The organism is Planosporangium thailandense, from assembly GCF_011947195.1.
GTDB lineage: Bacteria > Actinomycetota > Actinomycetes > Mycobacteriales > Micromonosporaceae > Planosporangium > Planosporangium thailandense.
Map to the genome: position 1 here is coordinate 1 of NZ_JAATVY010000028.1, position 56979 is coordinate 56979.

Consider the following 56979-nt stretch of genomic DNA (forward strand, 5'->3'; position numbering starts at 1 on the left):
CACCCCGACCGGGCCGGCCACCCCGACCCCGACCCCGACCCCGACCCCGAGCCCATCGCCGCCGCCCGGCAACGGCCCGTTCACCGCGCCGATCTACTTCATGCCGCTGGACAACCAGCCACAGAACATCACGGACGCGATGGCCGCCTCCGGCGCCCGGTACTTCAACCTCGCGTTCGTCCTCGACTCGGGCGGCTGCACGCCGGCGTGGAACGGCGACCCGGCGCACAAGGTCTCCTCGGACACCACCGTCGCCGCGGTGGTGAACGCGGTACGGGCAGCCGGCGGTGACGTGGCCGTCTCCTTCGGCGGCTACAACGGCGTCGAACTCGGCGCCACCTGCGGTGGTGCGAGCGGTCTGGCCAATGCGTACCAACAGGTCATCAACGCCTACCGGCTGACCCGCATCGATCTCGACTACGAAGGTGACGATCTCGACACCAACATGGGGACCCGGTTCGCGGCGATCAGGATCCTCCAGCAGCACAACCCGAACCTGAAGGTGTCGCTGACGGTACCGGCGACGACGGTCGGCTTCCCGGACACCGGAAAGGACGAGATCCGGCAGGCGGTCGCGGCCGGCGCCCGGCTGGACCTCGTCAACCTGATGGCGTTCGACTACGGCGGACCGGCGGCGTCCATGGCCAGCAGCGTCGAGAGCGTCACCGACCAGGCGGCGGCCCAGCTCGCGTCACTGTACGGGTGGACCGACGCGACCGCGTACGCGCACCTGGGGCTGCAGCTCATGAACGGCCACACCGACCAACCGAGCGAACTGTTCACCCAGGACACATTCCGGACGTTGCTCGCGTACGCGCGTGACAGGCACGTCGGCTGGCTGTCGTTCTGGTCGCTCAACCGGGACCGGGCCTGCGATCCGAGCGTGCCCCACAACTGGGCCGAAGGGTACTGCAGCAGCGTCGACCAGCAGCCGTACGAGTTCTCGAAGATCGTGGCCGCGTACGCCGGCTGACGTCACGTGCGGTCGGGCCGCCCCGGGGCGGCCCGACCCGCCACGTCCAGGGTCGTCAGCGCGATCCGCACACCGCGTACGGGAACGAGGGACGAACGGTATCGCGTGTTGCCAACCTTCGATACGTTCCCCTACCGTCTGGACGTCGATTCGAACGGGGGTTGGAGCGACATGGCGACAGGCGCCGACGGTGGAGCGGTCCAGTTCCCGCTCGCGCTGGTGCGGCAGCACGCGAGCACGGTCGAGCGCGTGTCCGACGAGGTACAGACGGCCCGCGCCGCGGTACGCGAGGTCACCATGGACATCGGGGCGTACGGCCAGAGGCAAGGGCGCAGGGCGGCACCGCGCGCCTAGTCCGACCGCGTCCGACATGGCCGGGTGCCGGTCGGCCGAACGAATCAGTGGCCGTGTGGATGGGCGTGGCTGTGCGGATGGGCGTGGTCGTGCGGGTGGTCGTGCGGCGTCTGCGGCGCGCCGACCCGGTGCTCGTGACCCGGCAGGGCGATCCGGTACAGGCACGCGTCGCAGTTGGCCCGGGCCTCACCGCGCAGCGCCTCCTCGTACCGCTCGACGACCAGCGACACCAGCCCGTCGCAGTCCCCGATCACCTCGGCGGTGTCGACGGGTACACCCGTTTCCGCCGACCACGCCGCCGCCTGCGCCGCCACCCGCCGCGGCAGTACCCCGGTGAACAGGAAGTACGGCAGGACCGCGATGCGCTCGGCGCCGAGCAGCCGGCACCGCTCCAGGCCGGCCGGGACCCCCGGCGCGGCGAGCGAGATGAACGCGTACTCGACCCCGGCGACCGGTGTCGTCTCGGCCAGCAGCCGAGCGGCCCGGGCCACCTCGGCGTTGGCGTCCGGGTCGGTGGAGCCCCGGCCCACGAGCAGCACCATGGTCGCCGGGGTGGGCGAAATCTCCGCCAGGCGTTCACGTAGGAGCGCGAGGATCGTCGGGTGTGGGCCGAGCGGGCGGCCGTACACAAAGGATAGTTCCTGGTGACGCTGCCGCTCGCGGGCCAGCGACGCCGGGATGTCGCCCTTGGCGTGCCCGGCCGCGACGAGCATGAGCGGCACGGCCGCGACCCGACGAGCCCCGGTCGCGAGCAGCGCATCGACCGCTGAAGCGATCGGCGGGTTGGACAGTTCGATGAAGCCGCCGGCCACCGGTACGCCGAGCGCGCCGTCGACCCGTTTGACGAACTGCCGGAACTGCTCGGCGCCCGCCTCGTCGGCGGTGCCGTGGCCGGCGATCAACAGGGGTGCGTTCATGCCAGAGGGTCTCCGTACAGCAGGGCGTTGACCGCCGCGGCGGCCACGGCAGAGCCGCCCCGCGCGCTGACGTTGGACAGTTGGGGCAGGCCGCTGTCGCGCAGCGCGGCCTTGGCGTCGGCCGCACCGACGTAGCCGACGGGAAGGCCGACGACGAGCGCGGGGCGCACCTGACCGGCCGCCGCGAGGCGGATCAGTTCGTACAGGGCCGTCGGCGCGTTGCCGACCGCCCAGACCGCGCCGTCGGGCGCCTGCTGGGCCGCGAGCCGGACGGCCGCCGCCGACCGGGTGAGACCCGCCGCAGTAGCCAGGTCGCGCGCCTGCGGGCTGCTCACCAGGCACAGCGACGGGTACCGGGTGATGCCGGCGGCCACCATCGCCACGTCGACGACGAGCGGAGCGCCGGTGTCCAACGCGGCCGCGCCCGCCTCGAGGGCCTTCTCGTCGGCGACGAGGTCATCGAGCCAGCCGGGGTCGGCGGTGGTGTGAATGATCCGTTCGGCCACGTCCCGGGTACGCGGAGGCAGGGCCGACGTGTCGACGACCGAGCGCAGGATGCGGTACGACTCGGCCTCGATCGGGTGCACGATGCGGTTCACGACCGGTATCTCTCGTCGAAGCGGCCGAGTTTCCACGCCGCGACCGCGCCGCCCCAGGCCAGCAGGAACACGCCCACGATGACGTAGCCGAGCAGTTCGAAGTGGTCCGCGATGTGCCCGTACGCCCCGATGGGGCCGCCCACACCGGTGAGATCGTCGACCAGGCTGGCGAGGTACACCGACGCCACGAACAGCGCGACGACGACCGTCATGCCGGTCGTCGCCAGGTTGTAGTAGAGCCGCCGGGCCGGGTGACGGTACGCCCACGAGTACGCCCGGGTCATCAGCAGCGAGTCGGCGGTGTCCATGGCGGACATTCCGGCCGCGAACAGCAGCGGGAGGGTGAGGACCGCCAGCGCCGGCACGGCACCCTGCGCCGCGGTGGACGCCTGCAGCGACAGCAGGGTCACCTCGCTCGCGGTCTCCAGGCCGAGACCGAACAGCAGCCCGACCGGGAACATGTGCCAGCTCGACCGGATCAGCCCGCGGACCCGACCGCCGAGCATCCGGTTCATCAGGCCCCGGTTGACCATCTCCCGGTCGATCGCGGCCTGGTCGACCGCACCGGCGCTCAAGCGCCGCCAGAGGGCGACCAGTCCATGCAGGACGGTGGCGTTGAGGACGCCCACGAGGCCCAGGAAGCCGATCGCGACGCCGGTCGCGATGAGGCCGCCGGCGTGCTTGAACTCCTCAACGTGCAGGCTGCGCGCGGCGAACGCGATGACCAGGGCCAGGACGACGACGACGGCAGAGTGTCCCATCGCGAAGAAGAACCCGACGCCGACCGGTCGCCGCCCGCGCAGCAGCATCAGCCGGGTGGTGTCGTCGATGGCGGCGATGTGGTCGGCGTCGAACGCGTGCCGGATGCCGAGCACGTACGCCAGCGTGCCGGCCCCGGCGAACGCGCCGGCCGCGGCGAGGCTGGTGCTGTAGTACAGGTACAGCGACCAGCCCGCGACGTTGAGGAGCACGACGGTCGCCACGATGCCGGACAGCCGGACCCGCTCGGCGCGGGTCCACAGCCCGGCGGGTGCGGTCACGTCCCGAACGCTCACATCTCCTCCTCGGAGTCGCTGAGGTGAACGGCATCCACCGGGCAGATCTCGACGCACTCCCCGCAGCCGGTGCACAGGTCCGCGCGGGCGTAGAGCCGGCCGCCGTCCGGCCGGATCGCGTGCGTCGGACAGGTGAGCAGACAGGCGCCACAGCCCTGGCAGCCGAGGAAGGTCACGGTAGCCATCGGTACTCCCGCGGCGTGACCATCCGCCCGGCCCGCGTCTCGGTACGGCTGGACCCGACGATGACGACGGTGAACATGTCCACGCTGGACGGATCGGCGGCGAGGTCGGCGAGCGTAGTGACGGTGACCCGCTGTTCGGGGCGGCTGGCCTGCCGGACGAGGCCGACCGGCGTGGTGTCGGGCCGGTGCTCGCGCAGGATGGCGAGCGCCTCGTCGAACTGTGCCTGGCGCTTGCGGCTGCGCGGGTTGTACAGGCAGACCACCAGGTCGGCGGCGGCGCAGGCGCGCAGCCGGCCGGCGATGACCGGCCACGGGGTGTGCAGGTCCGACAGCGACAGGTACGCGTGGTCGTGGCCCAGCGGGGCGCCGAGCAGCGCGCTGGCCGCGAGGGCCGCGGTGACGCCCGGCACCGCCTCGACGTACACGTCGTCGCCGGCCAGTTGCAGCGCCGGTGAGGCCATGGCGTACACGCCGGCGTCGCCGGAGCCGATGAGCGCGACGGCGTGCCCGGCCGTGGCGAGCTCGACGGCGGTGCGCGCCCGCTCCTCCTCCGCGCCGAGTCCGCTCGCGATGATCCGGGTCCCCGGCGTGAGCACGGGCCGGACCTGTTCGACGTACTGGTCGAGCCCGACCACGACGCCGGCCCGGCGCAGCGTCTGCGTCGCGCGGGGCGTACGGAGGTCCTCGGCGCCGGGGCCGAGGCCGACGATGCTCAACCGCCCGCGCGGGGTCAGGCGGGCGACGGCGACGGTGGCCATGGCGCTCGCGCGCTTCGGCGCGATCAGGTCAGCGTGCTTTCCCGCTTCGCGGGCCGCCATGAGCGCGGCGGCCTCGGCGACGCTGGCAGTGCCGACGGCGGCGCGTACCACCTCCGACGGGTTGGGTACGTCGACGTCTCTCAGCGTCTCCGCCGGGTAGCTGCGGATCGGCCAGCCACGCCGTCTCGCGACCTCGACGATGCCCGGCTCGTCGGCTTTGAGGTCGACGGTGGCGAGGCACCTGACCGACTCGGCGACGACCCCCGCCTCGGCGAGCGCCTTCGCGATCAGCTCGTCGATCTCGTCGGCCGGGGCGTTGCGGCTCGCGCCCACGCCGACGACGAGCGACGGCGGCCGGTAGATCAGGTCGCCGTCGGCGTCGGCCCGATCGGAGATCCTCAGCGATCTTGGACAGTCGTGCGAGCTATAGGTATCACAACTGTCCAAGATCGCTGGGAGGGGCCACACCTGGTCGGACTCCACCCGTAGCGGGGCGCCGTCGAGCAGCGCGGCCGTCACCCGCGCGACGGCCGCGGGATCGGCCAGCCGGAACCCCAGGTCCGCGCCGTACGTGTCGAGCGGCGTCACCCCGACCGCGTCGGTCGCGGTGGTGACCACCGGTTGTGCGCCGAGCACGTCCGCCACCCGCGCGGCGAGGTCGTTCGCGCCGCCGCCGTGGCCGCCCGCCAACGCGACGGCGAACCGGCCGGCCTCGTCGACGCAGACCACGCCGGGGTCGGTGTGCTTGTCGCGCAGCAGCGGCGCGATGAGCCGGATCGTGGCGCCGGTGGCGAGGAAGCAGACCAGCGCCCTCGACTCCGGCCAGGCGCCGCGGATCTGGTCGGCGACCGGGCCGTCGTACGCGAGCGTCTCGTCCGGCCACGCGGCCGCGAGGCGCTCCGCCAGGGCCCGGCCGGCCGCCGTCGCGGTCACCAGTGCGATCATGACCGCTCCCCCCACACCACGTACACCGGATTGGTCGCCTCGAGGCGATGTACACCGCCCGGCAACGGCGCGAGCCGGTTGGCCTGCAACTGCGTGCCCTCGGCGCGGTATCCGGCCACGGTCAGCACCTCCAGCACCGGCCCCACCCGCTCCACCGCCGCGTACGCCGCGACCACGCGGACGGGCCGGCGCTCCAGACAGGCGGCGAGGACGGACACCCCTCCCCCTCCGACGAAGACCGCGTCCGGGTCGGGCAGCCCCGCGAGCGCGGCCGGGGCGGCACCGTGGACCACCCCGACGTCCACGTTGAACGCGTCGGCGTTACGCCGTACCCGCTCGCAGGCGTCCGCGTCGCGCTCCACCGCGACGACGGCGGCGCCGAGCCGGGCGCACTCGACCGCCACCGAGCCGCTGCCGGCGCCGATGTCCCAGACGAGGTCACCGAGGCGCGGGCCGAGCCGGGCGAGCACCAGCGCGCGTACCTCGGCTTTGGTGATCATGGAGTCGCGGTGGGCGAACGCGTTCTCCGGCAGCGCCCAGCCGGCCGGGGTGGGCCGGGCACCGGCCAACCAGCGCGGCGACGGCTCGGGCGCGGAGCCGAGCACGAGGACGACGTTCGGGTCGGCCCAGTCGCCCTCGGGTCCAGTGATCCGCTCGTCCGGGGTGCCGAGCCGGGACGCCACCACGAGCCGGCGCGGCAGGCCGTCCAGCGCCGCCGAAAGCTCGCGCGGGCCGGCGCCGGGCGCGGTCAGGACCGCGACCTTGCGATGGGCCCGGCAGACGTTGACCGCGCGGCGCAGGTCCCGCCCGTGGGCGGATACCACGAGCGCGTCGTCCCAGGGCAGGCCGAGCCGGGCGAACGCGTGGGCCACCGACGACGGGGCGGGGATGACGGCGGGCCGCAGGCCGGCGCGGCGCAGGGTGGCGACGATCCCGAAGAAGCCGGGGTCGCCGCTCGCGAGGACGACGGCTCGACCGTCGTGGGTGGACAGTCGTGTGACCGCGTCGCGCACGGCACCCAGCACGATGCGCTCCGCGCCGGTGTCGACCTGTGAAAGGTGCCGGGCGGCGCCGACGACCAGCGTCGCCTCGGCGACCAGCGGCTCCGCGCCCGGTGGCAGCGGTCCGCCGTCGCACCCGATGACCGTGATCACGACACCCATCCCGGTTCGGTGGCGGCGACGACCGTACGGCCGGTGAAGTCGACCATCGCCACGTCGGCGGGCAGGCCGCAGAACGCGACCAGCACGTCGCGTACCCGCTGGCACAGCAGATCCCCGGCGGTACGCAGCAGGCCGGCGCGGTCCCACAGCTCGTACGCGTGCCGGGCGGTGTTGGCCGCGGCCACGTCGGCCACGAGCTCCGCCGACCCGCCGGCCGAGGCCGTCAGCCGGCCCAGCAGTCCGGTGTCGACCGCGGAACGGGTGTAGTGGGTCATCAGCACCCCGGCGGCGAGCTTGGTGAGCTTGCCGACCATGCCGATGAACACGACGCGCGTGATGCCCCGCTCGACGGCCTTGCGCAGCGCCGCTCCGGTGAAGTCGCCGACCTCGATGAAGCACACCTCGGCGAGCCGCGGCAACAGCGCCATCGCGCCCTTCTCGGTACGCCCGCCGGTGCACAGCACAATGGTGTCCTCGCCCTGCGCGGCCGCGACCTGTACCGCCTGCTCGACGCTGGCGCGCCAGGACGCCGTGGAGAACGGGCGCACGATCCCGGTCGTACCGAGGATGGAGATCCCGCCGAGCACGCCGAGCCGGCGGTTGGTCGTCTTGCGCGCCATCTTCTCCCCGCCGGGGACGCTGATGACGACCCGGACGCCGCGCTCGCCGACGACCTCCCGCACCGCCTGCGTGATCATCGCGCGGGGTACCGGGTTGATGGCCGGCCCGCCGACCGGCAACCCGAGACCGGGCTTCGTGACCACCCCGACGCCTTCGCCGCCGTCCAGGTGGACGCCGTCGCCGGCGCACCACGACACCGTCGCCGTCAGGTGCGCGCCGTGCGTCACGTCGGGATCATCGCCGGCGTCCTTGACCACGACCGCGGTGGCGGCAGCCCCGTCGAGGGCGGTCTCGGAAACCGCGAACGTCACCCGCCGCCCGCTGGGCAGCGCGACCTCGACCCACGCCGGCGGCTCGCCGGTCGTCAACAGCACGGAGGCCGCCTTCGCCGCCGCCGAGGCGCAGGTGCCGGTGGTCCAGCCGGTACGCAACGCCTTCGGGCGCACCTTCGCGGTGCGCGGCAGGTCCGGCTCGCGCAGCGAGGGAAGGTCATCCACCGTTGGCCCGCAACGCTTTCCGCGCCGAACGGTCGGCCCGACGGTGGCCGTGGAAGTGTCCCGGGTGGTACAGGTGGCTGCGGGTGCCGTGGGCGTCCAGCGCGGGGCCGACCAGGAAGAGCGTGTGCTTCCACAGCTTGTGCTCGCGTACCGTCTCGGCGAGGGTGCCGACCGTGCAGCGCAGCATCAGCTCGTCGGGCCAGGTGACCCGGTAACCCACGACCACCGGGGTCTCCGCCGGATAACCACCGGCCTGAAGCTCCTCGGCGAGCTGCTTGGCCCGCGCGGCCGACAGGAAGACCGCCATGGTCGTACCGTGCCGGGCGAACTCCGCGACGCTCTCCCCCGTCGGCATCGGCGTCTTGCCGCCTTCCAGCCGGGTCAGGATGACCGACTGCGCCACTTCGGGAACGGTCAGTTCGCGCCGCACCGCCGCCGCGGCGGCGGAGAACGACGACACTCCGGGGACGACCTCGACGGCGAGGCCGAGGGCGGCGCACCGGTCGAGCTGTTCCTGCATCGCGCCCCACAGCGCCGGGTCGCCCGAGTGCAGCCGGACGACGTGCAGACCGGAGGCGGCCGCCCGGCGGTAGATGTCCACCGTGGCCTCGAGCGTCAACTCCGCGGAATCGACGATCTCGGCTCCCTCCCGGGCGTAGCCCAGCACGTCGGGGTGGACCAGGCTCGCCGCCCACACCACGATGTCGGCGCTTTCGAGAGCCCGCACGCCGCGTACGGTGATGAGGTCGGCCGCGCCCGGCCCGGCCCCGACGAACGTCGCCCTACCTGCACTCACAGCTTGCCTCCTCGGCGCTCGCGGCGCGCCGGCAACAGCACCGTCGCCAGGTACGGTCCGCTGGCGTCCATATCAGACAACCGGCCGACCCGCTCGTCGGGCAGGCCGAGATGCTCGCCGTAGAGACCGTCCCGGCCGGCCTCCGCCGCGATCGCGCCGATCTCGGGCAGGTGCCGGCCACCCTTGTAGACGACGACGGTCCCGTCCCCGGCCACCGCTTCCCGTAACGGCGAGACGCCGCGCGCCAACGGCAACAGCATGAGCGGCTCCGTACCCTCCACCAGCGGCGTGCCCGACGCCGCCGCCATGGCCTGCATCGCGGTGATCCCGGGGACCGTCTCGACGGCGACGTGCGGCAGCAGGTCCCGCACCGTCTGCGCGAGGTAGCCGAACGTCGAGTACACGTTGGGGTCGCCGATGGTTGCGAACGCCGCGGTGCCGCCGGTCTCGCGCAGCCACTGCGCCACCCGTGAACCGGCGGCGTCCCAGTACCGCTCCCGTCGCGCGGTGTCGGAACGCTCGTTCAGCGCGAAGACGAGCCGCTCGATGCGCGCGTGCGCGGCGTGCGCCCGTACGGTGGCCTCGGCCCGGCCGACCTCGGCCGCGTCGAGTACGGGCACGAAGACGCGGCCCGCGGTGGCGAGTACCCGCACCGCCTTGAGCGTGACCAGTTCCGGGTCGCCGGGCCCCACCCCGACTCCGATCAGGCGCATGCGGCCACCAGCCGGGTCGCGAACTCCGGGTGTGCGGCCCAGTGCAGATGCAGGTAGGACGCGTGGACGTTGGCGGTGATGAAGCCGTCGGGCGGCGCGGCGCGCCACGCCCACGCCGGGGTCCGTTCGCCGGGGGTCACCGCCGTGCGGTGGAACTCGTGCCCGGTCACGCGGGTGCCCTCGGGCGCGAGCCAGCTCGGCGACACCGCCACCGCGTCGCGGTAGCCCAACGTGAGCTTCGGCGTCATGGCCGCGTCGGCGTCGAGCACGCCGCACATCGGGGCGCCGTCGAGGGTACGGCACAGCCACAGCAGCCCGGCGCACTCGGCCGCGACCGGCGCGCCCGACGCCGCCAACGAGGCCACGCACGCGCGCAGCGGCGCGTTGGCCGACAGCTCCGACGCGTACACCTCGGGGAACCCGCCGCCGACCACGAGCCCGCGGGTGCCCGCCGGCAGCGCCAGGTCGTGCAGCGGGTCGAACAGCACCACCTCGGCCCCGGCGCCGCGCAGCAGTTCGACGGTCTCGGCGTACCCGAAGCTGAAGGCCGCGCCGCCGGCGACCGCGACCACCGGCCGCCCCGCGACCGGCGCCGGCGCCTCCGGCGACCACGGCGTCGTGGACAGGGCGGGCGCCGACCGCGCCACCGCGAGCACCGCGTCGAGGTCGATCGACCCGGTGACCACGTCGGCCAGGGCCCGCACGGCGGCCAGCGCCTCCGCCCGCCGCTCCACGGCGGGGACCAGGCCCAGGTGACGCGAGGGCGCGGCGACCGCGTCGTGGCGGTGCAGCGCGCCGAGCACCGGGGCGCCGATCTCCTCGCACGCGGCGCGCAGCAGGTCCTCGTGGCGGGGCGAGCCGACCCGGTTGAGAATCACGCCCGCGATGCGGACGCCGGAGCCGAAGCTGCGGAACCCGTGCACGAGCGCGGCAACCGAGCGGCCCTGGGCGGCTGCGTCGACGACGAGGATGACCGGGGCGTCCAGCAGCCCGGCCACCTCCGCGGTCGAGCCGTGGTCACCGGCGCCGGTACGGCCGTCGTACAGGCCCATCACGCCCTCGACGATCGCCAGGTCGGCGCCGGCCGCCCCGTGCGCGAACAGCGGCCCGATCAGGTCCGCGCCGACCAGCACCGGGTCCAGGTTGCGCCCCGGCCGGCCGGCGGCGAGCGCGTGGTAGCCGGGGTCGATGTAGTCCGGGCCGACCTTGAATCCGGCGACGGTGCGGCCCCGTGCGGCGAACGCAGCCAGCAGCCCGGTGGCGACGGTCGTCTTGCCGTGCCCGGAGGCGGGCGCGGCGATGACGACCCGGGGGATGTCTACCACTCGATGCCCTGCTGGCCCTTGCGCCCGACATCCATCGGGTGCTTGACCTTGCCCATCTCGGTGACCAGGTCGGCGGCCCCCACCAGCGCCGGGTGCGCGTCCCGGCCGGTGATCACGACGTGCTGGTTTCCGGGCCGCTCCCGCAGCGTCGCCACCACGTCGTCGACGTCGACCCAGCCCCACTTCATCGGGTACGTGAACTCGTCGAGCACGTAGAAGCGGTACCGCTCGGCGGCAAGGTCGCGCCGGATCTGCGCCCAGCCCTCGGCCGCCTCGGCGGCGTGGTCGCGTTCGGTGCCGGCGCGCTGGATCCACGACCAGCCCTCGCCCATCTTGTGCCAGGTCACCGGCGCGCCGAGGCCGGTCTGCCGGTGCGCGTCGCCCAGGGCCTTGAACGCCGCCTCCTCGCCGACCCGCCACTTCTCGGACTTGACGAACTGGAAGACCGCGATCGGCCAGCCGGCGTTCCAGGCGCGCAGCGCCATGCCGAACGCCGCCGTCGACTTGCCCTTGCCGGTACCGGTGTGCACGGCGAGGACCGGTTGGCGGCGCCGCTGGCGGGTGGTGAGGCCGTCGGCCGGCACCTGCTCGGGCTTTCCCTGCGGCATCAGGCGGCCCTCCGGATCGTGGCTGCAGTGATCGTCGTGGCGTCGAGCGCGTCGAGGGGGATGTGGTCGGCGTCCAGCGCCGCTGCCAGCCGCCGGGCCAGGCCCAGCCGTACGGGGCCGGACTCGCAGTCGACCACGACGGCGGCGGTGCCGGCGAGAGCCGGCGCGACGGTCAGCGGATCGGGGCCGGCGGTGGCCCGCCCGTCGGTGACGACCACGAGCAGGGGCCGACGGTGCGGGTCGCGGCGACGCTCCGCGGCGAGGGTACGCACGGCCGCGGCCAGCCCCTCGGCGAGCGGGGTGCGCCCGCCCGTACGCAGGTCGGCCAGCCTCGCGACGCCGACGGAGTGGCTGGTGGTCGGCTCCAGCACGGCCTGCGCCCCGGCGCCCCGGAACGTGATCATGCCGATCTTGTCGCGCCGCTGGTACGCGTCACGCAGCAGCGACAGCACCGCGGTCTTGACCGTGCGCATCCGCGCTCGTGCGGCCATCGAGCCGGACGCGTCCACGACGAAGAGCACGAGGTTGGCCTCCCGGCCCACGTGCACCGCCTCGCGCAGGTCACCGGCCCGCACCCGGCGGGATCCCCGCGCGGCGGCGGCCCGCAGCGTCGCCGGCAGGTGCACGCTGGTCAGCCGGCCGGCCGGCGGGCGCGCGCCGATCACCCGGCCGGTCCGCGCGTACGCCGCCGAGCGGCGGCCGGCCGGCCCGCCCCCGCGGCCGGCGACCCGCAGCGTCTTCGGGCGGTACGCGGCCCCGACCGGGGCCGGGCGCGACCGCTGGCCGGCGGCCCCGGACCCGTCGCCGTCCTCCGGAGCGTCACCGGGCTGATCGGCGGCGCCGTCGGACGGGCCGCGGTCGTCGTCGGGACCGCCGCCCGGCCCGCCACCGCCTCCCGGCGGCGGATCGTCGTCGGGGTCCGGGCGGTTGGACTCGAGCACCTCCTCGAGGCGCTGCTCGTCGGTGCCGGGCGGGTCGAGCGGGTCGCGGCGGCGGCGGTGCGGCAGCGCCAGCCGGGCGGCGTCGGCCACGTCGTCGGCGGTCACCTCGGTGCGGCCGTGCCAGGCGGCCAGGGCGATCGCCGCCCGGGCGACCACGATGTCGGCGCGCAGCCCGTCGACGCCGTACGCCAGGCAGATCCGGGCGATGCGGTCCAGTTCGCCGTCGGGCAGCCGTACGCCCGGAAGCCGGTCGCGCGCGTCGGCGATGCGCCGGGCGATCGCGGCGTCGTCGGCCGCCCACCGCGCGGCGAAGGCGTGTGGATCCGCCTCGTACGCCAGGCGCCGGCGCACCACCTCGGCGCGCTGGGCCGGGTCGTCGGGGGCCGCGACCGAGACGACGAGGCCGAACCGGTCGACCAGCTGCGGGCGGGGCTCGCCCTCTTCGGGGTTCATGGTGCCGACCAGCAGGAAGCGGGCGGCGTGCTGCACCGACACGCCGTCGCGCTCGACGTGGGCGCGCCCCATGGCGGCGGCGTCGAGCAGCAGGTCGACCAGGTGGTCGGGCAGCAGGTTGACCTCGTCGACGTAGAGCACGCCGCGGTGGGCGGCGGCCAGCAGCCCCGGCTCGTAGGCCTTGACGCCGTCGCTGAGCGCGCGCTGCAGGTCCAGCGCTCCGATCACCCGGTCCTCGGTGGCCCCGACCGGCAGCTCGACCAGGCGCGCCCGGCGGCGCAGGACGGGGCCGACCGAGCCGTGGGGCCCCTCCGGGGCCGCGTCGTGCGGACCGTCCGGGCAGGAGGCGTCGGGCGTCGCCGGATCGCACGCGAAGCGGCAGCCGGCGACGACGTCGACCTCCGGCAGCAGCGCCGCGAGCGCCCGCACGACGGTGGACTTGGCGGTGCCCTTCTCGCCGCGGACGAGCACGCCGCCGATGGCCGGCGAGACGGCGGTGAGCAGCAGCGCCAGGCGCAGATCGGACAGGCCGACGACGGCGGCGAACGGGTACGGCGGGGTCATCCCCCACTCAGGCGCGAAGCCATGCGCGAGTCCCTTCCGCGGGTATCCACGCCCGCGTATCGGCTGATCGACGAACGGCCGGAGTTTCCTGGCTCCCGGATCGACGCGTACGACCACTCTGGCTCGGCGCGTCTATCGCCGCGCCGCGACCCAGAGCAGTCGCGACCACTCTGGCTCGGCGCGCCTACCGCCACGCCGCTACGACGGGTCCGGCTCGGCGCGTCTGACGCCGCGCCGCGACCCTGACCCGTCGCCAGAGCAGTCGCGCCCCTCCGCCTTCCCGCCGCGCGATGCGGCCGTGGCGTCGGTGAGGGGTCGCTCCCCGGTGACAGTGGCGGGACCGCCCCGGATTCACACCGGGTTCCTCCACTGCCGTTCTTGGTGGTCATGCTGTCGCATCGCACCGGCCCGCGTCAACGCGGCGCACGTCACGGCTCATGATCGTCAGTGCATGAGCGCCACGGATCGGGGAAGTCCGCAACGGTCCGAACCGGTGGCGACGTGAGGAGTCGTTTCCATGACCACCACGCGCGAGAAAGACGTGGTTGCACTTCTGATCGACCAGCATAACCAGATCAAGGCTATGTTCACCCAGCTGGAGACGGCGACCGGCGATCATAGGCGCGAGCTGTTCGAGGACCTCGTACGGCTGCTCGCGGTCCATGAGACCGCCGAGGAGGAGATCGTCCACCCGGTCGCCCGCAAGAAGATCCAGGGTGGTGACGCGATCATCGACGCGCGGCTGCGCGAGGAGGACGAGGAGAAGCGCCTGCTGTCGGAGCTGTACGACCTCGGCCCCGACAACCCCGGGTTCGGCGCCAAGTTCAGGCAGCTAAAGGAGGCGGTCCTGGAGCACGCCGGGCGGGAGGAGCGCGAGGAGTTCTCCACCCTGCGCACCGCGGTCGACCCAGAGCAGCTGCGGAAGATGGGCAACGCCGTGATGATGGCCGAGAAGACCGCACCGACCCGGCCGCACCCCGGTGCACCGGAGTCGGCGATCGGGAATCTGCTGGCCGGGCCGCCGCTGGCGGTCTTCGACCGGATCCGCGACGCGATGCGCGACGCGACCAAGTCGAAGAAGTAGCGCCGGCCACGTCACGATGAGAGCCGGCGCGGCGGGGGCGACCCGGCTCAGGCCGCCGCCTCCGCCGGGCCGGATTCGCGCCGTTCCAGCCGTTCGAGCAGTTGCTCGCGGTGCAGCGCCGCGACCGGGTCCAGCAGATCGGGGTGGCGCAGCAGGATCGCCGCGTACCGGTCCCGGTCGTCCGGGCGGGTGAGGCGGCGGAAGTCGCGGTGCAGCCCGGCCAGGTGCTCGCAGTCCGCGACGGCCGCCACCGCCGCGACCGCCAGTTCGGGGTCGGCGAGCAGGCACGCCGCCCAGCTCGCGACGACCTCGTCCACCCAGGTGCGCCACGCGTACTCCGCGCCGGAGGGCAGCGTGCCGTCCGCCCCGGCGAGCCAGTCCAGCCGGCCGGATCCGCCCGGTCCGACCATGTCGACCAACGCGGCATCCAGGGACGTCGGGTAGCGCAGCCAGGCCGCGACCGTGGCCGCCTGGCGGGCCTGCACCTCGGCGAGCGTCGCGCTCAGCGCGCCGCCGGGCGCCGGATAGGCGCGTACCAGCCATTGGGCAGTTGCCGATATGACGGAGGACAGAGGGGCCGGCACCGTGCGCTTCTCACTCTCGGTAATTACTTGACCGCAGCGCGCTACAATACCCGCTCACCGGACCCGCCGGCAAAGAGTCAGGCGCCTTCCAGGTCGCCCTCCACCGCGAGGTACGCCGCACGCAGCTCATCCAGCGTTTCCCGGCGCGGCTCGGCCCACAACCCCCGATCAGCCGCTTCCAGCAGCCGTTCGGTGATCCCGCGCAGCGCCCACGGATTGGACTTCTCCAGGAAGTCCCGCACCGCGGGATCCCCGACGTACGAGGCCGCGAGCTGCTCGTACATCCAGTCGTCGACCACGCCGGCCGTGGCGTCGTAGCCGAACAGGTAGTCGACCGTCGCCGCCAGCTCGAACGCGCCCTTGTACCCGTGCCGGCGCATCGCCTCGATCCATCGCGGGTTCACCACCCGGGCCCGGAAGACGCGCTTGGTCTCCTCGGCGAGAGTCCGGGTCTTTACCGACGACGGCACATGCGAGTCGCCGATGTACGCGGCCGGATCGCTGCCGCGCAAGGACCGCACCATCGCCACCATGCCGCCGTGGTACTGGAAGTAGTCGTCGGAGTCGGCGATGTCGTGCTCGCGGGTGTCGACGTTCTTGGCCGCCACGGCCATCCGCCGGTAGACCGTCTCGAGATCGGCCCTGGCGTCGCGGCCATCCAGATTCCGCCCGTACGCGTAGCCGCCCCACACGGCGTACACCTCGGCGAGATCGCCGGTGTCGCGCCAGTTACGGGCGTCGATCAGCGGCAGCAGGCCGGCTCCGTACGCGCCCGGCTTGGACCCGAAGATGCGGGTGGTGGCCCGCCGCCAGTCGCCGTGGCCGGCAGCGTCGGCGACCGCGTGGGCGCGCACGAAGTTCCGGTCGGCCGGCTCGTCGAGGCCGGCCACGGCCGCGACCGCGTCGTCGAGCAGCCCCAGCACGTGCGGGAACGCGTCCCGGAAGAAGCCGGAGATGCGCACGGTCACGTCGATGCGGGGCCGGCCCAGCTCCGCCAGCGGCACGATCTCGAATCCGGTGACCCGGCGGGACGCGTCGTCCCAGGTGGGCCGGCAGCCCAGCAGGGCGAGCACCTCGGCGATGTCGTCGCCCTGGGTGCGCATGGCGCTGGTGCCCCACACCGTCAGGCCGACCAGCGCCGGCCACTCTCCCGTGTCCGCCCGGTGCCGGGCCAGCAGCGAGTCCGCGAGGGCCCGGCCGACGTCCCAGGCGTTGCGCGAGGGGATGGCCTTCGGGTCGACCGAGTAGAAGTTGCGGCCGGTCGGCAGCACGTTGACCAGGCCGCGGGTCGGTGAACCGGAGGGCCCGGCGGCGATGTACCCGCCGTCGAGGGCGTGCAGCACGGCCGTCACCTCGTCGGTGGTGGCGTTCAGGCGGGGCACCACCTCGGTGGCCGCGAAGCACAGCACGCGCTCGACATCGGGTACGGCCGCGCCCAGGACCTCGGCGACCACGGCCGGTACCGCGTCCGGGTCCCAGCCGAGGGTCTCGCAGCCGAGCACCAGCTTGCGCGCGAGGGCTTCGAGCAGGTCGACCAGGTCGGCGGCGGTCGCGGCCGGCCCGTCGACGAGGGCGGTCAGCGACGCCGGGACCTCGGCGGGCGCGCTGCCTTCGAGCAGCGCGGCCTCGGACAGGCCGACGTGCGCGGCGAGGGCCGTACGCAGCCCGGGCAGCGCGCCGACCTGACCGCCCCACACCTGCTGGGCCCGCAGTACGGCGAGGACCAGGTTGACCCGGGCCTCCCCGGCCGGCGCCGCGCCCAGGACGTGCAGGCCGTCGCGGATCTGGGAGTCCTTGATCTCGCAGAGGTACCCGTCGACGTGCAGGATGAATTCATCGAACTCCGCCGAACTCGGCATCTGATCCTGATGCAGGTCGTGGTGCAGTTGCGCGGCCTGGATCAGGGTCCAGATCTGCGCGCGCACCGCCGGTAGCTTCGCCGGATCGAGCGCCTGCACGGTCGCGTACTCGTCGAGCAACTGCTCCAGCTTGGCCAGGTCGCCGTACGTGTCGGCGCGGGCCATCGGCGGCACGAGGTGGTCGACGACGCATGAGTGGGCCCGGCGCTTGGCCTGGGTGCCCTCGCCCGGGTCGTTGACGATGAACGGGTACACCAGCGGCAGGTCCCCCAGCACCGCGTCGGGGGCGCAGGCGGCCGACAGGCCCAGCCCCTTGCCGGGCAGCCATTCGAGGGTGCCGTGCTTGCCCAGGTGCACCACCGCGTCGACGTTGTCGGCGAGCCACCGGTACGCGGCCAGATAGTGGTGCGACGGGGGCAGGTCGGGGTCGTGGTAGATGGCGATCGGGTTCTCACCGAACCCGCGTGGCGGCTGGATCATCAGCGTCACATTGCCGAACCGGAGGCCGGCGAGCACGATGTCGGACCCGTCGACGTACAGCTCGCCCGGCGGCTCGCCCCACGCGTTGAGCATCGCCGACCGCAGGTCGGAGGGCAGCGCGTCGAACCACCGCCGGTAGTCCGACAGCGGTACCCGGATCGGCGCGGCCGCCAACTGCTCCTCGGTCAGCCACTCCACGTCTTGGCCGCCGGCCGCGATCAGCGAGTGGATCAGCGCGTCGCCGTCCTCCGGGAACTCTCCGGTCGCGTACCCGGCTGCGCGCAGCGCCCGCAGCAGCTCCACGGCGGACGCCGGGGTGTCCAGCCCGACCGCGTTGCCCACGCGGGAGTGCCTGGTGGGGTACGACGACAGCACGATCGCCAACCGCTTGTCGGAGTTGTCGATGTGCCGCAGCCGGGCGTAGGACAACGCGATCCCGGCCACCCGGGCCGCCCGCTCCGGGTCGGCGACGTACACCGGTATTCCATCGGGCCCGGTCTCCTTGAACGAGAACGGCACGGTGGTCAGCCGCCCGTCGAACTCCGGGATCGCCACCTGCATAGCCGCGTCCATCGGCGTCAGCGCCGCGTCGGAGGCCTCCCACTGGGCCCGCGAGGAGGTCAGGCACAGCCCCTGGAGCACCGGTACGTCCAACCCGGCGAGCGCCTCGACCGACCAGGCGTCCTCATCGCCGCCGGCGGTCACGTCGGAGGCCCGCACGCCGCCCGCCGCGAGCACCGTGACAACGAGCGCGTCGCAGCGGCCCAGTAGCGCTGCGAGCCCTTCGTCGACGACGCGTAGCGACGACACGAAGACCGGCAGCGCGTTGCCGCCCTGGTCCTCGACGGCGGCGGCGAGGGTGTCGACGAACGCGGTATTGCCGGCCAGCGCGTGGGCCCGGTAGAAGACGATCCCGACCGTCGGGCGAACCGGATCGACGGGTCGTTCACCGTAGCCGCCGAACGCCGGGGTCGCCGCCGGCGGCTCGAAGCCGTCGCCGGTGAGCAGGACCGTGTCCGACAGGAAGCGGTACAGCTCCCGCAGGTTGTCCGGGCCGCCCTCGACCAGGTAGCGCTGCGCGTCGTGCGCGACGCCGGCGGCCGGCGTGGACAGCGCGGTCAGCTCGGCGTCCGGGGTGGCCTCACCGCCCACGGCGACGACCGGCAGCCCGGCGCGCAGCACCGCGTCCAGCCCGTCCGGCCAGGTCCGCCGGCCACCCAGCAGCCGGACCACGACCAGCGCCGCGCCGTCGAGGAGGGCCGGCACGTCGCAAGCGTCCAGCCGGGTGGGGTTGGCCACGCGCCAGTCGGCGTCGCTGGCCCGGGCGGCAAGCAGGTCGGTGTCGGCTGTGGACAGCAGTACGAACGTCATGAGACGGCAACTCCCGTCGGGGTCCGCGCCCCGGTCGCAGGGTCAGTGGCGGGGACTGCTCGTCCCCCGGCGGCCGGAGTTTCCTGGCTCCCGGATCGACGCTTGCCCTACTGCCTTCCCGCCGCGCGATGCGGCCGTGGCGTCGGTGAGGGGTCGCTCCCCGGTGACAGTGGCGGGACCGCCCCGGATTCGCACCGGGTTCCTCCACTGCCGCCGTGGCGGATGCTACGGCATCCGCCGGCCGCCCGCGGCGACGATCCGGTCCAGCTGCAGCGTCCACACGTACCCGACCAGGAGGACCGCGTGTAAGACGTACAGCCACAGCGCGACCGCCACCACCGCGCCGACCACGGCGAAGCCGCCGAACGGCAGGCCCAGGTTCAGCGGCAGCGACCAGAACAGCACGAAGCCGTGCAGGAAGCCGGAGAGGTTCGCCGCCGCGAACGACCCGCCGGCGATCGCCACCGGCCAGCGCGGGCGGGCCGGTCCCACCACCCGGTACACCCAGATCACCACCGGGCTGAGCACGATCCAGACGATGAGGAACGATACGACCACGGCCCCGACGCGCGACAGTCCGCCCCGGCCGAGCAGCCCGGCCGCCCAGGGCAGTACGAGCAGCAGCGCCAGCAGCAGGCCGGGGCCGGCGGCGAGCAGCGGGAGCACCAGCAGCCGGCCGCGCCACCCGATGGCCCGCTCGCGCCCTGTCGAGCCGGTGACGAGCGACACCAGCGAGCGACGCAGCCCCTCGCCGTACAGCGTCGCGGGCAGCAGCGCCGCGACCACCTGCGCGGCGGTCAGGTGCAGCCCCGCCGCGACGAGCTTCGCCGCGGCCAGGTTCGCCCCGAGCTCGGCCGGGAACGCGGCGGCCACCCGCCCGGCCGTGCCGGCGAGCCGGTCGGCGCCCACGATCGCTGCTGTCAGGCGCAGCGTGAGCAGGCTCGCGGGTACCACGGCGATCCCGCCGTAGAACGTGGTGGCCGCGGCGTGCAGCGCGAGGTCGCGGCCGCGCAGCGCGCCGACGACGCCACGGATCAAGCGGCCCGGTACCGCGCGCAGCTGCCCCACGCGCCCTCCCCGACTAACTGGTTAGCGGCCGTTAAGGCGCGGCGTTTGGGTGATCCATGACGTGGGAAAAGCCGGTGCAACGGAGGTGCCCAATGACCAGTCCTCAACAGACAATCCGCAGTGACGTGCCGGCCAGGATCGACCGGCTGCCCTGGGCCCGGTTCCACTGGCTGGTGGTCCTGGCGCTCGGGGTGGCGTGGGTCCTCGACGGCCTCGAGATCCAGATGGCGGCGTCGATCGCGTCGGTCCTCAAGGATCAGCACACGCTCCACCTCACCTCCGGCCAGGTGGGCCTGACCGCGTCGGTCTACCTGCTCGGCGAGGTCGTCGGCGCGCTCGTGTTCGGGCGGCTGTCCGACCGGCTCGGCCGGCGTAACCTGTTCCTGGTCACGCTGGGCATCTATCTCATCTTCAACGGCCTGTCCGGGTTCGCCTTCAACCTGTGGTCGTTCCTGATCCTGCGGTTCATCGCCGGCACCGGTATCGGCGGCGAGTACACCGCCATCAACTCGGCGATCGACGAGCTGATCCCGGCCCGCTACCGCGGCCGCGTCGACATCGCGATCAACGGCACGTACTGGCTGGGCGCCATGATCGGGGCGGCGTCCCAGCTGGTGCTGCTCAACCCGAACATTCTGCCCAAGGACATCGGCTGGCGGGTCAGCCTGTTCGTCGGTCCGGTGATCGGCCTCGCGATCTGGCAGCTGCGCCGGCACGTGCCGGAGAGCCCCCGCTGGCTGCTCACCCACGGCCGCGCCGAGGAGGCTCAGCGGACCGTCGCCGAGATCGAGGACCGGGTCCGCGGCGACGGCCGCGAGCTGCCCGAGCTCGACAAGGACGCCGCGATGGAGATCCGGCCGACCGACAACGTCACGTACGGGCAGATCGCCCGGGTCATGCTGCGGGAGTACCCGAGCCGCTCGGTGCTCGGCTTCGCGATGCTGGTCACGCAGTCGTTCCTGTACAACGCGATCTTCTTCACGTACGGGCTGGTCCTGTCGGGCTTCTACCACATCCCCGACCAGAGCATCCCCTGGTACTTCTTCCCCTTCGCGCTCGGTAACCTGCTCGGCCCGCTGCTGCTGGGGCGCCTGTTCGACACCTGGGGCCGCAAGCCGATGATCGCTGGAACGTACCTGGTGTCGGCGGCGATCCTGGCCGTCAGCGGGTACCTGTTCTGGATCGGGGCGCTCAACGCGGTCACCCAGACGATCCTGTGGTGCGTGGTGTTCTTCATCGCGTCCGCCGGCGCGTCGAGCGCGTACCTGACCGTCAGCGAGATCTTCCCGATCGAGCTGCGGGCGCAGGCGATCTCGTTCTTCTTCGCGATCTCGCAGGTGGTCGGCGGGGTCGTCGCCCCGTTCGTGTTCGCCCGGCTCATCGGCGACGCCAAGGACCCGACGCCGCTGTTCATCGGCTACCTGGTGGGCGCCGGTCTGATGGCCGTCGGCGGGCTCGTCGCGCTGGCCTACGCCGTCCCCGCCCACGGTCGCTCCCTGGAAAACGTCGCCAAGCCGCTGTCGGCGGTCCGGGTGCCCGCCATGCGCCGCCCCAGCGACAGCCCGACCCACGCGGCGACGGCGTGATTGCGGATTCGAAGAAGCGGGTACATCACCGGTAGCCAGTACGGAAAAGGAGGCTTGAGATGGGTTTCGACGACAAGGTCTCTAACCAGGGCGAGAACGTCGCCGGCAAGGTCAAGGAAGGTGTCGGCAAGGCCACCGACGACGAGAGCCTCGAGGCCGAAGGCAAGGGCGACCAGATGAAGTCCGACCTCAAGCAGGCTGGCGAGAAGGTCAAGGACGTGTTCAAGCACTGACCTGTACGCCGATAGTGAGGGGCGCCCGGAACTGTCCGGGCGCCCCTCAGCGCGTCACAGGGTCGCCCACACCGTCGTGTCGGTCGGCACCCGGCCGTCCGCGTCGAGCTCCCCGCTGGCGAGCACCACCCGCGCGCCGGCCGGCAGCGTCGCCACCGTCGCCCCCAGGTTGGCGACCACGAGCAGCTCGCCGTTGCGGAATGCCACGACCTCCGGCCCGGCCTCCGGCCACCAGGCCAGGTCGCCGGCCCCGAGCCGGTACACGCGCCGCAGGCGCAGCGCCTCCCGGTACAGCTCGAAGGTCGAGGTCTTGACGCCGCGCTGGACGTCGCGCGCGTACCGCTCCCAGGACGGCGGCTGCGGCAGCCAGCTACGCTCGCCGGGACCGAAGCCGTACGACGGGCCGCCCGGCGACCAGGGGATCGGTACCCGGCAGCCGTCGCGGCCGACCGCGGTGTGCCCCGAGCGCACCCAGGTCGGGTCCTGCCGGGCCTCGTCGGGCAGGGTGCTGTGCTCCGGCAGGCCCAGCTCCTCCCCCTGGTACAGGTAGGCGGCCCCGGGCAGTCCCAGCATCAGCAGGGTGGCCGCCCGCCCCCGGCGCAGCCCCAGCTCCTCGTCCGGCTGGGGGTCGCGCGGGCCGATGCCGTTCCGCGGAATGTGGCCGTCGGCGTACCCGAAGCGGCTCGGGTGGCGTACCACGTCATGGTTGGACAGCACCCAGGTCGTCGGCGCGCCCACCACCCGGCACGCGGCCAGCGACGCGTCGACCACCTTCCGCAGCTCGGCCGCCGACCACGGCGCGAGCAGGTAGGCGAAGTTGAACGCCTGGTGCATCTCGTCGGGCCGCACGTACCGGGCCATCCGCTCGATCGGGTCGACCCACGCCTCGGCCACCAGGATCCGGTCGTCCGGGTACGCGTCGACGACCCGCCGCCAGGAGCGGTAGATCTCGTGTACGCCGTCCTGGTCCCACATCGGCTCGGGCCCGTCGGGTACCGCGGGTGGCGGCGGCGTGACGTGGTGGCTCGGCTCCCACGTCTTGATCAACCCGTGCGCGACGTCGACCCGGAAGCCGTCCACCCCGCGGTCGAGCCAGAACCGCAGCACGTCTTCGAACTCCGCGCGGACCTCCGGGTTGTTCCAGTTGAGGTCGGGCTGGCGGACGTCGAACAGGTGCAGGTACCACTGCCCATCGGGCACCTGCGTCCAGGCGGAGCCGCCGAAGATGCTCGGCCACTCGTTGGGCTCGTCGCGAAAGCAGTACCGGTCCCGCTCCGGGCTGCCCGGCCCGGCCGCGAGGGCCGCTCTGAACCAGGGGTGCTCGTCGGAGGTGTGGTTGGGCACGAGGTCGACGATGACGCGGATGCCCAGCTCATGGGCGCGGGCGACGAGCGCGTCGAAGTCGGCGAGGCGGCCGAACAACGGGTCGACGTCGCGGTAGTCGGCGACGTCGTAGCCGGCGTCCGCCTGCGGAGACGGATAGAACGGAGACAGCCAGACCGCGTCGACTCCGAGGTCGGCCAGATGGTCCAGGCGCGCGGTGATCCCCGGCAGGTCACCGATGCCGTCGCCGTCGGAGTCGGCGAAGGATCGCGGATAGATCTGGTAGATCACGGCGTCGCGCCACCAGGGCGTGCTCTGCTCGGTACTCACGGAGAGTTGACGATAGTAGACATCACCCCGATTTGCCGAGGGGTCGACGGCCGGGCCCGCATCTCGGACAGTGTGAAATCTTGCGTGATTGAATGTTTGAACCACGGGGAAACCTCCGTCGTACCGGGCTGGCGCCCGGTGACAGGAGGCATCCGTGGAAACCCTTGCGCAGAGCGGGCTGCGCCTGAATCTCAGTCCGCTCGACTACGCGCTCCTCGCGCTGTACTTCATCACCGTCCTCGGGATCGGATTCGCCGTCCGGCGCGCCATCTCGACCAGCGCGGACTTCTTCCTCTCCGGCCGGGCGTTGCCGGCGTGGGTGACGGGCCTGGCGTTCGTGTCGGCCAACCTCGGCGCGATCGAGATCCTCGGGATGGCGGCCAACGGCGCCCAGTACGGCGTGATGACCACGCACTACTACTGGATCGGCGCGGTGCCGGCCATGGTGTTCCTGGGCATCGTGATGATGCCCTTCTACTACGGCTCGAAGGTGCACAGCGTTCCCGAGTACCTGCGGCGGCGCTTCAACGCCCCGGCCCACCTGCTCAACGCGATCACGTTCGCGGTCGCGCAGGTGCTCATCGCGGGCGTCAACCTGTACGCGCTGGCGCTGGTCATGCAGGCCCTCGTCGGCTGGCCGCTGTGGCTGTCGATCATCGTCGCGGCCGCGTTCGTGCTGGTGTACATCACCCTCGGCGGTCTGTCGTCGGCGATCTACAACGAGGTGCTGCAGTTCTTCGTGATCCTCGCCGGCCTGGTGCCGATCACCGTGGTCGGGCTGGTCAAGACCGGCGGCCTGGCCGGCCTGTTCGACAAGGTGAGCCACTCCGCGCTCGGCTCGGCCGGCCTGCACACGTGGGCCGACACCGGCGGCTCGCACAACCCGCTCAGCGCCAACTGGATCGGCATCGTGTTCGGCCTGGGCTTCGTGCTGTCATTCGGGTACTGGACGACGAACTTCGCCGAGGTGCAGCGCGCCCTGTCGGCCAAGGACATGACCGCCGCCCGGCTCACCCCGATCGTCGGCGCATACCCGAAGATCATCATCCCGGCGGTGACCGTCATCCCCGGGCTCGTGGCGCTGGTCACCGTGAAAGGCCTCGGCGGCAAGGGCGACCTGCAGTACAACAACGCCATCCCGCTGCTCATGCGCGACCTGCTGCCCAACGGGGTGCTCGGCATCGCCGTCACCGGCCTGCTGGCGTCGTTCATGGCCGGCATGGCGGCCAACGTCAGCGGCTTCAACACCGTCTTCACGTACGACATCTGGCAGGCGTACCTGCGCAAGGACCGTGACGACGCGTACTACCTGCGTACCGGGCGGATCGTGACGGTCATCGGCGTGCTCATCGGCATCGGCACCGCCTTCATCGCCGCCGGCTACAGCAACATCATGAACTACATCCAGGCGCTGTTCTCGATGTTCAACGCGCCGCTGTTCGCCACGTTCATCATCGGGATGTTCTGGAAGCGGATGACCGCCTGGGCGGGCTTCCTCGGCCTGCTGATCGGCACGCTCGCCGCCATCGGCACGTACGTGCTGTACCTTGCCAAGGTCCTGCACTTCGGCTCCGACCTCGACGAGAGCTTCTGGGGCGCGGGCATCGCGTTCGTCACCGTCGCGGTCGTGGCGGCGGTCGTCACCCTCTTCACCCGGCCCAAGCCCGAGTCCGAGCTGCGTGGCCTGGTGTCCGGCGTCGGCACGGTCGACCTCGGCGACAGTGTGGCCGTCGCCGACCGCGTCTGGTACCGCAATCCGGTGCTGCTCGGCGCCGGCGCGGTGGCGCTCGCCGTCGTGTTCTACCTGCCGTTCCTGTAAGGGGCTCTAGATGGCTGACAAAGCAACCGCGACCGGTCGCGAAACCGATGAGGCGATTCCGACCAGCAAGGCCCGGCTGTTCGACGTCCGGCTGGTGATCGGCGGCCTGTTCGTCGTGTACGGGATCGTCATCACCCTGGTCGGCCTGTTCGACGGGCCGAACGAGATCCGCAAGGCGGCCGGGGTCCGCATCAATCTCTGGACCGGGCTGGCCATGCTCGTCCTCGGCGGGATCTTCCTGGTGTGGCACTGGTGGCGTCCGTTGAAGGTCAACCAGCCCTCCTCATGATCGTGAAGGATTCGTGGGGTCATAGCCCCACGAACCCTTCGGGATCATGGGTTCGAGGATGGGTTATCCACAGCCGGAAACTGGTTCTGGTGGCCGGGGCTGCCGTGGCCCCACGCTTTACCGGTGCTCGACCAACTCTGTGCCGACCAGTGCGGCTTGGTCACCCGCGCCCAGGCGCTCGCGTGCGGCATGACGGTCGAGGCGATCCGGGCGCAGGTACGGGCAGGTCGATGGCGACCGCTGCTACACGCCGTGTACGCGACCTTCACCGGCCCGGTGCCGCGCGGGTCGGCGCTGTGGGCCGCCGTCCTTCGCGCCGGACCCGGTGCCGTCCTCAGTCACGAGTCAGCGGCCGAACTCGTCGGGCTCCTGGATGAGGGAACGACGCTCATCCACGTGAGCGTGCCGTCCAGCCGGCGGATCGCCGCCATCCCCGGTACGGTCGTCCACTACTCGAGCCGCGTCGCCGAGGCGCGTCACCCGCTCCGGCTACCGCCCCAGACCAGGATCGAGGAGACCGTGGTCGACCTGACGCAGACCGCCGCGTCGGTGGAGCAGGCGCTGAGCGTCATCGCGAGAGCCTGCGGGCGTCGGCTCACCCGGCCCGATCGCGTCGCCGCGGCGCTGAGCGCCCGGAAAAGGCTGCGATGGCGCGCCGAGCTGAGCGCTGCCCTGGACGACGTGACCGTCGGCGCGCATTCCATCCTGGAGCTGCGCTACCTGCGCGACGTGGAACGGGCGCACGGACTGCCGCGCGCCAGCCGCCAACACACCGTCGTCCGCCGGGGCGGACGACGCTACGACGACGTTCGCTACGCCCAGTTCGGTGTGGTCGTCGAGCTGGACGGCCGGGCCGCCCACCCCGACGAGACCCGCTGGCGGGATATGCGCCGCGACAACGCCTCGGTCGTCGACGGCCGCCGTGTGCTGCGGTACGGCTGGGCCGATGTCGTCGGGCAACCATGTGCCGTGGCGGCACAGGTGGCGACGGTGCTCCGGGCATCCGGGTGGCGGGGAGCACCACGGCGCTGCGCGCCCGGCTGCACGGTCCTCGTCCCGTGATCGTGCAGCGTTCGCGGGGCTATCACCCCGCGAACCCTGCACGATCACGGAGAGGCCATCAGAGGCGGACCTGGAGGTTGCCGGGCTGCTCGCCCTCCTCGAAGATCTGGGATGCCCGGCCCACGATCCGGGGATCGGGCGTACCGACCACCTCAGTGTCCCTATCCGTGTACTCGAACTGGTGGAGCACGAACCGCATCGCCTCGATCCGGGCCCGCTTCTTGTCGTTGCTCTTGACTATCGTCCACGGCGCGTCGGCGGTGTCGGTGTAGAAGAGCATCGCCTCCTTGGCCTCGGTGTAGTCGCTCCACTTGTCGAGGGAGGCGAGATCCATCGGCGAGAGCTTCCACTGGCGTACCGGGTCGACCTGGCGGATCGTGAACCGGGTGCGCTGCTCGGACCGGGACACCGAGAACCAGAATTTGACCAGGTGGATGCCCGACCGCACCAGCATCCGCTCCAGCTCGGGGGCCTGGCGCATGAACTCCAGGTAGTCCGTACGGGAGGTCAGGTTCATCACGCGCTCGACGCCGGCACGGTTGTACCAGGACCGGTCGAAGAGCACGATCTCACCGGCCGCCGGCAGGTGTGCGATGTACCGCTGGAAGTACCACTCCGTCGCTTCCCGCGGGCTGGGCTTCTCGAGGGCCACGACGCGCGCGCCGCGCGGGTTGAGGTGTTCCATGAACCGCTTGATGGTGCCGCCCTTGCCCGCCGCGTCCCGCCCCTCGAACAGGATCACCAGCTTCTCCCCTGAAGCCTTGATCCACCGCTGGAGCTTGAGCAGTTCGATCTGCAGCAGGCGCTTCTCCCGCTCGTACTCCGACCGGCTCATGCGCTCCGGGTACGGGTACCCCTCACGCCACGTCTCGACCGGCTTGCCGTCCTTGGTGAGCAGCACCGGATCGTCGTCGCCCTCGTCGAGGACCATGTAGTCGCCGAGCCGTACCAGATCCTGCTTGTAGTCGGTGGGGTCGCTCGCGCCGCCCATGCGGTTGCGGTACCCAGGTGTTCACCCGGGCGAACGTGAACGAACAGCTCAGCCGGCGCGGGTGGCCGCGCGCTGCCGGTTGGCTTCCCGGCGCTCCTCGAAACGGCTGGCGTTCGCGTCCAGGCTCGCCAGGAAGGCGGCCAGCTCCTCGCGGGCCCGCTCGCCGTCGCCGCTCAGGCCGGTCCGCTCGAACACCTTGAGATTGCGCAGCACCGGCGCGAGCACCTCGTTGTGGTGGATGCGCAGGTCGTAGATGCCGGCGAGGGCGATCTGGGCGGCCTTGCGGCCGAAGTTCTCGATGCCGGTACCCGGCATCTGGAACGTCTTCACGACGTCGGCGATGGCGCGCATCGTCTCGTTGGGCGCCAGGTCGAGCGCTCCGGCCAGCAGGTTGCGGTAGAAGACCATGTGCAGGTTCTCGTCCTGCGCCACCCGGGCCAGCATCTGCTCGCACACGGGGTCGTCACTGAACCGGCCGGTGTTGCGGTGCGAGATGCGGGTCGCCAGCTCCTGGAACGACACGTACGCGATGGAGTGCAGCATGTCGTCGTCGTGCATGTTGACGTAACCGGTGGACATGTGGGCCATCCGGGCCCGCTCCAGCGCGATCGGGTCGACCGCCCGGGTGGTCAGCAGGTAGTCGCGGATGACGATGCCGTGCCGGCCCTCTTCGGCGGTCCAGCGGTGCACCCAGGTGCCCCACGCGCCGTCCCGGCCGAAGAGCGTCGCGATCTCGTGGTGGTAGCTGGGCAGGTTGTCCTCGGTGAGCAGGTTGACGATCAGCGAGGTGCGCGCCACGTCCGACAGCGCCGACTGGGACTCCTCCCAGGGCTGGCCGCCCAGTACGCCGTCGAAGTCGCGGCCCTGGCTCCACGGCACGTACTCGTGCGGGAACCACTCGGTCGCCTGCGTCAGATGCCGGTTGAGGTTGGCTTCCACGACGGGTTCCAACTGACGGAGCAGCTCAGCCTGGGACGGCACCATGTCCTCCGAAAGGGCCTACGGTTACGTACCCGTAGGTTAGCCGAGCCCTGCAAACATCGCACGCTGGGGGTAACCGCCGTGGGGAGCGCCGACCGGAGCCGCGGCTACTCCCCACCGCGGAGGGTCAGCCCTGGCGCAGCCTAGCCGTCGGTGTGATCCGGACGATCACCCGCTGCTCCCCCGGCTTGCCGAATGGGTATTTGTCCTGTCCGGTGTACTTCTTCGCCAGCTTGTCGATGTGGCTGTCGGCGCCCTCCTCGACCAGCTCGGCCGTACCCTTCACCCACAGCGTGCGGAAGTCGTTGGCCTTGTCCACGACCGACACCCCGACCTTGGGGTTGCCGACCAGCGCGTTGTACTTGGCCCGGCCCTTGGCCGTGTTGACCAGGATGTGCTCGCCGTCGGTGTCGACCCAGACCGGCGTCACGTGCGGGGCGCCGTCGGCGTCGATCACGGCCAGGTGAGCCAGCTGAGCCTCGTTGAGCAGGGCAATGTCTTGTTCTGTCAGGATCGCCATAGATCGCAATGTACCCGCGGACCAGGACGCCGTATCAGGGCGGAACCACCCTGAGCCGACGACGGCGATCCCCTACCCCGGAGCCCGCGCCAGCCTGCGGATGTGGGTGGACACGGCCGTCAGCGCCGCGATGTGGTCATCGACGCCGCCGAGCCCGGCACCCATCGTGTTGATGCAGACGTGGGTGGCGCCCATCCGTTCCCACTCGGCCGCCTCCTCGACGACGCCGATGGAGCCACGCGGACCGTAGGAGATCCGGCCCTCCATCCCGATCCGGTCGGGGTCGCGGCCGGCCTCGCGGGCGGCGTCGTCGACGATGCCCTTCGCGTCGATCAGCCGGGGCCCGGGCGGCATCTGCGGGAACCAGCCGTCGGCCAGCCGGCCGGCGCGCCGGAACGCGGGCGGCGAGTCGGCGCCCATCCAGATGGGGATCGGCCGCTGTACCGGCTGCGGCGCCAGCCCCGCCGCCGTGATCCGGTCGAAGGCACCCACGTAGTTGACCACCGGCTCGGTCCACAGCCGGCGCAACAGTTCGATCTGCTGCTCGATACGCCGGCCGCGCAGGGAGAACTCCTGTCCGAGCGCCTCGTACTCCACCGGGTTCCAGCCGACCCCGACGCCGAGCCGGTACCGGCCGCGGGTCAGGATGTCGACCTCCGCCGCCTGTTTGGCGGCCAGCACCGTCTGCCGCTGCGGCAGGACGAGGATCCCGTTGACCAGTTCGAGCGAGGTGAACGCGGCCAGGTAGCCGAACAGCACCATCGGCTCGTGGAACTGGGTGCGGACGTCGTACGGGCCGGTCCAGCCGGCGTAGTGCTCCGGGTCGGCGCCGACGACGTGCTCGTACGCCAGGATGTGGCGGAAGCCGAGATCCTGCACCGCGGTGGCGTACGCCCGGATCGCGTCCGGGTCCGGTCCGATCTCGGTCTGCGGGAAGACGACTCCGATGCGCATGCGCTCCGGCTCCCTGACGACAGCGTGTCAGTTGTTCGGGTCCTCGGCGGCGATCGACGCCTCCAGCGAGTCCGGCGCCTCCTCCACCTCGATGTCGCCGAGGGCGACGACCCCGACGATCCGGTCACCGTCGAGGACGGGCAGCCGCTTGACCGCGTGGGTGCGCATCAGCCCCTCGGCGGCTTTGATGTCGTCGTCGGGAGCGACCGTGACGGGGTTGCGGGTCACGACATCACCGATGGTCGTGGCCCGGGTGTCGGCATCCGCCGCGACCGCCCGTACCGTGATGTCGCGGTCGGTGACGATGCCGCAGATCCGGTCACCTTCGGTCACGATCACGTCCCCGATCGCCTCATCGCGCATCTGCTTGGCGACCGCCACAATGACCGTATTCACGTCCATCGTCACGGGTTCACTGGTCATGACGTCACGCACGGTCGGCATGAGATCCTCCTCATGGCGACGGGGCTCCGTTCGGGGGTGCGCTACCCCGCCGACAAGGGGCGAAACGTCCGGTCCCGACCGGCGGGTCTGGCGACGACGACGAACCGGCAGGAGCCGAGGTCGATCAGGTCTCCCGGGCCGACCGGGGCCGGGCCGGGCAACCGCCAGCCGTTGAGCCAGGTCCCGTTGCGCGATCCGAGGTCGGCGACGATCCAGCCGCCGTGCACGTACATGACGAGGGCGTGCCGGCGCGACACCGTGAGGTCGTCGAGGCGCAGGTCCACGTCGTCGCCCCGACCGATGACGTACTCACCGGGCACGGGTGGCAGGACCAGTTCACCGGGCACGGGCGCCGACCGTCGGGCGACCGGCGGCAGGGCCAGCCGGCGAGCCAGGGCGGCCAGCCGGCCGTACAGCGGCCCGAGCCGGCCGTACAGCGGCCCGAGCCGGCGACGCCACCGCTGGCGCGCTGGAAGGTCGGCCACCAGCGCGTCGAGGTCGCCGCGGCGGCGGGCGTCGACGGCGAGGAGGAGCCGGCCGACGAACGTCGTCTCCGACAGTCGACCGTCGCGCAACTGCCCACGTAACGCCCGGACGGTCGCGTGCCGCTCCCGGTCCGATGCCCGTACATGCGGCTCCGGCTGGCTCATAGCCACCCATTGTGCGGTCCAGCGGCGTTCGTGAACAGACCATAGAGACGTCAGCGAATATGTAGGGCGTCATACCCGACGAAGCGGGCCGGACGCCGCGATCGCGGCGTCCGGCCCGCCGTAACGGCAGCGAGGACGGCTCAGTGGCCGGCTTCGGCGTGGTACCGGTCGACGATCTCCTGCTTGATCCGGCCACGGTCGGAAACGGCGATGCCCTTGGACTGCGCCCACTCGCGGATGGCCCGGTTCTGGTCGCGGTCGACGGCCGCGCCGCCGCGCCTACGGGGAGCCCCGACCGTACGTACGATCCCGCCGGACCGGCCAGCCTTCGTTCCCACCGCGACATACGGCGCGAGCGCGTCCCGCAATTTCGCGACGTTCTCCTTCGACAGGTCGATCTCGTACTGAACACCGTCAATAGCAAACTTGACGGACTCGTCCGCCTCACTGCCGTCGAGGTCGTCGATCAGCATGTGGATCGTTTTCTTCGCCATCAGAGTGGTCCTTCCAAAAACCTTCAAACTACCGTCGAGTAACGATAGCTGCCTATCGGCGACCACGTAAAGACAAAAATGCGACCAATTCTCGCAGCGAGAACCGCCACTTTTTCATTGCCCACGTTTGCCGGTCGCCGCCCGTTTTCCCGCGATGACGGCCCGTAGCCCGAAAGCGGCGCAGCAGCGATCAGCCGGGACGAACCTGCTCCGACTGCGCGCCTTTCTGCCCCTGCCCCACCTCGAACTCCACCCGCCGGTTCTGCGCCGGCGAGCGGTAAGGCGAACGGTAAGGCGAGCGGTAACCCGCGGTCCGGACCGCGGAGAAGTGCACAAATTGGTCGCCACTGCCACCGTCCGGAGCGCCGGGACCGTAGCCTTTGTCGGCGTCGAACCACTTCACCATGCCCTGTGCCACAACAAGTCTCCCTGTCACCCGAAGACCCCCGTCCGCGGACCGCGAAAGCAATCTCGGCCGGGCGGCCCCGTATCGCATGGCCTATGAGCCCGGCAACTCGACACCGCACCGCCAAGGGCCACGAAAGGCGAACCACGCACCGCCGAAAAACCTGACCAACCTAGCAAGAACGCGCCGGCTTTCGCCGACGGGGCGGTACTTCCGGCGCGATCACCGCGAACAGGTGAAGCGGTGCCGCGCGAGGCACGGCGCACTACCGTGGGCGGGTACGTGTTCGCGACCGGTCACGATCACCGGCGGACCGGGGCCGGCGAGTAGTACGAAACACACGAGTGGTATGCGACACCCGGGTCGCACCACCACCGGCGTGGCGCGCAAACGGTCCGGCGTTTAAGTGCCGGCAAGCGGCGGTAACCGACAGGAGAAAGGTACCGACAGGAGAAAGGTCACCATGGATATCAACGGAAAGTCGGTAGCGTTCCTGGTATCGAAGGAAGGTATCGAGCAGGCCGAACTGACCGAACCCTGGAAGGCGGTCGAGCAGGCCGGCGGTACACCGCGGCTGATCTCCGTGGAGCCCGGCGAGGTACAGGCGTTCAACCACCTCACGCCGGCCGACACGTTCCCCGTGGACGTCACGGCCTCGCAGGCGCGCGCCGAGGAGTACAGCGCGCTGGTCCTGCCCGGCGGTGTCGCCAACGGTGACCTGCTGCGCTGGCAGCAGCCGGCCCGCGACTTCGTGCGGCGGTTCCTGGCCACCGGCCGACCGGTGGCCGTGATCTGCCACGGCGGCTGGATCCTCATCGACGTCGACGCGGTGCGCGGGCGGCGGATCACCTCGTGGCCCAGCCTGGCCGTCGACTTCCGCAACGCGGGCGCGGAGTGGGTCGACGAGCAGCTGGTGGTCTGCACCGGCGGGAACTTTCCGCTGATCAGCAGCCGCAAGCCCGACGACCTTCCGGCCTTCTGCCGCGAGCTCGTGTCGCAGGTCGAGCGGGTACGCGTCGAGGCGAGCGTGGGCGGTCGCTGAGGCCGGCACGGTTGGCCCGGCAGGATCTCTGCCATCGGCGTTGGTTTAATCGCTCGATTGTGGGTAGAGGCCCCCGCCGGGATTCGGCAGACCTGCCGGCCAGCCGTGAGGAGGTGGCCCGACGTGGGGCGTTACACGGACGAGATCAGACAGTTGGCGATGCCGCTCACCGACGAGCGTGACTTCGACGCGGTACTGGACCGCGTCGGCGGGGCCCGGATCGTGATGCTGGGTGAGGCCAGCCACGGTACGCACCAGTTCTACGCGTGGCGGGCGGCGCTGACGCGCCGGCTGATCGCCGAGCGCGGGTTCTCGTTCGTCGGCGTGGAGGGCGACTGGCCCGACTGCGACCGGGTCGACCGGTCGGTGCGCTGCCGCGGCGACGCGCCGGACGACCCGTACGAGGCGCTGGAGGCGTTCGACCGGTGGCCCACCTGGATGTGGGCCAACGAGGAGGTCGTCGACTTCTGCTGCTGGCTGCGTAACCGCAACGTCACGCTGGAGCCCGCGCAGCGGGCCGGGTTCCACGGGCTGGACGTGTACTCGCTGTGGGAGTCGATGCGCGAGGTCATCCTCCACCTGACCGAGCACGACCCCGGCAAGGTCGAGATGGCGGTGAACGCGTACCGGTGCTTTGAGCCGTTCGGCGAGGACCCGCAGCGCTACGCCATGGCGACCCGGTTCGTGCCCATGAGCTGCGAGGAGGAGGTCGTCAAGCTGCTGCGCGCGGCCCGCGAACACGCGTCGGCGGGCCGCGGCGACGAGTTCACCGTCCGGCAGAACGCCGAGGTCGTGGCCGGGGCCGAGCGCTACTACCGGGCGATGGTGGCCGGCGGCGCCAACTCCTGGAACGTCCGCGACCAGCACATGATGGACACTCTCGACCGGCTGCTGGCGCACTACGGGCCGGACTCCAAGGCCGTCGTGTGGGCGCACAACACCCATGTCGGCGACGCCCGCGCCACCGACATGACCCGGGCCGGCATGTTCAACATCGGGCAGCTCGCCCGCGAGCGCTACGGCCGCGACAACGTCGTCCTCGTCGGCTTCGGCACCTACCGCGGCACCGTGCTGGCCGGCCGCGAGTGGGGCGCGCCCATGCGGGTGATGCGGGTGCCGATGGCACGGCCGGGCACGCTCGAGGACGCCCTGCACGAAGACGCGCCCCCGCAGGCACAGTTGATCTTCCCGCCCGCCGGCGGACCCCGGCCCCGCCTGCTCACCGACTGGCTCGACCACCGGGCCATCGGCGTGGTCTACCACCCCGACCGGGAGCACTGGGGCAATTACGTGCCGACCAAGCTCGGCGACCGCTACGACGCGTTCTACTGGTTCGACGAAACCCGGGCCGTGCACCCGCTGCACGTCTACCGCGTCGAAACCGTGGAGCCCGAGACCTACCCGGTCGGGGTGTGACGCGCCCGGCCGGCGCCACGGGTGCCCGCGGCGCCGGCCGGCTCGCGCTCGGTGCGGTCAGGAGGTACCCGCTCCGCTGGCCTGCCAGTTGAGGCGGGTCAGCAGCTGACGGGCCGGGTCGGCGTGGTCGGTGGAGACCAGGACCGCGTACTGACCCGCCACCAGCGTGCTGCGGGAGGAGAAGTCACGTCGGCCCCCGGTCATCGCATGGGCGATCGCCCCGAAGATCGCTCCCCAGATGGCCCCGATGATCAGGCCTGCGACCAGCAGCGGCCACCAGGTCGAGACGGTGAAGATGGCCAGCAGCAGGCCGATCAGCAGGCCGAACCAGGCACCGCTGGCTGCGCCGGCCAGTGCCGCGCGGCCGGTGGTCATCCGGCCCAGCACCTTCTCGACCAGTCGCAGGTCGGTCCCGACGATCGTGGTGTGCTCGACCGGGAAGTGGTTGTCGGACAGATAGTCGACGGCGCGCTGCGCGGACTCGTAGTCGGGGTACGTCGCCACGGTGACACCCGGGCGCCCCGCGCCCGTCACCGCGTCCGCGCCGCCCGGGGTGGTCGGCACTCCGGCCGGCCCGGTGGGGATGTCGGCGGATCCGGCGCCCGGCAGGTGCGGCACCGGGTCATGTGCGGGATTCGGCTGCATGGTCACATGTACCTCCCTAGTCCCTCGCCGTCTGCATTCCCCCGATGGGCCGGCCGGTAACGCGCGCGAGCGGGCTCAACCGGCCATGATTTCTCACTTTGTGAGATCCACACCTCACCATATGGACCGGCCACGGGTACTCCGCAGCCTGAACTATTCTCGTTGCGTGCTCAAAAACGAACCCGTACGCACCCTGCTGCTCGAGAACATCCACAAGGACGCAGTCGCCCTGCTGGAATCGCAGGGCCACGAGGTCGAGACCGTTCCCCGGGCGTTGGACGAGGACGAGCTGATCAGGCGGCTCGACGGCGTGCACCTCCTCGGGATCCGGTCGAAGACGCAGGTGACCGCGAAGGTGCTGGCCGCCGCCACCGAACTGCGGGCGATCGGGGCGTTCTGCATCGGCACCGACCAGATCGACCTCGGGGCCGCCACCCGCGCCGGCATCGCCGTGTTCAACGCCCCGTTCTCCAACACCCGCAGCGTGGTGGAGCTGGCCCTGGCCGAGATCATCGCGCTCACCCGGCGGCTGACCGAGAAGAACGCAGGCATGCACGCCGGGGTGTGGAACAAGGACGCCGCGGGCAGCCACGAGGTACGCGGACGCACGCTGGGCATCGTCGGGTACGGCAACATCGGCACCCAGCTGTCCGTGCTCGCCGAAAACCTGGGTATGCGGGTGGTCTTCTACGACACCGCCGACAAGCTGGCGCTGGGCAACGCGCACCGCTGCGCGACCCTGGACGAGCTGCTCGACGTGTCCGACGTCGTCACGCTGCACGTGGACGGCCGGCCGGGCAACAGCGGCTTCTTCGGTGAGAAGCAGTTCGCCCGGATGCGCCCGGGCAGCATCTTCCTCAACCTCAGCCGCGGCTTCGTCATCGACCACGTGGCCCTGCGCCGGTACCTCGACTCCGGCCATCTCGCCGGCGCCGCGGTCGACGTGTTCCCCGCCGAGCCCAAGGGGCGCGGTGACGAGTTCCGCTCCGAGCTGCGCGGCCTGCCGAACGTGATCCTCACCCCGCACATCGGCGGCTCGACCGAGGAGGCCCAGGCCGACATCGGCTCCTTCGTCGCCGAGAAGCTGCACCGGTACGTGGTCGAGGGCGCCACCACGCTGAGCGTCAACCTGCCCGCGCTGGCGCTCCCGCTCCAGCCCGGCAACCACCGGCTGGCGCACGTGCACCACAACGTCCCCGGCGTGCTCGCCGAGGTGAACAGCATCCTGGCCGCGCACTCGGTCAACATCGAGGGCCAGCTGCTCGGCACCCGCGGCGAGGTCGGCTACCTGCTCACCGACATCGGCCAGGACTACACCGAAGAGGTGCTGACCAAGCTGCGCGGCATGCCGCAGACCATCCGGCTGCGGGTCCTGCCCTGGCTGACCTGAGCGAGGAGGCGCCCTCGGGTCGCCGGATGTGAGGCGGTCACCGCCTCACATCCGGCGCCCGAGGGGCTGCTCATCCGCGTGCGGGGCCATCGACGTTTCGGGACGGGGAACGCGGGCACTGCGACCGGTGACGCAACTGCTCAGCGGCGCCGATTTCGGCACGTCGGCGTCGGGGAGGCCGAGATGAGCCAGCGGAACGTCGTCACCGACGTCGTCACGCGTACCCGCAATGCGGCGGAGTCGGGTATCTTCAACGTCCACGACCACCGGATCGCCGGCAATGGCCACACCAACGACCAGCCGGCGCTCCAGGCGCTGGTCGACGAGCTCGGGGCGGCGGTCGCCGCCGACGGCCGGCCGCGCTCGATCTACTGCCCACCCGGCGTCTACCTGATCCGGGACACCGCCGTGGTCTGGCGCAGCGGGGTGTCCCTGATCGGCTCCGGCCCGGCCGTGACCCGGTTCGTCCTGGACAACTCGGGAAACCCGAGGGAGCCGGTCCCGCTCGCGTGGTTCACCGCGATCAACCACGGCGCCAGCCGCGACAACCACCTGGCCGACTGCACGTTCGCCGCTTTCGAGGTCGACGGCTCCCGGGTCGACCTCCCCGAATACAACCCGCTGGCCAAGGGGTTGGGCCTGCAGTACGTGGTCCGGGGGCGGTTTGATGATCTGTACATCCACGACACCGTCGGCACCGGATTCGGCTGCGATCATCTCCAGGACGCCATCGTCCACGGCGTCACCGCGATGCGGTGCGGACGCCTGGTTCGCGGCGACCAGATGGGCGGCGCCGGTATCGGCATCGGCGTCGGCGGCTGGGGCGACATCGAACGGCTGACCATCTGGGGCTGCGCGACCATCGGCAACGGCACCAACGGGATCTTCGTGGAGCTCCAGGAGAGCACATGGTCCCGGCCGCGGGGCATCCGCATCACCGACTGCCACGCCGAAGGCAACCGGTTCGGAATCTCCGACTGGGGCGCGAACGGTCTGGTCGTCAACGCGTGCACCATGATTGCCAACCACGAGGCGGGCTACGACCTGTCGTCCATGGGCACCACGTCGGTGGCCGGGCGCGGTGGTCTGGTGGCCAACTGCGTGATCGACGGCAACATCCGCGACGGGCTGGCCATCGGCAACACCCCCGGGCCGTACACGTTCAGCGGCAACCGGATCAGCGGCAACGGCCGCTATGGGTACTGGCAGCACAACGTCGGGGGCGGCCACCGCGGACCGGCCGGCAACATCGTCCTCACCGACAACGAGATCTGGGCCAACGCACTGGCCGGCATCCGCCTGGACGCTGAACTCGACGACGCGACGCTGCTCAACAACCGGATCCGCGACAACGGGCAACGGGCCGCGCCGGCCGCGTCCGGTGGCGGCGACACGGTCAGCTACACCGCACGGACACTGGTCGACACCGCCGCGGACTGGTTGGAGAACGGGCACATGGGCAAGGACGTGACCGTCGGCGAGCAGCGCGCCGTCGTGGTCGCCAACAGCGCGACCGAACTTGTGCTGGCGCCGACCCGGCCCGGCGCCAAGACGTCATGGACGATCTGCACCCCGCTGCGGGGCTCGGCCTACCGCCTGCCCGACTCCCCCGCCGAGCGTCCCGGCGTCTGTGTGGCCGCCATGGCCGACCACGCCACGAAACGGGGCAACCGGGTCTGGGACAGTCAGCAGCGCAAGCGGCAGACCCACGGGATCTGGGTCACCGAGCACGGAAGGTGCCGGGACAGCTGGGCCACCGACAACAACTTCGACGGCAACGCGTACGGCGCGGCCCGCTTCGACACCGCGCCGGAAGGTGGTTGCTGGCGCGACAACCTGGGTCTCGACGGCCCGGCGTGACCGGCGAGGCGACGCGGCCCGCCTCACGGATGGTGGTTGCCCGGCTCCGCCTCGCCGAAGCGGGCCAGCGCCAGCGCGCCGGCCACGGCGATGACGAAGCCCACGACCGCGACCGGCGCGTACCCCGGCCGGGTGTGGTCGCCGAGCAGCAGCACGCCCACGGCGGCCGGCGCGACCGTCTCCCCGATCACCATCGCCCCGGTCGTCACGGTCACCGCGCCGCGCTGCAGGCCGGTGGCGAAGAACAGGAACGCCACCACCCCACCGGCGACGAGGGCGTACGTGGCCGGATCGCGGATGAGGTGCCCCGGCGAGAGGTCGGGCAGTGCCCGTACGGCCAGGGCGACGACTCCGAACGCGAGCCCGGCGACCAGCCCGAGCATCGCGGAGCGGGCCGGGTCCCGGGCGCGGCCGGCGGCGAACCCCACGCCGGACAGCACCACCACGCAGCCGAGCAGCGCGAGCCGGAAGCCGGGACTGATCGGCGCCGTACCCTCCGAGCCGGTGGCCAGGGCGAGCATCGCCAGGCCGGCGCAGACCGTCCCGACCGCCGCCCACTCCCGCGCCCGTAGCCGGGCCGCCAGCATGGGCACCGCCGCCAGGGCGGTGACCGCCAGGTTGGACGCGATGGCCGCCTGGACGAGGAACACCGGCATCACGCGCAGCGCCAGGAACTGCCCGGCGAAGCCGGCGCCGTCGAGCAGGACGCCGCCGACGAACGGCGCACGACCGAGCAGCCGGAGCAGCAGCCGGGGGTCAACGTCACGCGTCTGCCGGGTGGACCGCGCGGCGACGGCCTGCAGCACCGACGCCACTCCGTAGCAGACGGCGGAGGCGAACGCGCCCAGCAGACCGAGGATCATCGCCGTATGACCCTACCGGCCACGCGCCGCCGCCGGGGACCGTCGTCGATCCGACACCTCGACGGCGGTGAAACCGTCCATACTCGACATCACCGGCGGTGTGAGGGGGCGGCGATGAAGGTCGGTCGAGTCATCGGGGCAGCGGTCGGGATCCTCGTCATCGCGGCGGGCTGCGGGCTGACGTTCTGGGCGGCGGTGCACGACAAGACGATCAGCTCGGTCGGCATCGGCGGCATCTTCGTGGTCGGGGTGATCCTCACCGGCGTGAGCCTGCTCGACCTGCGGCCGTCGTCGCTGGCGTTCGGCAAGGACGGCGTCACCCTCCAACTGGTCGCCGACGCGGTGAAGAACGTCAAGGACACCGCCCAGCAGGCGGCGACCGCGGTGGCGGCCGATCCGACCGTCAAGGACGCCGTGGCCTGCGCGAAGACCGAGGACGACGCGGAGAAGATCGTCGGGCAGATCACCCAGCGCATCGTCCAGGCGCTGCCCGCGACGGCCGACCTCACCCGCGACGCGCTCGGCGTACTGCGCAGGTGATCTCTCGCCGATCTTGGACACTTGTGCCAGTCATAGCCAGCACAAGTGTCCAAGATCGTTAGGCAGTGCGGAGTGCCTCGGACACCAGCGCCCGCGCCTCCTCCTGGATGCGCGACAGGTGCTCCGGGCCCCGGAAGGACTCGGCGTAGATCTTGTACACGTCCTCCGTACCGGACGGGCGCGCGGCGAACCAGCCCGACCGCGTACCCACCTTCAACCCTCCGATCGGCGCGCCGTTGCCGGGCGCCGTGGTCAGCGTGGCCGTGATGGGCTCCCCGGCCAGGGTCGCCGCGCTCACCTGGTCGGGCGACAGTCGGCCGAGCACCGCCTTCTCCTCCCGGGTCGCCGGCGCGTCGATCCGGGCGTACGCGGGGTCGCCGAAGCGCGACACCAGATCGCGGTAGTGCTCGCTGGGCGTACGCCCGGTGACCGCCGTGATCTCCGAGGCCAGCAGGCACAGGATGATGCCGTCCTTGTCGGTCGTCCAGACGCTGCCGTCGCGGCGCAGGAACGACGCGCCCGCGCTCTCCTCGCCACCGAAGCCGACCGACCCGTCCAGCAGCCCGGGCACGAACCACTTGAAGCCGACCGGGACCTCCAGCAGCGGCCGGCCGAGGTCGGCCGCCACGCGGTCGATCATCGACGACGAGACGAGCGTCTTGCCGACGGCGGCGGTCGCGGGCCAGTCGGCCCGGTTGCGGAACAGGTAGTCGATCGCGACGGCCAGGTAGTGGTTGGGGTTCATGAGCCCCGCATCAGGGGTCACGATACCGTGCCGGTCGGCGTCGGCGTCGTTACCGGTCGCGACCTGGTACTCCGAGCGGCGGTCGATGAGCGAGGCCATGGCGTACGGCGAGGAGCAGTCCATACGGATCTTGCCGTCCCAGTCCAGCGTCATGAACCGCCACGTCGGGTCCACCGTCGGGTTGACCACGGTGAGGTCCAGCCGGTGGCGGTCGGCGATCTCGCCCCAGTACGCCACGCTGGCGCCGCCGAGCGGGTCCGCGCCGATGCGCACGCCGGCCGCGCGGATCGCGTCGAGGTCCACGATCGAGGGAAGGTCGTCGACGTACGCGCTCAGGAAGTCGTACCGACGGGTCGTGTCGGCGGACCGGGCGCGGGCGTACGGGACGCGCCGGACGTCGGCCAGCCCGTCGGCGATCAGGGCGTTGGCCCGGTCCTGGATCCACCGGGTCGCGTCGGTGCCGGCGGGTCCGCCGTCCGGCGGGTTGTACTTGAAGCCGCCGTCGGAGGGCGGGTTGTGTGACGGCGTGACCACGACGCCGTCGGCGAGGCCGGTGTCACGGCCGGAGTTGTGGGTGAGGATCGCGTGCGACAGCGCCGGGGTGGGCGTGTAGCCGTCGCGGCTGTCGATGAGCACGGTGACGCCGTTGGCCGCGAACACCTCCAGCGCGCTCACCGTCGCCGGTTCGCTCAGGGCGTGGGTGTCCCGGCCGAGGAACAGCGGCCCGTCGGTGCCCTGCGCCCGGCGGTACTCGCAGATCGCCTGGGCGATCGCCACGATGTGGTCTTCGTTGAAGGCCCCGGTGAGGCTGGAGCCCCGGTGGCCGGAGGTGCCGAAGGCCACCCGCTGCGCCGGCGACTGCGGGTCGGGGTGCTCGGCGTAGTAGGCGGTGACGAGGCGGGGCACGTCGACGAGGTCGCCTGGCTCGGCCGGCTGGCCGGCGCGGGGGTGGACCGACATGGAATGGGCCTCCTCGTGGCGCGATGACGTGGACGACGTCGTGGGCCGGGTACGGGACACGTTCCCATGATCGTGGTGAATCGAACCTGACCAAGACGACCTGATCCCGCCCGAGCCAAATCGGCTGGGGCTGGCTAACGTAACAATCATGGCCGGACGGTTTCTCATCGAAGATGTCACCCCGTCCCTTGCGTGCGGGCGTTACCCAGCCAAGGCGGTGGTCGGCGAACTGGTGCCGGTGTCGGCCCGGTCCTACCGGGAAGGCCACCAGTCGCTGGGGTGCAATGTCGTGCTGCGGGGCCCGGACGGTCGGCAGGGCCCGTTCACCCGGATGAATCCGGGCGAAAACGACATGTGGCACGCGACGGTGAAACCGGACGCGACGGGCTCCTGGACCTTCACGATCGAAGCCTTCAGCGACCCGTATCTGTACTGGCGGGATTCGATCATCAAGAAGATCGACGCCGGCCAGGGCGTCGAGGATCTCGGCAACGACCTCGCCGAAGGGTCCGAGATCCTGGAGCGCGCCGCGACCGGAGTCCCCGAGGAGTCGCAGGCACAGGTCCTCGAGGCGGTCACGGCGCTGCGCAAGGAGGACGCGCCGCTGTACGAGCGGGTCTCCCCCGCGCTGTCGCTGACCACCCTGCTGTGGCAGTACCCGGTACGCGACCTCGTCACCGAGAGCGACCCGTACCCGATCTGGGTCGACCGCGAGCGGGCACTCTTCTCGTCGTGGTACGAGTTCTTCCCGCGCTCGGAGGGCGCGGAGGTGGACGCCGACGGCAGGCCGGTCCGCCACGGCACCTTCAGCACCGCGACCGACCGACTGCCCGGTGTGGCGAGGATGGGCTTCGACGTGCTCTACCTGCCGCCGATCCACCCGATCGGGCGGGTCAACCGCAAGGGGCGCAACAACGCGCTCGTGGCGGAGGAGGGTGACGTCGGCTCGCCGTGGGCCATCGGCGCGGCCGAGGGCGGCCACGACGCGATCCACCCGGAACTGGGCACGCTGAAGGATTTCCGGCGATTCATCAAGGCCGCGAACGACGCCGGCCTCGAGGTCGCGATGGACCTCGCGCTGCAGACCGCGCCGGACCACCCGTGGGTCAGCGAGCATCCCGAGTGGTTCACCCGCAAGCCGGACGGGAGCATCGCGTACGCCGAGAACCCGCCGAAGAAGTACCAGGACATCTACCCGATCAACTTCGACAACGACCCGGCGGGCATCCGGCAGGAGATCCTGCGGGTGGTGCTGCACTGGGTGAAGCAGGGCATCAAGATCTTCCGGGTCGACAACCCGCACACCAAGCCGTTCGACTTCTGGCACTGGCTGATCTGGAAGGTCAAGGAGACCGACCCGGACGTGCTGTTCCTCGCCGAGGCGTTCACCCGGCCGGCGGTGATGCACGGGCTGGGCCGGATCGGCTTCACCCAGTCGTACACGTACTTCACCTGGCGCACGACCGCCCGGGAGATGCGCGAGTACTGCGAAGAACTGATCGCCTCCGCCGACCACATGCGGCCCAACTTCTGGCCCAACACCCCGGACATCCTGCACGAGTCCCTCCAGCACGGCGGCCCGCCGATGTTCAAGATCCGGGCGGTCCTCGCCAGCATGCTGTCGCCGTCGTGGGGCATGTACGCCGGCTACGAACTGTACGAGCACCTCGCGCGCCCCGGCGCCGAGGAGTACCTCGACAACGAGAAATACCAGCTACGGCCGCGAGACTGGGCCGCGGCGGAGGCGGAGGGCCGGTCCCTGGCCCCGTTCATCGCCCGGCTCAACGAGATCCGGCGCGCCAACCCCGCCCTGCACTGGCTGCGCAACCTCCACTTCCACGACATCGACAACGATGCTCTACTGTGCTGGTCCAAGCGTGACCCCGACTCCGGTAACACGGTGCTGGTCGTCTGCTCCTTCGACGCCGCCAGCGTGCACTGGGGTAACACCACGCTCGACATGCCGGCGCTCGGCATGGACTGGCACGAACGGTTCACGGTCCGCGACGAGCTGACCGGTACGGAGTACGACTGGGGGCAGCACAACGCGGTGCGGCTCGACCCGTACGTTCAGCCGGCCCACGTCTTCACGGTGCATCGGCGCATTTAGTCCCCATTCACGTTTAGCGGTCAGCAACGCACGGGTAGGAAAAGAAAATGGAAGTGACGGACCACAACCCCGATCCGGTAGAAGGCAGCCACGTCGCTTCCGATGGAGTGGTTGAGCACCCGACCGCGAGTGACTTCGGGCATGCGCGGATCCTGCCCACCGATTCGAGCTGGTACAAGCGGGCCGTCTTCTACGAGGTACTGGTCCGCGCCTTCCAGGACTCCAACGCCGACGGCCTCGGTGACCTGCCGGGGCTGACCGAGCGGCTGGACTATCTGAAGTGGCTCGGGGTCGACTGCGTCTGGCTGCCCCCGTTCTACGACTCGCCGCTGCGCGACGGCGGCTACGACATCCGCGACTTCTACAAGGTGCTGCCGGAGTTCGGCACCGTCGACGACTTCGTCAACCTGCTCGACGCGGCGCACAAGCGCGGCATCCGCGTCATCACCGACCTGGTGATGAACCACACCTCCGACCAGCACCCGTGGTTCCAGGAGTCGCGCCGCGACCCCACCGGGCCGTACGGCGACTACTACGTCTGGAGCGACACCGACTCCCGGTACGCCGACGCCCGCATCATCTTCGTCGACACCGAGGAGTCGAACTGGACGTTCGACCCGGTGCGTCGGCAGTTCTACTGGCACCGGTTCTTCTCCCACCAGCCCGACCTCAACTACGAGAACCCGGCCGTACAGCAGGAGATGCTCAACGTCCTGCGGTTCTGGCTCGACCTCGGCATCGACGGGTTCCGGCTCGACGCCGTGCCGTACCTGTTCGAGTCGGAGGGCACCAACTGCGAGAACCTGCCGGAGACCCACGCGTTCCTCAAGCACTGCCGCAAGGTCATCGACGACGAGTACCCGGGCCGGGTGCTGCTCGCCGAGGCCAACCAGTGGCCGGCCGACGTGGTCGAGTACTTCGGCGACCCGGCCACCGGCGGCGACGAGTGCCACATGGCGTTCCACTTCCCGCTGATGCCGCGCATCTTCATGGCGGTGCGCCGCGAGTCGCGCCTGCCGATCTCGGAGATCCTCGCCAACACCCCGGACATCCCCGAGAACGCCCAGTGGGGCATCTTCCTGCGCAACCACGACGAGCTGACGCTCGAGATGGTCACCGACGAAGAGCGCGACTACATGTACGCGGAGTACGCCAAGGATCCGCGGATGAAGGCCAACGTGGGCATCCGCCGGCGGCTGGCCCCGCTGCTGGAGAACGACCGCAACCAGATGGAGCTGTTCACCGCGCTGCTGCTGTCGCTGCCCGGATCACCGGTGCTGTACTACGGCGACGAGATCGGCATGGGCGACAACATCTGGCTCGGCGACCGCGACGGCGTACGCACCCCGATGCAGTGGACCCCCGACCGCAACGCGGGGTTCTCGCGGGCCAACCCCGGCCGGCTCTACCTGCCGGTCATCCAGGACGCGGTGTACGGCTACCAGGCGGTCAACGTCGAGGCCCAGCGCGACAGCTCCACGTCGATGCTCAACTGGACCCGCCTGATGCTCGGCGTACGGCGCCGCCACGAGGCCTTCGCCCTCGGCGGCTTCACCGACCTGGGCGGGTCCAACCCGACCGTGCTCGCGTTCCTGCGCGAGCACGGCGAGGACGTGGTGCTGTGCGTGAACAACCTGTCCCGGTTCCCCCAGCCCATCGAGCTGAACCTGCAGCAGTGGGCCGGGTACCGGCCGATCGAGCTGACCGGACGGGTGCCGTTCCCGCGCATCGGTCAACTGCCGTACCTGCTGACCCTGCCCGGACACGGGTTCTACTGGTTCCAGCTGTGCGGCCCGGAGGAGAACGAATGAAAACCGCCGAGGCGGCGACCGCACTGCCCTTCGCCGAGTGGTTGCCGCGGCAACGCTGGTACGCCGGCCGTAACCGGACCCTGGTCGGCGTGGAGCCGGCCGTGGTGACGCCGGTGTGCGACGACATCGACCATGTTCTGCTCGACGTCACGTACGCCGACGGCGGCGTCGAGCGCTACCAGGTCTTCGTCGGCTGGGAGCGGGTCCCGCCGGCCGAGTACGCCCAGGTGGCGACGATCGGCGCGCACGACGACCGCACCGCGTACGACGCCCTGTACGACGACGACGCGGCGCGCCGGCTGCTGGCGATGATCGCGGTGGACGAGACGGTGGGCCCCCTCCGGTTCGTCCCCGAGCCCGGCGCGCGGCTGCCCCTGGACGCGCCCGCCCGGGTCGCGGACGCCGAGCAGACCAACACGAGCGTCATCTACGACACCGCGGCGATCATGAAGATCTTCCGCCGGGTGTCCGCCGGGATCAACCCGGACCTGGAGCTCAACCGGGTGCTCGCCCGGGCCGGCTGCCCGCACGTGGCCCGGCTGCTGGGCGCGATCGAAAGCCAGGACGTCGACGGTGCGCCGGTCTCGCTCGGCATGGTCACCGAGTACGCGGTGAACTCCGCCGACGGCTGGTCGATGGCCACGGCGAGCACCCGGGACCTGTTCGCCGAGGCCGACCTGCACGCCGACGAGGTCGGCGGCGACTTCGCGGCCGAGTCGTGCCGGCTCGGCGAGGCGGTCGCCTCGGTCCACCGCACGCTCGCCAAGGAGCTGGGCACGGTCCCGGCGGCGCCGCCGGTCGACGCGATGATCGAACGGCTGGCCCAGGCGGCGGCCGGCGCGCCCCAACTGGCCCCGTACGTGTCCGCCATCGCGGCGAAGTACCGGGAGGTGGGCACCCGGGAGACGCCCATGCAGCGCATCCACGGCGACCTTCACCTGGGCCAGGTGCTGCGCACCCCGCAGGCGTGGCTGCTGATCGACTTCGAGGGCGAGCCGGGCCAGCCCATCGAGGAACGTCGCCGCTCGGACTCCCCGCTGCGCGACATCGCCGGCATGCTGCGCTCGTACGAGTACGCCGCCCACCAGCTGCTCGTCACCGACCCGGACAACACGCAGCTCGCGCACCGCGCGCGGGAGTGGACCGAGCGCAACCGCGAGGCGTTCTGCGACGGGTACGCGGGCGTCGCCGGTTTCGACCCGCGCGACGCCCAGGCGCTGCTGTGCGCGTACGAACTGGACAAGGCCGTCTACGAGGTGGCGTACGAAGCCCGCCACCGTCCGACCTGGCTGCGGATCCCGCTGCAGTCGATCGAACGGATCGTGGGTTAGCCCCGAAGCGGCGAAGACAATGCCTCCTAAGGACGTGGAATGGACCAGCTGATCCGCGGCGACGTTCACGACCCGCACGCCATCCTCGGCGCGCATCCGACCGACGACCACACGGTTATCCGTACGCTGCGCCGGCACGCGACCGTGGTGCAGGTGGTGGTGGAGGCCGACGACGGCGCGCGGCGGTACCCGATGAAGCGCTGCCACGCCTGCGGGGTCTTCGAGGCGACCGTGCCCGGCCGGGTCCTCGACTACCGCATCGAGGTCGACGGGAAGGTGCACGACGACCCGTACCGGCACCTGCCCGCCCTGGGTGAGCTGGACCTGCACCTGATCCGTGAAGGCCGCCACGAGCGGCTGTGGGAGGTCCTCGGCGCGCATCCGAAAGACGGCGGTGTCGCGTTCGCGGTGTGGGCGCCCAACGCCCGCGGGGTGCGGGTCGTCGGCGACTTCACCGGCTGGGGCGACGACGACGGCTGGCCGATGCGGTCGCTGGGCGCCTCCGGCGTGTGGGAGCTGTTCGTGCCCGAGGCCGAGGTCGGCCAGCGCTACAAGTACCGGATCCTCGGCCCCGACGGCGGTTGGCGGGAGAAGGCGGACCCGCTCGCCCAGCGCACCGAGGTGCCGCCGCGCACCGCGTCGGTGATCTACCGGTCGCAGTACGAGTGGAAGGACGCCGAGTGGCTGGCCCGCCGGGCGACCAGCCGGGCGTACGCCGAGCCGATGAGCATCTACGAGGTGCACCTGGGCTCATGGCGGCCGGGGCTGTCGTACACCGAACTGGCCGACCAGCTCACCGACTACGTCACCGAGATGGGCTTCACCCACGTGGAGTTCATGCCGGTGATGGAGCACCCGTTCGGCGGCTCGTGGGGGTACCAGGTCACCGGCTACTACGCGCCGACCGCGCGCTTCGGCGACCCCGACGAGTTCCGGTACCTGGTCGACCGGCTGCACTCCGCCGGCATCGGCGTCATCGTCGACTGGGTGCCGGCGCACTTCCCGCGCGACGAGTGGGCCCTCGCCCGGTTCGACGGCACCCCGCTGTACGAGCACGCCGACCCCCGCCGGGGCGAGCACCCCGACTGGGGCACCCTCATCTTCGACTTCGGCCGCCGCGAGGTGCGCAACTTCCTGGTGGCCAACGCGCTGTTCTGGTGTCAGGAGTTCCACGTCGACGGGCTGCGCGTCGACGCGGTCGCCTCGATGCTGTACCTGGACTACTCCCGCCAGCCTGGCGAGTGGACCCCCAACCAGTACGGTGGCCGGGAGAACCTGGACGCGATCGCGTTCCTGCAGGAGATGAACGCGACCGTGTACAAGCACAACCCCGGGGTGGTCACGGTCGCCGAGGAGTCGACCGCCTGGCCGGGCGTGACCCGCCCGACGCACGCCCAGGGCCTCGGCTTCGGCTTCAAATGGAACATGGGCTGGATGAACGACACCCTCGCCTACCTGGGCAAGGAGCCGATCCACCGGCAGTGGCACCACCACCAGATGACGTTCTCCACCGTGTACGCCTGGAGCGAGAACTACGTCCTGCCGATCAGCCACGACGAGGTGGTGCACGGCAAGGGGTCGCTGGTCGGCAAGATGCCCGGCGACATGTGGCAGAAGCTCGCCAACGCGCGCGCCCTGCTGGCGTTCCAGTGGGCGCACCCGGGCAAGCAGCTGCTGTTCATGGGTTCGGAGCTCGGTGACGACCGGGAGTGGAACGAAGAGCGCGGGCTGGACTGGGGCCTGCTCGACGACCCGGCCCGCGCCGGCATGCAGCGGCTGGTCCGCGACCTGAACGTCGTCTACCGCGACACCCCGGCGCTGTGGGCGCGCGACACCGAACCGGCCGGCTTCCGCTGGATCTGCGCCGAGGACTCCGCGAACAACACGTTCTCGTTCCTGCGCCTCGCGCCCGATGTGCCGCCGCTGGCCTGCGTGGTCAACTTCGCCGCCGTTCCGCACGAGAACTACCGCATCGGGCTGCCCACGACCGGCCCCTGGTCGGAGGTCGTCAACACCGACGCCGAGATCTACGGCGGCTCCGGCGTCGGCAACCTCGGCACCGTCGAGGCCGAGGAGGTGCCGTGGCACGGCCTCCCCGCGTCGGTGGCGCTGCGGGTCCCGCCGCTGGGCGCGCTGTGGCTGCGCCCGGCTGACTAGTCTTCGAGGACGGACCGGTAGACGTCCATGGTGCGCTCGGCGATCGACGCCCAGGAGAAGTGCTCCACGGCGCGGCGGCGGCCGGCCCGCCCCATCTCGTCGGCCCGGGCCGGGTCGGCGAGCAGGTCGTTGACCGCCCCGGCCAGGTCGGCGACGAAGCGGTCGGGGTCGTTCGGGGTACCGCTGCCGTCGCTCGCCTGGTCGATCGGCACCAGCAGCCCGGTCACCCCGTCTTCGACGACCTCCGGGATCCCGCCGGTCGCGGTGGCCACCACGGCGGTCTCGCACGCCATCGCCTCCAGGTTGACGATGCCCATCGGCTCGTAGACCGACGGGCACACGAACACGGTGGCGTGCGTGAGCACCTGGATGACCTCGTCCTTGGGCAGCATCGCCTGCACCCAGACCACGCCCTCCCGGGTGGCCCGCAGCTGCGTGGCGAGCGCCTCCACCTCGGCGGCGATCTCCGGCGTGTCCGGGGCGCCGGCCAGCAGGACCAGCTGCGTGTCGGCCGGGAACGACCGGGCCGCGCGTAGCAGGTACGGCAGGCCCTTCTGCCGGGTGATCCGCCCGACGTACACCACGCTCGGCTTGCCCGGGTCGATGCCCAGCCGCGCCAGGACGTCGGTGCCGCGGTCGGGCGCGTACTGCCCGGTGTCGATGCCGTTGTGCACGACCCGGACCCGGGCCGGGTCCACGGCCGGGTAGGCGGCGAGGACGTCGCGCCTCATCCCCTCCGACACGGCGATGACCGCGTCGGCCGCCTCGATCGCGGTGCGCTCGACCCACGACGACAGCGCGTACCCACCCCCGAGCTGCTCCGCCTTCCACGGCCGCAGCGGCTCCAGGCTATGGGTGGTGACCACGTGCGGCACCCCGTACAGCAGCTTGGCGACGTGCCCGGCGAGGTTGGCGTACCAGGTGTGGCTATGCACGACGTCCGCGCCGGCGCAGCCGGCCGCCATCTCCAGGTCGACGCCCATCGTGCGCAGGGCCGGGTTCGCGCCCGCCAGCCCGGGCGGGTCGGCGTAGGCGGTGACGTCGGACTCCTCGCGCGGCGCGCCGAAACAGCGCACCCGGACGTCGGCCAGGCGGCGCAGCTCGCGCGCGAGGTACTCGACGTGCACCCCGGCGCCGCCGTACACCTCCGGCGGGTACTCCCGGGTGAGCAGATCGACGCGAACACCGCTGGCAGCAGGCGAGAAGTCGGCCACACTGGCACCATAGCGTGATCGGGATCGTTCCCGGCTGGTGCTATCCGGCTTTGATCGTTAGCGTCGATTGTATGGCTGGAAAAGTCCTCGCTATCGTCCTCGCCGGTGGTGAGGGCAAGCGGCTCATGCCGCTGACCGCCGACCGCGCCAAGCCCGCCGTGCCGTTCGGCGGCGTGTACCGGCTGGTCGACTTCGCGCTGTCCAACATCGTCAACGGCGGCTACCTGAAGGTCGTCGTGCTGACCCAGTACAAGTCGCACTCGCTCGACCGGCACATCACCCGGACCTGGCGGATGTCCAATCAGCTGGGCAACTACATCACCCCGGTGCCGGCACAGCAGCGGCTCGGCCCGCGCTGGTTCGCCGGCTCGGCGGACGCGATCTACCAGAACCTGAACCTCATATACGACGAGAATCCGGACTATCTGATCGTGTTCGGGGCCGACCACATCTACCGGATGGACCCCCGGCAGATGGTGGAGGACCACATCGCCTCCGGCGCCGGCGCGACGGTCGCCGCGATCCGCCAGCCGCTGTCCATGGCCGACCAGTTGGGCGTCATCGACGTGGCCTCCGACGGCCGGCGCATCCGCGCGTTCCGGGAGAAGCCGAAGGACGCCCAGGGGCTGCCGGACTCCCCTGACGAGATCTACGCGTCCATGGGCAACTACGTGTTCACCACCCAGGCGCTGGTCGACGCCCTGACCCGCGACGCGCAGGACATCAGCAGCCGGCACGACATGGGCGGCAACATCATCCCGATGTTCGTCGAGCGCGGCGACGCCAATGTGTACGACTTCCGCGACAACACGGTGCCCGGCAGCACCGAACGGGATCGCGGCTACTGGCGCGACGTGGGGACGCTGGACTCGTTCTACGACGCCCACATGGACCTGATCGCGATCCACCCGATCTTCAACCTGTACAACTACGACTGGCCGATCTACACCGAGAACCGGCCCTGGCCGCCGGCGAAGTTCGTACACGGCTGGCAGGAGCGGGTGGGCCGGGCGATCGGCTCCATCGTGGCGCCGGGCGCGGTGGTCTCCGGCTCGCTCGTGGAGAACTCCATCGTCTCCCCCAACGTCCACGTCCACTCCTGGGCGCACGTCGAGGGCTCGGTGCTCATGGAGAGCGTCGACGTCGGCCGGCACGCGGTGATCCGCAACGCCATCATCGACAAGAACGTCGTCATTCCGGAAGGCACCGAGATCGGCGTCGACCTGGAGCGTGACCGGTCCCGCTACACGGTCTCCGACAACGGCATCGTGGTCATCGGCAAAGGCCAGATCGTGAAGCCCTGACGCCTGCGCGGGTCCGCACACCCTACGGCGGCGATGGCACGAGCAGGATCGGGCAGCGGCTGTGCACCGCGACGTCCTGGCTGACCTGACCGAGCATCAGCGCCGGGGTCGCCCCGTCGCAGCGGGTTCCCATGACGATCAGGTCGGCCTCCCAGGCGGCGGCGAGCAGCGCCGTCGCCGGGTCGCCGATCTCGACCTCGTACTCGATCGTGGTGCCCGGGGCGAGGTCCGCCGCCACCTGCTCGACCTCGTGCCGTACCTGCTGCCCGACCGCGGTCGCCCGGCCGGACCGCACCCGCATCACCCGCGTCGGCCCGTCCATTCCCGGCGCGATCCCGGGCGGGTCGTCACGCAGGCCGAGCGTGCGTACGACGCACAGCGACGACCCGCTCTGCACCGCCTGGCGCAACGCTACGGTGAGCACCGCCGCATCGTTGTCGTACCCGCTCAGTCCAACGATGATCCAGCCGGTCCCTCGTATGTGGTGGTCCATCCTCCTGCCCCCCACCCGAGAGTCGCCGTCGGGGTTCGACAGGCCAAGGGCACATGGTCCCGGGGTTGCCGGCCGTTGGGCTCGCCGGGTTCAGCGGCTCAGCCGCACCGGCTCGTGAGTGACCGCCTGGATGTCCCGCGCCGCCGACACCAGCAGGCGCTGGCCCAGGTCACACAGGGCCCGCGCCGCGGCGAGCTCGTCTCCGATCTCCGGAATGTCCCGGTCGCTCGGATTCAGCTTGGCCCGGCCGATCCCCACCAGCCGGGTGTCCGCGCCGCTCTGTAGGCAGGCTTCCGCGTACGTGCGTCCCCCTTCTTCGTCGACGAGGACCTCGATCGTCCACCGCTTCGCCGTCGACATGGTCCACCTCCAACAGGCGCGGTTCCCGTCATCTCAACCTCGCCCGGCCCGCGCCCGGCCGTACAGGGTTAAAAGTCCCGTTCCCGGCCGCGTTCGCTTTAGTCGCCTCCGCCCGACGCGCGCAACGCGAAAACCGTGGCGCGGATATCCCGGATGATGTCGTCGATCTCCTCGACCCGATCAGTGATCATGCCTTTCACCGTGCTGTCACCGACGCGCCCCGCGACCGCCTGGATGGAAAGCCCCACGCCGAACAGCCGGTGGATCACACTGTGCTGCAGGTCCTCGCCGATACGTTGGCGGTCTTCGAGCAACCGCAGCCGCTCGGCGTCCCGGCGCGCCTCGGCCAACTCCAGCGCGAGCGCCGCCTGTCCGGCGAACGCGGCGATCATGTCGACGTCAGCGGCGTCGAACGGCCCGCTCTGCTTGGATTTCGACACGATCAGCGCGCCGATCACTCCTTTGCCGCTGGCGATCGGAGCGATCACCGCCGGGCCCACCTCGTTCAAGCGGTGCCCGGCGAGCCTGATCCGCGGGTCGCTGCGCACATCGGCCAACCGCACCGGTCGCCGCTCGGCCATCGCGATCGCCGACGCGGACCCCTGCATCGGGAAGGTCTCGCCCTGCCACGGGCGGAAGATGCCCTCCGCGACGGCGACCCGCAGCAGCCCGGGGTCGTCGGTGGGTACGGTCACGCTGGCGCCGTCGGCGGTGCTGGCGTGCGCGGCGCGCCCGACCATCCGCCGCAACGCCTGTTCCGGATCCGCGCCGGCCAGCAACTGGGCGGTGATCTCGATGAGCGCCGCCTGCCACTCCTGACGGCGGCTGGCCTCGGCGAATGCGAGGGCGTTGTCGATCGCGATCCCGGCCTCGGCCATCAGCGCGGCGCTCACGTCCTCGTCCTCGGCGGTGAACTCGTCGGCGCCCCGCTTCCCGGTCAGATACAGGTTGCCGAACAGCCGGTCGCGCACCCGCACCGGTACCCGAAGCAGCGAGGATATCGGCGGGTGAAGGTGGGGGAAGCCGACCGCACCGAAATGGTGGGCGAGGTCGTGCAGCCGTAGCTGCCGGGGCCGGTCGGCCTGCGGGCACAACACCTCCTCGGACTCGGCCAACTGGCCGATTCGGGCGGCGTCCTCGTCGTCCAGCCCCGTATAGGCGGACCAGACGAGCTGGTCGTCGCGTACCAGGCGGATGACCGCGTAGCGCGCGTGCACCAGTTCCCGCGCGCAGTCCAGGACGCGGCCCAGCAAATGGTCCATGTCCCGGACACGCGAGACCGCCAGGTTCGCCCGCAGGAGCCCGAGCAGCTGTCCACGGGTCTCACGCACGTCCTCGCCCCGCGCCGCCAACCGCCGCAGCGGCCGCTCGAGCGCGGGCCCCGCCTCCAGCGCGCCGGGGTCGGACGACTGAGGACTGCCCGGGCCGCTGCCGGTCGAGGGCCGCCGGGCGTCCTCGCCCATATGCGCCACCCCCTCCGCGCTCGCGCCCGCGGGATGCGCCGACCTCGCCGGCAGCTTCAACCCTTGCACCCGATCGCCGCACCGACCACGCTCCCGCTGGCTTATCGCGCCGTAGCAGCCTCGGCTCGCCCGGTCACAGCACGCGGCGGACCCGCGATGAGCCGACCGCGCGATCCGTGACCAAAGACCGGTTTGAGGCGGGTACAACGGCACCGTCACCGCAGCGGCGGCGGGTCGACGCTGGAGTTGACAGAAAAAGCTGGCGGCGGGCGTACACCGGTTCCGGCGCCAGCATTCACCGGCAGCGGCCCGGCACGACGTCTCGTACGCCGTGCCGGCCGATCGCGGCGCTGCCGGGCGCCATGTCCGCGTTTCCCCGACGCGGCTGGCACCGCGCGAGGGGGACCTCATGCGTACAGCGAAACTGGTCGTCGGCACCGACGGCTCGCCGCCGAGCCTGACGGCGCTGCGGTGGGCCGCCCTCGAGGCGCAGCGCCGCTGCGTCGAACTCGTGGTGGTGCTGGCCTACAACTGGCGCGCGCTGACGACCCGCCTGCTCGGCGGCTACGAGTTCCGGGAGTACATCCGGGACCTGGCCACGGCGATCGTGGACGCGGCGGTCGCCGAGGTCCGCACGATCGCGCCAAAGGTACGCGTGCGTGGCTCGGCGGTGTTCGGCGAGCCCGCGCCGGTGCTGCTCGACGCGAGCGACGAGGCCGACATGGTGGTCGTGGGCAGCCACTGCGGCGGCGGCGTGGCCCCGCCGCAGACCGGGCCGGGCGCGGGCTCGTTGGGCGTCCAGCTCGCCGCCCGCACCTGCTGCCCGGCGACGGTGGTCGTCCGCGGCCACGACGGCCGCAGCGGTGACCCGGTCGTGGTCGGGGTGGACGGCTCCGCGTCGGCCGGGTTCGCCACCGGTATCGCGTTCGAAGAGGCCGCCCGGAGGAACTGCCCGATCATGGCGGTGCGCGCCCACGACGCCAGGGTGCGGCCGCACCGGGCCGACTCCAGCGGGGCCCGGACCTGGGCGGGGCTGGAGATGGCGCTGCTGGGCGAGGTCGCCGGATGGCACGACAAGTACCCGGAGGTCTCCGTCGAACACACGATCGCCAAGGGCAGCCCGGCCGCCGTACTGACGGCCTGGTCGCGGTACGCGCAGCTGGTCGTCGTGGGCGGCCCGGACCACCGGCCCGCGTGCCGGCTGCCGGCCGGTTCGGTCGGGCGGCAGCTGATCCGCCACGCCGACTGTCCGGTCCTGCTGGCGCGCGCCCGCGCCGGCATATGACCCGCTGATCACGAACGGAGGGCGACCATGACCCGAAGGCCTCGCCTCGGCGAGATCGGTCTGAACACGGGCAAGAAAGCCCGCCTGCACCGCATCCTGCACACGTACGGCCTGGGCAACGGTACGGCCCTGTTCCTGCCGTACGACCAAGGGCTCGAACACGGCCCGCGCGACTTCTTCGCCAACCCGGCGGCGAGCGACCCCGCCTACATCGTCAAGCTCGCGGTCGAGGGCGGCTTCAACGGCGTCGCCCTGCAGATCGGCCTGGCCGAGAAGTTCTTCTGGGACTACGCCGGCGAGGTCCCGCTGATCCTCAAGCTCAACGGAAAGACCGACATCCCCTCCGACGCGCGACCGCTTTCACCGCTGCACGCGACCGTCGCCGACGCCGTACGGCTGGGCGCCGACGCCGTCGGCTACACCATGTACGTCGGGTCGCCCGCGCAGGAGGAGGACTTCGCCCAGTTCCGGGTGGTCCGGGAGGAGGCGCACCGGCTCGGCATGCCGCTGATCGTGTGGGCGTACCCGCGCGGCGAGGCGGTCGAGACCAAGGGCGGCAAGGACTCCTTCTACGCCGTCGACTACGCCGCCCGTACCGCGAGCGAAGTCGGCGCGGACGTCGTCAAGGTCAACTTCCCGCAGCCGGACAAGCGCAGCGGCGTACCCGGCGGCTACGCCGCCGAGTTCACCCCGCAGCAGGCCGTCGACGCGGTCGTGCGGTCGGCCAACCGCACGCTGGTGCTCATCTCCGGCGGCGAGAAGGCCGACGACCAGGCCATGCTCGAGAAGGCCCGCGAGGCGATGGAGGCCGGCACCACCGGGCTGATCTTCGGCCGCAACGTCTGGCAGCGCGACCACGACGACTCGCTGCGATTGGTTTCCCGGCTCAAGGAGATTCTCGCCAAGTACCCGAACGACTGAGCGCGACGCGCGAGCGGGTGGGCATGACCGGACAGGGGTACCGACCCGTCGTGGTCGGCGTCAACGGCTCGCTGTCGTCGTACGGTGCCGTGGACTGGGCGGCGCACGAGGCGCGGCGGCGCGGCACGGCGCTGCGCCTCGTCCACGTCGCGGAGCACCCCGACGAATCCACCCGACCGGTCGAGCCGACGGAGCGGTGGTCGGCGACGGCGGACGAGATCATCACCGCCGCGGTGGCGTACGCCCGCGCCTGCGTCCCCGACCTCCAGGTCACCGCCGAGCGCCTGCCCGGTGATCCGGTCGGCCGGCTGGTGGACGAGTCGAACCGGGCCACCGTCGTCGTGCTGGGCGGCAGCGGACTCGTCGGGCTCCGCGGGCTGCTCGCCGGATCGGTCGGTACCCGGGCCGCCGTACACGCGCACTGCCCGCTGGTCGTGATGCGACCGCACGTCGCGGCCGTGGCCGGCGGCGCCGATCCGCACCACGGGATCGGGCGGATCGTCGTCGGAGTCGACGATTCGCGGCTCTCCCAGGCCGCGCTCGCGTTCGCCTTCGAGGAGGCGGCGATGCGCGGGCTCGGCCTCACCGCCGTACGCGCCTGGCGCTACCCGGTCCCGGCCGGCGCCGGAGAGATCTTCTTCCCCATGTACCAGCGGGTCGATCTCGCGGGCAGCGAGCGGGAACTGCTGGCGGCGGCGATCGCTCCGTTCCAGGAGCGCTTCCCGGAGGTGGCGGTCTGTCCGGTCGCGGTGCAGGCGATCTCCCCGTCGGCGGCGCTCATCCACGAGTCGGGCGGCGCGGAACTGCTCGTGGTGGGCTGCCACGGCCGCGGCGCGCTCGCGACCCTGCTGCTCGGTTCGGTCAGCCAGGCGGCGCTGCACCGCGCCTGCTGCCCCGTGGCGGTGGTCCACCAAACGTGAGCGCGGCAGCGGCCGGCGCGGCGCTGCGCGCGGCCGCGGTCGGACCGACACTGGAGGTGATCCATCGTGGACACGCTGCCGACCGTGCGACCGAAGGCAGGCGGAAAGGCAGGATGAACGCGCAGCGCATCGTCGTCGGTGTCGACGGCTCGCA

At 71.5% G+C, this 56979-nt stretch carries 53 protein-coding genes and 2 riboswitches (1 of these 55 only partly in view); of the genes, 22 read left to right on the forward strand and 31 right to left on the reverse strand.

The genetic code is table 11. The features are described from left to right. A partial coding sequence (locus HC031_RS26605; protein ID WP_205863283.1) for a chitinase occupies nt 1–973 on the forward strand: 973 nt, incomplete at its 5' end. A gap of 171 nt (nt 974–1144) precedes the next feature. After that, entirely contained in the window at nt 1145–1327 is a 183-nt protein-coding gene (locus HC031_RS26610) for a hypothetical protein (protein ID WP_167928174.1), read from the forward strand. Between the two features lie 44 nt (nt 1328–1371). Here the strand turns inward: HC031_RS26610 and HC031_RS26615 are convergent, their stop codons facing one another. The 12 genes from HC031_RS26615 to HC031_RS26670 are packed head-to-tail and all read right to left on the reverse strand — an operon-like array spanning nt 1372 to nt 13467. Beyond that, nucleotides 1372–2244 carry a sirohydrochlorin chelatase gene (locus tag HC031_RS26615; protein WP_167928175.1) on the reverse strand — a complete coding sequence of 291 codons (873 nt, stop codon included), beginning with the start codon at nt 2242–2244 and terminating at the stop codon, nt 1372–1374. Continuing rightward, nucleotides 2241–2843, reverse strand: a complete 603-nt coding sequence (locus tag HC031_RS26620; protein WP_167928176.1) for a precorrin-8X methylmutase — start codon at nt 2841–2843, stop codon at nt 2241–2243. The genes HC031_RS26615 and HC031_RS26620 overlap by 4 nt, the downstream gene beginning before the upstream one ends. Continuing rightward, nucleotides 2840–3898 (reverse strand): HoxN/HupN/NixA family nickel/cobalt transporter, encoded by a 1059-nt coding sequence (locus HC031_RS26625; protein WP_338090848.1) that lies wholly within the window; start codon nt 3896–3898, stop codon nt 2840–2842. Before HC031_RS26625 ends, HC031_RS26620 begins: the two co-directional genes overlap by 4 nt. Continuing rightward, nucleotides 3895–4083, reverse strand: coding sequence for an indolepyruvate ferredoxin oxidoreductase subunit alpha (locus HC031_RS26630; RefSeq protein ID WP_167928177.1), 189 nt, complete (start codon nt 4081–4083; stop codon nt 3895–3897). Before HC031_RS26630 ends, HC031_RS26625 begins: the two co-directional genes overlap by 4 nt. Continuing rightward, nucleotides 4071–5786 (reverse strand): precorrin-3B C(17)-methyltransferase, encoded by a 1716-nt coding sequence (gene cobJ, locus HC031_RS26635; RefSeq protein WP_167928178.1) that lies wholly within the window; start codon nt 5784–5786, stop codon nt 4071–4073. Before cobJ ends, HC031_RS26630 begins: the two co-directional genes overlap by 13 nt. Next, entirely contained in the window at nt 5783–7021 is a 1239-nt protein-coding gene (cbiE, locus tag HC031_RS26640) for a precorrin-6y C5,15-methyltransferase (decarboxylating) subunit CbiE (RefSeq protein ID WP_420813686.1), read from the reverse strand. Before cbiE ends, cobJ begins: the two co-directional genes overlap by 4 nt. Continuing rightward, a complete protein-coding gene (locus HC031_RS26645) occupies nt 6937–8067 on the reverse strand; it encodes a cobalt-precorrin-5B (C(1))-methyltransferase (RefSeq protein WP_167928180.1) in 1131 nt (376 codons plus the stop codon). Before HC031_RS26645 ends, cbiE begins: the two co-directional genes overlap by 85 nt. Further along, on the reverse strand, nt 8060–8863 hold the full coding sequence (gene cobM, locus HC031_RS26650) for a precorrin-4 C(11)-methyltransferase (RefSeq protein ID WP_167928181.1): 804 nt from the start codon (nt 8861–8863) through the stop codon (nt 8060–8062). The genes HC031_RS26645 and cobM overlap by 8 nt, the downstream gene beginning before the upstream one ends. Further along, nucleotides 8860–9576, reverse strand: a complete 717-nt coding sequence (cobI, locus tag HC031_RS26655; protein WP_167928182.1) for a precorrin-2 C(20)-methyltransferase — start codon at nt 9574–9576, stop codon at nt 8860–8862. Before cobI ends, cobM begins: the two co-directional genes overlap by 4 nt. Next, a complete protein-coding gene (locus tag HC031_RS26660) occupies nt 9567–10901 on the reverse strand; it encodes a cobyrinic acid a,c-diamide synthase CobB (protein WP_167928183.1) in 1335 nt (444 codons plus the stop codon). Before HC031_RS26660 ends, cobI begins: the two co-directional genes overlap by 10 nt. Further along, the gene (cobO, locus tag HC031_RS33530) at nt 10895–11509 is read right to left on the reverse strand and encodes a cob(I)yrinic acid a,c-diamide adenosyltransferase (protein ID WP_167928184.1); all 615 of its coding nucleotides are present in this window, start codon (nt 11507–11509) and stop codon (nt 10895–10897) included. Before cobO ends, HC031_RS26660 begins: the two co-directional genes overlap by 7 nt. Further along, nucleotides 11509–13467, reverse strand: coding sequence for a VWA domain-containing protein (locus tag HC031_RS26670; RefSeq protein ID WP_167928185.1), 1959 nt, complete (start codon nt 13465–13467; stop codon nt 11509–11511). Before HC031_RS26670 ends, cobO begins: the two co-directional genes overlap by 1 nt. A 241-nt stretch (nt 13468–13708) precedes the next feature. Continuing rightward, a riboswitch (cobalamin riboswitch) is annotated at nt 13709–13828 on the reverse strand. Between the two features lie 156 nt (nt 13829–13984). Here HC031_RS26670 and HC031_RS26675 point away from each other — a divergent pair. Beyond that, the gene (locus tag HC031_RS26675; RefSeq protein ID WP_167928186.1) at nt 13985–14551 is read left to right on the forward strand and encodes a hemerythrin domain-containing protein; all 567 of its coding nucleotides are present in this window, start codon (nt 13985–13987) and stop codon (nt 14549–14551) included. A gap of 47 nt (nt 14552–14598) precedes the next feature. On the opposite strand, the gene HC031_RS26680 is transcribed toward HC031_RS26675, so the two are convergent. The 3 genes from HC031_RS26680 to HC031_RS26690 all read right to left on the reverse strand — a co-directional run bounded on the left by HC031_RS26680 (nt 14599) and on the right by HC031_RS26690 (nt 19913). Further along, nucleotides 14599–15135: a hypothetical protein gene (locus HC031_RS26680; RefSeq protein WP_167928187.1), complete on the reverse strand. Its 537-nt coding sequence runs from the start codon at nt 15133–15135 to the stop codon at nt 14599–14601. A gap of 77 nt (nt 15136–15212) precedes the next feature. After that, nucleotides 15213–18845, reverse strand: a complete 3633-nt coding sequence (gene cobN / locus HC031_RS26685; RefSeq protein ID WP_167928188.1) for a cobaltochelatase subunit CobN — start codon at nt 18843–18845, stop codon at nt 15213–15215. A 77-nt stretch (nt 18846–18922) separates the two neighbouring features. Then, a riboswitch (cobalamin riboswitch) is annotated at nt 18923–19049 on the reverse strand. A gap of 21 nt (nt 19050–19070) precedes the next feature. Next, the gene (locus HC031_RS26690; protein ID WP_167928189.1) at nt 19071–19913 is read right to left on the reverse strand and encodes a YhjD/YihY/BrkB family envelope integrity protein; all 843 of its coding nucleotides are present in this window, start codon (nt 19911–19913) and stop codon (nt 19071–19073) included. A gap of 92 nt (nt 19914–20005) precedes the next feature. On the opposite strand from HC031_RS26690, the gene HC031_RS26695 reads away from it, so the two are divergent. Together HC031_RS26695 and HC031_RS26700 are read left to right on the forward strand one after the other, a co-directional pair. Beyond that, a complete protein-coding gene (locus HC031_RS26695; protein ID WP_167928190.1) occupies nt 20006–21499 on the forward strand; it encodes an MFS transporter in 1494 nt (497 codons plus the stop codon). A 59-nt stretch (nt 21500–21558) separates the two neighbouring features. Beyond that, nucleotides 21559–21732 (forward strand): CsbD family protein, encoded by a 174-nt coding sequence (locus HC031_RS26700; RefSeq protein ID WP_167928191.1) that lies wholly within the window; start codon nt 21559–21561, stop codon nt 21730–21732. Between the two features lie 54 nt (nt 21733–21786). Here the strand turns inward: HC031_RS26700 and HC031_RS26705 are convergent, their stop codons facing one another. Further along, nucleotides 21787–23385: an alpha-amylase family glycosyl hydrolase gene (locus HC031_RS26705; RefSeq protein WP_167928192.1), complete on the reverse strand. Its 1599-nt coding sequence runs from the start codon at nt 23383–23385 to the stop codon at nt 21787–21789. A gap of 154 nt (nt 23386–23539) precedes the next feature. Between HC031_RS26705 and HC031_RS26710 the strand changes: the two genes are divergently transcribed. The 3 genes from HC031_RS26710 (at nt 23540) to HC031_RS26720 (ending at nt 26555) form a co-directional block, all read left to right on the forward strand. After that, a complete protein-coding gene (locus HC031_RS26710; protein WP_167928193.1) occupies nt 23540–25204 on the forward strand; it encodes a sodium:solute symporter family transporter in 1665 nt (554 codons plus the stop codon). Between the two features lie 10 nt (nt 25205–25214). After that, entirely contained in the window at nt 25215–25493 is a 279-nt protein-coding gene (locus HC031_RS26715; RefSeq protein WP_167928194.1) for a hypothetical protein, read from the forward strand. A 123-nt stretch (nt 25494–25616) separates the two neighbouring features. Further along, on the forward strand, nt 25617–26555 hold the full coding sequence (locus tag HC031_RS26720; RefSeq protein WP_167928195.1) for a hypothetical protein: 939 nt from the start codon (nt 25617–25619) through the stop codon (nt 26553–26555). 58 nt (nt 26556–26613) lie between these two features. Here HC031_RS26720 and ppk2 read toward each other — a convergent pair whose 3' ends face one another. From ppk2 to HC031_RS26760, 8 genes are all read right to left on the reverse strand, one after another. Next, nucleotides 26614–27546, reverse strand: coding sequence for a polyphosphate kinase 2 (gene ppk2, locus HC031_RS26725; RefSeq protein WP_167928196.1), 933 nt, complete (start codon nt 27544–27546; stop codon nt 26614–26616). 48 nt (nt 27547–27594) lie between these two features. After that, on the reverse strand, nt 27595–28530 hold the full coding sequence (locus HC031_RS26730) for an acyl-ACP desaturase (protein WP_167928197.1): 936 nt from the start codon (nt 28528–28530) through the stop codon (nt 27595–27597). Between the two features lie 124 nt (nt 28531–28654). Further along, complete coding sequence (locus HC031_RS26735) at nt 28655–29047, reverse strand: PPOX class F420-dependent oxidoreductase (protein ID WP_167928198.1); 393 nt, start codon at nt 29045–29047, stop codon at nt 28655–28657. 72 nt (nt 29048–29119) lie between these two features. Then, entirely contained in the window at nt 29120–30001 is an 882-nt protein-coding gene (locus tag HC031_RS26740) for an LLM class F420-dependent oxidoreductase (protein ID WP_167928199.1), read from the reverse strand. A gap of 27 nt (nt 30002–30028) precedes the next feature. Further along, on the reverse strand, nt 30029–30445 hold the full coding sequence (locus HC031_RS26745; protein WP_167928200.1) for a CBS domain-containing protein: 417 nt from the start codon (nt 30443–30445) through the stop codon (nt 30029–30031). A 41-nt stretch (nt 30446–30486) separates the two neighbouring features. Then, complete coding sequence (locus HC031_RS26750; RefSeq protein WP_167928201.1) at nt 30487–31095, reverse strand: DUF1707 and FHA domain-containing protein; 609 nt, start codon at nt 31093–31095, stop codon at nt 30487–30489. A 140-nt stretch (nt 31096–31235) separates the two neighbouring features. Further along, complete coding sequence (locus HC031_RS26755) at nt 31236–31589, reverse strand: histone-like nucleoid-structuring protein Lsr2 (RefSeq protein WP_167928202.1); 354 nt, start codon at nt 31587–31589, stop codon at nt 31236–31238. A 190-nt stretch (nt 31590–31779) separates the two neighbouring features. Beyond that, nucleotides 31780–32007: a cold shock domain-containing protein gene (locus tag HC031_RS26760; RefSeq protein WP_167928203.1), complete on the reverse strand. Its 228-nt coding sequence runs from the start codon at nt 32005–32007 to the stop codon at nt 31780–31782. A gap of 451 nt (nt 32008–32458) precedes the next feature. Between HC031_RS26760 and HC031_RS26765 the strand changes: the two genes are divergently transcribed. Continuing rightward, nucleotides 32459–33037, forward strand: a complete 579-nt coding sequence (locus tag HC031_RS26765) for a type 1 glutamine amidotransferase domain-containing protein (RefSeq protein WP_167928204.1) — start codon at nt 32459–32461, stop codon at nt 33035–33037. A 159-nt stretch (nt 33038–33196) separates the two neighbouring features. After that, nucleotides 33197–34453, forward strand: coding sequence for an erythromycin esterase family protein (locus HC031_RS26770; protein WP_167928240.1), 1257 nt, complete (start codon nt 33197–33199; stop codon nt 34451–34453). 57 nt (nt 34454–34510) lie between these two features. On the opposite strand, the gene HC031_RS26775 is transcribed toward HC031_RS26770, so the two are convergent. Next, entirely contained in the window at nt 34511–35098 is a 588-nt protein-coding gene (locus HC031_RS26775; protein WP_167928241.1) for a YflT domain-containing protein, read from the reverse strand. Nucleotides 35099–35264: 166 nt separating this feature from the next. On the opposite strand from HC031_RS26775, the gene serA reads away from it, so the two are divergent. After that, on the forward strand, nt 35265–36488 hold the full coding sequence (gene serA, locus HC031_RS26780) for a phosphoglycerate dehydrogenase (RefSeq protein WP_338090849.1): 1224 nt from the start codon (nt 35265–35267) through the stop codon (nt 36486–36488). A 183-nt stretch (nt 36489–36671) separates the two neighbouring features. After that, nucleotides 36672–38348, forward strand: coding sequence for a right-handed parallel beta-helix repeat-containing protein (locus HC031_RS26785; RefSeq protein ID WP_167928206.1), 1677 nt, complete (start codon nt 36672–36674; stop codon nt 38346–38348). Nucleotides 38349–38371: 23 nt separating this feature from the next. Here HC031_RS26785 and HC031_RS26790 read toward each other — a convergent pair whose 3' ends face one another. After that, nucleotides 38372–39211 (reverse strand): DMT family protein, encoded by an 840-nt coding sequence (locus tag HC031_RS26790; protein WP_167928207.1) that lies wholly within the window; start codon nt 39209–39211, stop codon nt 38372–38374. A 114-nt stretch (nt 39212–39325) separates the two neighbouring features. Here HC031_RS26790 and HC031_RS26795 point away from each other — a divergent pair, with 114 nt between their 5' ends. Further along, nucleotides 39326–39751, forward strand: coding sequence for a hypothetical protein (locus tag HC031_RS26795; protein ID WP_167928208.1), 426 nt, complete (start codon nt 39326–39328; stop codon nt 39749–39751). Nucleotides 39752–39809: 58 nt separating this feature from the next. On the opposite strand, the gene pgm is transcribed toward HC031_RS26795, so the two are convergent. Then, on the reverse strand, nt 39810–41456 hold the full coding sequence (gene pgm / locus HC031_RS26800) for a phosphoglucomutase (alpha-D-glucose-1,6-bisphosphate-dependent) (protein ID WP_167928209.1): 1647 nt from the start codon (nt 41454–41456) through the stop codon (nt 39810–39812). A 148-nt stretch (nt 41457–41604) separates the two neighbouring features. On the opposite strand from pgm, the gene HC031_RS26805 reads away from it, so the two are divergent. Genes HC031_RS26805 through glgB form a run of 4 tightly spaced genes read left to right on the forward strand, consistent with a single transcriptional unit; the run spans nt 41605 to nt 48865 of the window. Further along, the gene (locus HC031_RS26805; protein ID WP_167928210.1) at nt 41605–43566 is read left to right on the forward strand and encodes an alpha-1,4-glucan--maltose-1-phosphate maltosyltransferase; all 1962 of its coding nucleotides are present in this window, start codon (nt 41605–41607) and stop codon (nt 43564–43566) included. Nucleotides 43567–43613: 47 nt separating this feature from the next. Continuing rightward, the gene (treS, locus tag HC031_RS26810; protein ID WP_167928211.1) at nt 43614–45377 is read left to right on the forward strand and encodes a maltose alpha-D-glucosyltransferase; all 1764 of its coding nucleotides are present in this window, start codon (nt 43614–43616) and stop codon (nt 45375–45377) included. After that, the gene (locus tag HC031_RS26815; RefSeq protein ID WP_167928212.1) at nt 45374–46708 is read left to right on the forward strand and encodes a maltokinase N-terminal cap-like domain-containing protein; all 1335 of its coding nucleotides are present in this window, start codon (nt 45374–45376) and stop codon (nt 46706–46708) included. The genes treS and HC031_RS26815 overlap by 4 nt, the downstream gene beginning before the upstream one ends. Before the next feature lie 39 nt (nt 46709–46747). After that, nucleotides 46748–48865 carry a 1,4-alpha-glucan branching protein GlgB gene (glgB, locus tag HC031_RS26820; RefSeq protein ID WP_167928213.1) on the forward strand — a complete coding sequence of 706 codons (2118 nt, stop codon included), beginning with the start codon at nt 46748–46750 and terminating at the stop codon, nt 48863–48865. Here glgB and glgA read toward each other — a convergent pair. Continuing rightward, entirely contained in the window at nt 48862–50079 is a 1218-nt protein-coding gene (gene glgA / locus HC031_RS26825) for a glycogen synthase (protein WP_167928214.1), read from the reverse strand. The genes glgB and glgA overlap by 4 nt on opposite strands. A 71-nt stretch (nt 50080–50150) precedes the next feature. Here glgA and glgC point away from each other — a divergent pair, with 71 nt between their 5' ends. Next, nucleotides 50151–51383 (forward strand): glucose-1-phosphate adenylyltransferase, encoded by a 1233-nt coding sequence (gene glgC / locus HC031_RS26830; RefSeq protein WP_167928215.1) that lies wholly within the window; start codon nt 50151–50153, stop codon nt 51381–51383. 22 nt (nt 51384–51405) lie between these two features. Here glgC and HC031_RS26835 read toward each other — a convergent pair whose 3' ends face one another. From HC031_RS26835 to HC031_RS26845, 3 genes are all read right to left on the reverse strand, one after another. Beyond that, nucleotides 51406–51876, reverse strand: coding sequence for a universal stress protein (locus tag HC031_RS26835; protein ID WP_167928216.1), 471 nt, complete (start codon nt 51874–51876; stop codon nt 51406–51408). 90 nt (nt 51877–51966) lie between these two features. Continuing rightward, complete coding sequence (locus HC031_RS26840; protein WP_167928217.1) at nt 51967–52236, reverse strand: DUF1876 domain-containing protein; 270 nt, start codon at nt 52234–52236, stop codon at nt 51967–51969. Nucleotides 52237–52334: 98 nt separating this feature from the next. Next, on the reverse strand, nt 52335–53699 hold the full coding sequence (locus HC031_RS26845; protein WP_167928218.1) for a GAF domain-containing protein: 1365 nt from the start codon (nt 53697–53699) through the stop codon (nt 52335–52337). A gap of 409 nt (nt 53700–54108) precedes the next feature. Here HC031_RS26845 and HC031_RS26850 point away from each other — a divergent pair, with 409 nt between their 5' ends. The 4 genes from HC031_RS26850 to HC031_RS26865 all read left to right on the forward strand — a co-directional run. Continuing rightward, entirely contained in the window at nt 54109–54984 is an 876-nt protein-coding gene (locus tag HC031_RS26850) for a universal stress protein (RefSeq protein WP_167928219.1), read from the forward strand. Between the two features lie 27 nt (nt 54985–55011). Then, the gene (locus tag HC031_RS26855; protein WP_167928220.1) at nt 55012–55905 is read left to right on the forward strand and encodes a class I fructose-bisphosphate aldolase; all 894 of its coding nucleotides are present in this window, start codon (nt 55012–55014) and stop codon (nt 55903–55905) included. 23 nt (nt 55906–55928) lie between these two features. Then, complete coding sequence (locus tag HC031_RS26860) at nt 55929–56825, forward strand: universal stress protein (protein ID WP_167928221.1); 897 nt, start codon at nt 55929–55931, stop codon at nt 56823–56825. 113 nt (nt 56826–56938) lie between these two features. Further along, on the forward strand, nt 56939–56979 hold the start of the coding sequence (locus HC031_RS26865; protein ID WP_167928222.1) for a universal stress protein. It continues 874 nt past the right edge of the window; only the first 41 of its 915 coding nucleotides appear in the window; it begins with the start codon at nt 56939–56941; its stop codon lies beyond the right edge, outside the window.

Excerpts from the sequence above, each read along its gene's own strand:
- HC031_RS26610 (WP_167928174.1), top strand. The coding sequence starts at position 1,145 with ATGGCGACAGGCGCCGACGGTGGAGCGGTCCAGTTCCCGCTCGCGCTG.
- HC031_RS26615 (WP_167928175.1), bottom strand. The coding sequence starts at position 2,244 with ATGAACGCACCCCTGTTGATCGCCGGCCACGGCACCGCCGACGAGGCG.
- HC031_RS26630 (WP_167928177.1), bottom strand. The coding sequence starts at position 4,083 with ATGGCTACCGTGACCTTCCTCGGCTGCCAGGGCTGTGGCGCCTGTCTG.
- cobJ (WP_167928178.1), bottom strand. The coding sequence starts at position 5,786 with ATGATCGCACTGGTGACCGCGACGGCGGCCGGCCGGGCCCTGGCGGAG.
- cobI (WP_167928182.1), bottom strand. The coding sequence starts at position 9,576 with ATGCGCCTGATCGGAGTCGGGGTGGGGCCCGGCGACCCGGAACTGGTC.
- cobO (WP_167928184.1), bottom strand. The coding sequence starts at position 11,509 with ATGCCGCAGGGAAAGCCCGAGCAGGTGCCGGCCGACGGCCTCACCACC.
- HC031_RS26670 (WP_167928185.1), bottom strand. The coding sequence starts at position 13,467 with ATGACCCCGCCGTACCCGTTCGCCGCCGTCGTCGGCCTGTCCGATCTG.
- HC031_RS26675 (WP_167928186.1), top strand. The coding sequence starts at position 13,985 with ATGACCACCACGCGCGAGAAAGACGTGGTTGCACTTCTGATCGACCAG.
- cobN (WP_167928188.1), bottom strand. The coding sequence starts at position 18,845 with ATGACGTTCGTACTGCTGTCCACAGCCGACACCGACCTGCTTGCCGCC.
- HC031_RS26695 (WP_167928190.1), top strand. The coding sequence starts at position 20,006 with ATGACCAGTCCTCAACAGACAATCCGCAGTGACGTGCCGGCCAGGATC.
- HC031_RS26700 (WP_167928191.1), top strand. The coding sequence starts at position 21,559 with ATGGGTTTCGACGACAAGGTCTCTAACCAGGGCGAGAACGTCGCCGGC.
- HC031_RS26715 (WP_167928194.1), top strand. The coding sequence starts at position 25,215 with ATGGCTGACAAAGCAACCGCGACCGGTCGCGAAACCGATGAGGCGATT.
- ppk2 (WP_167928196.1), bottom strand. The coding sequence starts at position 27,546 with ATGGGCGGCGCGAGCGACCCCACCGACTACAAGCAGGATCTGGTACGG.
- HC031_RS26730 (WP_167928197.1), bottom strand. The coding sequence starts at position 28,530 with ATGGTGCCGTCCCAGGCTGAGCTGCTCCGTCAGTTGGAACCCGTCGTG.
- HC031_RS26735 (WP_167928198.1), bottom strand. The coding sequence starts at position 29,047 with ATGGCGATCCTGACAGAACAAGACATTGCCCTGCTCAACGAGGCTCAG.
- HC031_RS26740 (WP_167928199.1), bottom strand. The coding sequence starts at position 30,001 with ATGCGCATCGGAGTCGTCTTCCCGCAGACCGAGATCGGACCGGACCCG.
- HC031_RS26745 (WP_167928200.1), bottom strand. The coding sequence starts at position 30,445 with ATGCCGACCGTGCGTGACGTCATGACCAGTGAACCCGTGACGATGGAC.
- HC031_RS26750 (WP_167928201.1), bottom strand. The coding sequence starts at position 31,095 with ATGAGCCAGCCGGAGCCGCATGTACGGGCATCGGACCGGGAGCGGCAC.
- HC031_RS26755 (WP_167928202.1), bottom strand. The coding sequence starts at position 31,589 with ATGGCGAAGAAAACGATCCACATGCTGATCGACGACCTCGACGGCAGT.
- HC031_RS26765 (WP_167928204.1), top strand. The coding sequence starts at position 32,459 with ATGGATATCAACGGAAAGTCGGTAGCGTTCCTGGTATCGAAGGAAGGT.
- HC031_RS26770 (WP_167928240.1), top strand. The coding sequence starts at position 33,197 with ATGCCGCTCACCGACGAGCGTGACTTCGACGCGGTACTGGACCGCGTC.
- HC031_RS26775 (WP_167928241.1), bottom strand. The coding sequence starts at position 35,098 with ATGCAGCCGAATCCCGCACATGACCCGGTGCCGCACCTGCCGGGCGCC.
- HC031_RS26785 (WP_167928206.1), top strand. The coding sequence starts at position 36,672 with ATGAGCCAGCGGAACGTCGTCACCGACGTCGTCACGCGTACCCGCAAT.
- HC031_RS26790 (WP_167928207.1), bottom strand. The coding sequence starts at position 39,211 with ATGATCCTCGGTCTGCTGGGCGCGTTCGCCTCCGCCGTCTGCTACGGA.
- HC031_RS26795 (WP_167928208.1), top strand. The coding sequence starts at position 39,326 with ATGAAGGTCGGTCGAGTCATCGGGGCAGCGGTCGGGATCCTCGTCATC.
- pgm (WP_167928209.1), bottom strand. The coding sequence starts at position 41,456 with ATGTCGGTCCACCCCCGCGCCGGCCAGCCGGCCGAGCCAGGCGACCTC.
- HC031_RS26805 (WP_167928210.1), top strand. The coding sequence starts at position 41,605 with ATGGCCGGACGGTTTCTCATCGAAGATGTCACCCCGTCCCTTGCGTGC.
- treS (WP_167928211.1), top strand. The coding sequence starts at position 43,614 with ATGGAAGTGACGGACCACAACCCCGATCCGGTAGAAGGCAGCCACGTC.
- HC031_RS26815 (WP_167928212.1), top strand. The coding sequence starts at position 45,374 with ATGAAAACCGCCGAGGCGGCGACCGCACTGCCCTTCGCCGAGTGGTTG.
- glgB (WP_167928213.1), top strand. The coding sequence starts at position 46,748 with ATGGACCAGCTGATCCGCGGCGACGTTCACGACCCGCACGCCATCCTC.
- glgC (WP_167928215.1), top strand. The coding sequence starts at position 50,151 with ATGGCTGGAAAAGTCCTCGCTATCGTCCTCGCCGGTGGTGAGGGCAAG.
- HC031_RS26835 (WP_167928216.1), bottom strand. The coding sequence starts at position 51,876 with ATGGACCACCACATACGAGGGACCGGCTGGATCATCGTTGGACTGAGC.
- HC031_RS26840 (WP_167928217.1), bottom strand. The coding sequence starts at position 52,236 with ATGTCGACGGCGAAGCGGTGGACGATCGAGGTCCTCGTCGACGAAGAA.
- HC031_RS26845 (WP_167928218.1), bottom strand. The coding sequence starts at position 53,699 with ATGGGCGAGGACGCCCGGCGGCCCTCGACCGGCAGCGGCCCGGGCAGT.
- HC031_RS26850 (WP_167928219.1), top strand. The coding sequence starts at position 54,109 with ATGCGTACAGCGAAACTGGTCGTCGGCACCGACGGCTCGCCGCCGAGC.
- HC031_RS26855 (WP_167928220.1), top strand. The coding sequence starts at position 55,012 with ATGACCCGAAGGCCTCGCCTCGGCGAGATCGGTCTGAACACGGGCAAG.
- HC031_RS26860 (WP_167928221.1), top strand. The coding sequence starts at position 55,929 with ATGACCGGACAGGGGTACCGACCCGTCGTGGTCGGCGTCAACGGCTCG.